This is a genomic window from Pandoraea iniqua, assembly GCF_902459685.1.
In the GTDB taxonomy this organism is placed as follows: domain Bacteria; phylum Pseudomonadota; class Gammaproteobacteria; order Burkholderiales; family Burkholderiaceae; genus Pandoraea; species Pandoraea iniqua.
In genome coordinates this window covers 56,919-114,589 of sequence record NZ_CABPSF010000011.1, presented here as the reverse complement: position 1 = coordinate 114,589, position 57,671 = coordinate 56,919, and the positions used below count along the sequence as shown (strand labels likewise).

At 55.6% G+C, this 57,671-nt stretch carries 41 protein-coding genes and 1 pseudogene (2 of these 42 cut by a window edge); 32 read left to right on the top strand and 10 right to left on the bottom strand.

Annotation, left to right across the window (positions count from 1 at the left end):
• Both PIN31009_RS26465 and PIN31009_RS26460 read left to right on the top strand, forming a co-directional pair.
• Positions 1-485: the end of a complex I subunit 4 family protein gene (locus PIN31009_RS26465; RefSeq protein ID WP_150740601.1), read on the top strand. It extends 1,081 nt beyond the left edge of the window; only the last 485 of its 1,566 coding nucleotides appear in the window; the start codon falls outside the window, past its left edge; the stop codon is at positions 483-485.
• 453 nt (positions 486-938) lie between these two features.
• Positions 939-2,141: a hypothetical protein gene (locus PIN31009_RS26460; RefSeq protein ID WP_150740602.1), complete on the top strand. Its 1,203-nt coding sequence runs from the start codon at positions 939-941 to the stop codon at positions 2,139-2,141.
• A 43-nt stretch (positions 2,142-2,184) separates the two neighbouring features.
• Here PIN31009_RS26460 and PIN31009_RS26455 read toward each other — a convergent pair.
• Positions 2,185-3,293 (bottom strand): IS3 family transposase gene (locus PIN31009_RS26455; protein ID WP_150740603.1). Its coding sequence is split into 2 segments (ribosomal slippage): positions 2,185-3,044 and positions 3,044-3,293, totalling 1,110 coding nucleotides; the frame shifts between segments, so codons are not numbered across the junction.
• Positions 3,294-4,428: 1,135 nt separating this feature from the next.
• Here PIN31009_RS26455 and PIN31009_RS26450 point away from each other — a divergent pair.
• The 4 genes from PIN31009_RS26450 to PIN31009_RS26435 all read left to right on the top strand — a co-directional run bounded on the left by PIN31009_RS26450 (position 4,429) and on the right by PIN31009_RS26435 (position 17,712).
• The gene (locus PIN31009_RS26450) at positions 4,429-5,829 is read left to right on the top strand and encodes a hypothetical protein (protein ID WP_150740604.1); all 1,401 of its coding nucleotides are present in this window, start codon (positions 4,429-4,431) and stop codon (positions 5,827-5,829) included.
• 103 nt (positions 5,830-5,932) lie between these two features.
• Complete coding sequence (locus PIN31009_RS26445) at positions 5,933-7,315, top strand: hypothetical protein (RefSeq protein WP_150740605.1); 1,383 nt, start codon at positions 5,933-5,935, stop codon at positions 7,313-7,315.
• Between the two features lie 2,291 nt (positions 7,316-9,606).
• Entirely contained in the window at positions 9,607-14,559 is a 4,953-nt protein-coding gene (locus tag PIN31009_RS26440) for an autotransporter outer membrane beta-barrel domain-containing protein (RefSeq protein ID WP_150740606.1), read from the top strand.
• A gap of 783 nt (positions 14,560-15,342) precedes the next feature.
• Positions 15,343-17,712 (top strand): CoA transferase, encoded by a 2,370-nt coding sequence (locus PIN31009_RS26435; protein WP_150740607.1) that lies wholly within the window; start codon positions 15,343-15,345, stop codon positions 17,710-17,712.
• Positions 17,713-17,769: 57 nt separating this feature from the next.
• Here PIN31009_RS26435 and PIN31009_RS26430 read toward each other — a convergent pair whose 3' ends face one another.
• From PIN31009_RS26430 to PIN31009_RS26410, 5 genes are all read right to left on the bottom strand, one after another.
• Positions 17,770-18,870: a porin gene (locus tag PIN31009_RS26430; RefSeq protein ID WP_150740608.1), complete on the bottom strand. Its 1,101-nt coding sequence runs from the start codon at positions 18,868-18,870 to the stop codon at positions 17,770-17,772.
• Between the two features lie 365 nt (positions 18,871-19,235).
• Positions 19,236-20,356, bottom strand: a protein-coding gene (locus tag PIN31009_RS26425; RefSeq protein WP_370855788.1) for an IS3 family transposase whose coding sequence is annotated in 2 segments (ribosomal slippage) — positions 19,236-20,128 and positions 20,128-20,356 — 1,122 coding nt in all. Because the reading frame shifts where the segments join, the coding sequence is not laid out codon by codon here.
• Positions 20,304-20,999 carry a DDE-type integrase/transposase/recombinase gene (locus PIN31009_RS26420; protein ID WP_150740609.1) on the bottom strand — a complete coding sequence of 232 codons (696 nt, stop codon included), beginning with the start codon at positions 20,997-20,999 and terminating at the stop codon, positions 20,304-20,306. The genes PIN31009_RS26425 and PIN31009_RS26420 overlap by 53 nt, the downstream gene beginning before the upstream one ends.
• Before the next feature lie 32 nt (positions 21,000-21,031).
• Entirely contained in the window at positions 21,032-21,298 is a 267-nt protein-coding gene (locus PIN31009_RS26415) for a transposase (protein ID WP_150740610.1), read from the bottom strand.
• A gap of 383 nt (positions 21,299-21,681) precedes the next feature.
• Complete coding sequence (locus PIN31009_RS26410) at positions 21,682-22,458, bottom strand: beta-propeller fold lactonase family protein (protein ID WP_174991113.1); 777 nt, start codon at positions 22,456-22,458, stop codon at positions 21,682-21,684.
• Positions 22,459-23,544: 1,086 nt separating this feature from the next.
• On the opposite strand from PIN31009_RS26410, the gene PIN31009_RS28030 reads away from it, so the two are divergent.
• Positions 23,545-23,718, top strand: coding sequence for a hypothetical protein (locus PIN31009_RS28030; RefSeq protein ID WP_174991114.1), 174 nt, complete (start codon positions 23,545-23,547; stop codon positions 23,716-23,718).
• Positions 23,719-23,964: 246 nt separating this feature from the next.
• On the opposite strand, the gene PIN31009_RS26400 is transcribed toward PIN31009_RS28030, so the two are convergent.
• Positions 23,965-24,204, bottom strand: a complete 240-nt coding sequence (locus tag PIN31009_RS26400; RefSeq protein WP_246185870.1) for a hypothetical protein — start codon at positions 24,202-24,204, stop codon at positions 23,965-23,967.
• A 407-nt stretch (positions 24,205-24,611) separates the two neighbouring features.
• Between PIN31009_RS26400 and PIN31009_RS26395 the strand changes: the two genes are divergently transcribed.
• The 4 genes from PIN31009_RS26395 to tnpC all read left to right on the top strand — a co-directional run bounded on the left by PIN31009_RS26395 (position 24,612) and on the right by tnpC (position 29,109).
• A protein-coding gene (locus tag PIN31009_RS26395; protein WP_150740612.1) for an IS3 family transposase occupies positions 24,612-25,702 on the top strand; the annotation gives its coding sequence in 2 pieces (ribosomal slippage) (positions 24,612-24,870 and positions 24,870-25,702; 1,092 coding nt in all).
• A gap of 940 nt (positions 25,703-26,642) precedes the next feature.
• Complete coding sequence (tnpA, locus tag PIN31009_RS26390; RefSeq protein ID WP_150740613.1) at positions 26,643-27,167, top strand: IS66-like element accessory protein TnpA; 525 nt, start codon at positions 26,643-26,645, stop codon at positions 27,165-27,167.
• Complete coding sequence (gene tnpB / locus PIN31009_RS26385; protein ID WP_150740614.1) at positions 27,143-27,496, top strand: IS66 family insertion sequence element accessory protein TnpB; 354 nt, start codon at positions 27,143-27,145, stop codon at positions 27,494-27,496. Before tnpA ends, tnpB begins: the two co-directional genes overlap by 25 nt.
• Before the next feature lie 32 nt (positions 27,497-27,528).
• Positions 27,529-29,109, top strand: coding sequence for an IS66 family transposase (gene tnpC, locus PIN31009_RS26380; protein WP_150740615.1), 1,581 nt, complete (start codon positions 27,529-27,531; stop codon positions 29,107-29,109).
• A gap of 570 nt (positions 29,110-29,679) precedes the next feature.
• Here tnpC and PIN31009_RS28025 read toward each other — a convergent pair.
• Positions 29,680-29,829 (bottom strand): hypothetical protein, encoded by a 150-nt coding sequence (locus PIN31009_RS28025; protein ID WP_174991115.1) that lies wholly within the window; start codon positions 29,827-29,829, stop codon positions 29,680-29,682.
• A 1,800-nt stretch (positions 29,830-31,629) separates the two neighbouring features.
• Here PIN31009_RS28025 and PIN31009_RS26375 point away from each other — a divergent pair.
• The 4 genes from PIN31009_RS26375 (at position 31,630) to PIN31009_RS26365 (ending at position 34,829) form a co-directional block, all read left to right on the top strand.
• Positions 31,630-31,857 (top strand): PAAR domain-containing protein, encoded by a 228-nt coding sequence (locus PIN31009_RS26375; RefSeq protein WP_150740650.1) that lies wholly within the window; start codon positions 31,630-31,632, stop codon positions 31,855-31,857.
• Positions 31,858-31,953: 96 nt separating this feature from the next.
• Complete coding sequence (locus PIN31009_RS28020; RefSeq protein WP_174991116.1) at positions 31,954-32,172, top strand: hypothetical protein; 219 nt, start codon at positions 31,954-31,956, stop codon at positions 32,170-32,172.
• Between the two features lie 139 nt (positions 32,173-32,311).
• Positions 32,312-33,817, top strand: coding sequence for a PglL family O-oligosaccharyltransferase (locus tag PIN31009_RS26370; protein WP_174991117.1), 1,506 nt, complete (start codon positions 32,312-32,314; stop codon positions 33,815-33,817).
• Between the two features lie 319 nt (positions 33,818-34,136).
• Positions 34,137-34,829 (top strand): DUF2968 domain-containing protein, encoded by a 693-nt coding sequence (locus PIN31009_RS26365; protein ID WP_150740617.1) that lies wholly within the window; start codon positions 34,137-34,139, stop codon positions 34,827-34,829.
• Positions 34,830-35,545: 716 nt separating this feature from the next.
• Here PIN31009_RS26365 and PIN31009_RS26360 read toward each other — a convergent pair.
• Positions 35,546-36,139, bottom strand: a pseudogene (locus PIN31009_RS26360) (transposase); the annotation flags it as partial.
• A 517-nt stretch (positions 36,140-36,656) separates the two neighbouring features.
• On the opposite strand from PIN31009_RS26360, the gene PIN31009_RS26355 reads away from it, so the two are divergent.
• From PIN31009_RS26355 to PIN31009_RS26285, 15 genes are all read left to right on the top strand, one after another.
• Complete coding sequence (locus PIN31009_RS26355; protein ID WP_150792043.1) at positions 36,657-37,196, top strand: type 4 pilus major pilin; 540 nt, start codon at positions 36,657-36,659, stop codon at positions 37,194-37,196.
• A gap of 85 nt (positions 37,197-37,281) precedes the next feature.
• Positions 37,282-38,067 (top strand): prepilin peptidase, encoded by a 786-nt coding sequence (locus tag PIN31009_RS26350; protein ID WP_150740619.1) that lies wholly within the window; start codon positions 37,282-37,284, stop codon positions 38,065-38,067.
• The gene (locus PIN31009_RS26345) at positions 38,064-39,905 is read left to right on the top strand and encodes a prepilin-type N-terminal cleavage/methylation domain-containing protein (protein WP_150792042.1); all 1,842 of its coding nucleotides are present in this window, start codon (positions 38,064-38,066) and stop codon (positions 39,903-39,905) included. The genes PIN31009_RS26350 and PIN31009_RS26345 overlap by 4 nt, the downstream gene beginning before the upstream one ends.
• Positions 39,906-40,106: 201 nt before the next feature.
• Positions 40,107-40,691 (top strand): hypothetical protein, encoded by a 585-nt coding sequence (locus PIN31009_RS26340; protein WP_150740621.1) that lies wholly within the window; start codon positions 40,107-40,109, stop codon positions 40,689-40,691.
• A 74-nt stretch (positions 40,692-40,765) separates the two neighbouring features.
• Positions 40,766-41,338, top strand: a complete 573-nt coding sequence (locus PIN31009_RS26335; RefSeq protein ID WP_174991118.1) for a toxin co-regulated pilus biosynthesis Q family protein — start codon at positions 40,766-40,768, stop codon at positions 41,336-41,338.
• On the top strand, positions 41,331-43,064 hold the full coding sequence (pilN, locus tag PIN31009_RS26330) for a PilN family type IVB pilus formation outer membrane protein (protein WP_150740623.1): 1,734 nt from the start codon (positions 41,331-41,333) through the stop codon (positions 43,062-43,064). The genes PIN31009_RS26335 and pilN overlap by 8 nt, the downstream gene beginning before the upstream one ends.
• Positions 43,065-44,354 (top strand): type 4b pilus protein PilO2, encoded by a 1,290-nt coding sequence (gene pilO2 / locus PIN31009_RS26325; protein WP_150740624.1) that lies wholly within the window; start codon positions 43,065-43,067, stop codon positions 44,352-44,354. It abuts the gene before it with no gap.
• Positions 44,338-44,955, top strand: a complete 618-nt coding sequence (pilP, locus tag PIN31009_RS28495) for a type IV pilus biogenesis protein PilP (RefSeq protein ID WP_150792041.1) — start codon at positions 44,338-44,340, stop codon at positions 44,953-44,955. The genes pilO2 and pilP overlap by 17 nt, the downstream gene beginning before the upstream one ends.
• Before the next feature lie 143 nt (positions 44,956-45,098).
• A complete protein-coding gene (locus tag PIN31009_RS26315) occupies positions 45,099-46,511 on the top strand; it encodes a GspE/PulE family protein (protein ID WP_217426851.1) in 1,413 nt (470 codons plus the stop codon).
• Between the two features lie 3 nt (positions 46,512-46,514).
• Positions 46,515-47,609 (top strand): type II secretion system F family protein, encoded by a 1,095-nt coding sequence (locus PIN31009_RS26310; RefSeq protein WP_150740627.1) that lies wholly within the window; start codon positions 46,515-46,517, stop codon positions 47,607-47,609.
• A 39-nt stretch (positions 47,610-47,648) separates the two neighbouring features.
• Entirely contained in the window at positions 47,649-48,743 is a 1,095-nt protein-coding gene (locus PIN31009_RS26305) for an ATPase, T2SS/T4P/T4SS family (protein WP_150740628.1), read from the top strand.
• A gap of 130 nt (positions 48,744-48,873) precedes the next feature.
• Positions 48,874-49,299, top strand: coding sequence for a lysozyme family protein (locus tag PIN31009_RS26300; RefSeq protein WP_150740629.1), 426 nt, complete (start codon positions 48,874-48,876; stop codon positions 49,297-49,299).
• A gap of 652 nt (positions 49,300-49,951) precedes the next feature.
• Positions 49,952-50,962, top strand: coding sequence for a helix-turn-helix domain-containing protein (locus PIN31009_RS26295; protein ID WP_150740630.1), 1,011 nt, complete (start codon positions 49,952-49,954; stop codon positions 50,960-50,962).
• A gap of 33 nt (positions 50,963-50,995) precedes the next feature.
• The gene (locus PIN31009_RS26290; protein WP_174991119.1) at positions 50,996-52,009 is read left to right on the top strand and encodes a helix-turn-helix domain-containing protein; all 1,014 of its coding nucleotides are present in this window, start codon (positions 50,996-50,998) and stop codon (positions 52,007-52,009) included.
• 255 nt (positions 52,010-52,264) lie between these two features.
• Positions 52,265-52,819, top strand: coding sequence for a cytochrome b (locus PIN31009_RS26285; protein ID WP_150740632.1), 555 nt, complete (start codon positions 52,265-52,267; stop codon positions 52,817-52,819).
• A 578-nt stretch (positions 52,820-53,397) separates the two neighbouring features.
• Here the strand turns inward: PIN31009_RS26285 and PIN31009_RS26280 are convergent.
• The gene (locus PIN31009_RS26280) at positions 53,398-54,663 is read right to left on the bottom strand and encodes a tyrosine-type recombinase/integrase (RefSeq protein WP_150740633.1); all 1,266 of its coding nucleotides are present in this window, start codon (positions 54,661-54,663) and stop codon (positions 53,398-53,400) included.
• Between the two features lie 818 nt (positions 54,664-55,481).
• Between PIN31009_RS26280 and PIN31009_RS26275 the strand changes: the two genes are divergently transcribed.
• Positions 55,482-55,823, top strand: coding sequence for a hypothetical protein (locus PIN31009_RS26275; protein ID WP_150792040.1), 342 nt, complete (start codon positions 55,482-55,484; stop codon positions 55,821-55,823).
• A 632-nt stretch (positions 55,824-56,455) separates the two neighbouring features.
• Positions 56,456-57,671, top strand: partial view of an antiviral reverse transcriptase Drt2 gene (gene drt2 / locus PIN31009_RS26270; protein ID WP_150792039.1) — the 5' portion only. 56 nt of this gene lie beyond the right edge of the window; only the first 1,216 of its 1,272 coding nucleotides appear in the window; it begins with the start codon at positions 56,456-56,458; its stop codon lies beyond the right edge, outside the window.

The following is a 57,671-nucleotide window of genomic DNA, read 5'->3' as shown; positions in this document are numbered from 1 at the left end:
TTGCGGCCACGATGCCGCGCTTTGCCGCGTTTGCGATGCTGTTTTCGATGGCGAACGTGGGCATGCCGGGCACGTCGGGATTCGTGGGCGAGTTTCTCGTGTTGATGGGCGCGATCAAGGCCAATTTCTGGATCGGCGCGCTGGCGTCGCTCACGCTGGTGTTGAGCGCGGCGTACACGTTGTGGATGTTCAAGCGCGTGATCTTCGGGCGCGTGGCGAATGCTCGGGTGGCGGGATTGCGCGATCTGAGCCGTCGCGAGTTCGCACTGCTGGGTGCAATGGCGCTGATGGTACTCGCGATCGGTGTCGACCCGAAGCCGCTCACCAACGGTATCGACGCGACGGCTATTCATGCCGTACAGGACATCGAACGTCACCGGCTTCCCGAGAACGAGCCTGGCGGCAGTGAAATGGCCGGACGCCGACATGGTGAGGCGGCGGGTCACGCAGCGGCGGTGGTGAAGAGAATGTCATCTGCGGGTTGAATGAGAGGCGTGCGCTGTCAAGTGAAAGCCCTCATGCAATAGCGGATGATGAAGAAGCGGCACATTACCGGGGCTGTTTCGTGCTGTCGCGATCTGGCATGGGATGCTTGGTATGGAGAGGGCCGTGACGTTTCAAAGTTGTAACGCCATGCGGACTTCGAACTAGTCGTACGGATGAGGGGCGAGTTAGCATCTGTGATAGTGGGGCCGCATTAGCTGCAAGCCGGCCGAATGTAGATCTGCAGCCCGTCCTGTTCGTCAAAATGCAGAAGCACCTACGCAAATGGTAGGGGCGCCATATGGAGGTGGCGCCGCCACTAGTTTTCAGTGGGTGTGCCCCCTTTGTGTATGGCAAGGATGGCGTCGGAATCAAACGGAATGACGTCCGTTCCAAAGGTTGGGCCTGGCCCGGCGTGATAAAAGACTTTGTTCCATTTGCGTATTAGGTGTTACATGACGAGTCTCTCGGATAATCAGGTGGAAATTGACGGAGAGCTATCAGTGCCCATCTGGCTCACGCGACTGCTGGAATGCTGGAGGATTTTTGTGCTTCTGGCAGTCGTGACGTCCTTGATGATTCTTGTCGCTTGCCTACTTATTTCCGCTCGTTTCGAGAGTCAGGCGTTTATTTCGGTCACGCGCGATGTTGCCTCGTATAACCTTGAGAAACCGGCGTTTGTGGATCCCCAACGCCTTCGGGAATATCTAGAATTCGTCGGAAAATCGAATACACCTGCTGGTCGATATCTCATTTCCCAGATCAGTGAACGGTTTATCGCCGAACACGTGAAGCTGGAAATGCAATATGACAAGAATGCCTCAAGATTCATCGCCGACAAGGATGCTCGAGGTCTGTTGACCTCTGGTATTTCTTTCAAAGTGCAAAGTACGCTGTCCGGTGAGGACGCGTCGGAGAAGCTGCGGCTTCTGGCGAGCTACATCACGGATGTCATGTTAGGGAGATATCTTCGAGCCGTAACCGACAAGTTGGAGGGGGAGTCTGCGACTGAAGCGCTAAAGATCGACAACGGAATCATTAATGCGGAACTGAGGATTCGAGAGCTCGATAGGCGTCTAGGTCAGGCTCGACGAATTGCAAGCGAGTATCCTCAGTCCGTTCCGGCTAAAGAGCAACAAATCGTCACGACAGAAATCAACGGTCGTTTCCTTCCGCCTGTAACCCAAATTGTTGGACTTGAGACCGAGTTGGTCGACGCAAAAGTGGAACTCGATAGACTGCTGCGGCGGCAGAAACAGAACAATTTTGAAACAGCGTTTTTCGTGGAGCTGAGACGACGCTCCCCACACTTGGCTTCTGGTGCTCGTCTGAAGGGGGCGTATTTGGCTACACTCGCGGTGACTCGCGAGAGCGCGCCCGACGACGATCTCCATCGTGAGGTAATTAACCGTGTGTCCGCGGTAATTACAGATGTCAGAAATCAGCGCCTTGATGCTCCTGACTTCATCTTGGGGCCGACGACGCCGAATCGGAGGTCCACTGTCGCCTTATTCAAAGCGTCACCGTTGGCTGTAGTCTTCGGCATCCTTTTGGCGGGTGCGATAACGCTTACGCTCCGGCACCTTAACCCATCGTGGCTCGCCCGATTTCGCCCACTGCCAAGGGCCTGTATTGAGGGGCAAGGCGCATCAACATGATGTGATGATGGTGACCTGACGGATTTTTTCGTACCACTGGTGTCTATAGATTCACGGCCCCGGTGGTTGAGTTACATTCGCTTGCCCGACGAAATTCGGCCGGGGTTTGGTGCTGCAAACTCGAGTGCGGCCGAACTTCGTTGTAATGAGTCCGGCAGTCTTCGATCACGATCTTCGCTTCGATCCTGTTCCGAAACCACTCCATCGCCAAACATTCATCACGGAATTTTCCGTTGAAGCTCTCGTTTGTACCATTCTGCCAAGGCGTGCCTGGATCAATCAGCGCCGTCTCGATCTGCTCCTGGACCGCCCATTTCAAAAGCGCTGTACTAACAAACTCCGGCCCGTTGTCTGACCGAAGATAGCGTGGTGCGCCATGCACGCTGATTAACCGGCTCAGCACTTCAATGACTCGGCTTGAGCGAATGGATCCCGCCACATCAATCGCCAGGCACTCCCGCGTATATTCGTCGACCACCGTCAGGCATTTGACTTGCTGGCCGTTTGCGCAGGCATCGAATACGAAGTCATAACACCACACCGAGTTTCGAGCTGCCGGCGCATGGGGGCTTGGCCGACTGCCGGCCACGCGGCGCCTGCATCGTTTCTTCGGTACTTGCAGGCCCGCCTGCGCCCAGAGCGCGGCACATCGATCTCGGCCCACGACAATGCCTTCGCGCCCCAGCAACACTCGAATGCGGCGTGAACCGAAGCGCGGGAATTGCCCCGACAACGTCCTCATCGTGTCGATCACCGGTGTGTTTTTACCCGGCATCTTGTGCGTGTAACTCAAGCTTGATCGGATAACCTGCATGAGCGCACACGCTCGCCGTTGGCTCAAGCCACGCTTCATCGCAAAGCGGGCTTGCCCGCAGCGAACCTGCGCGCTCACCACTTTTTTGCGCCGATCTCCCGCATGACCTCAATCTCAAGATCGCGCTCGGCCACCATCTTCTTGAGTCGCGCGTTCTCGGCCTCAAGCGCTTTGAGGCGCTTGACGTCGTCGCTGACCATCTCGCCGAAGCGCTTGCGCCAGGCGTAAATCGACGCTTCGCTTACGCCGTGGCGCTTGGCCACTTCAGGCACTGTGTCTCGATCCGCTTCGCGCAGTATCCGCACGATCTGTTCGTCGTTATACCGGCTTTTCTTCATGCCAACTCCTTATCTGAGCTGAGGAGCCATTATCCCTAGAATTGATTGGTACGAAATTTTCAAGACAGGTCACAACCACCGGGGCCGTGAATCTCTAGACACCAGTGGTACGAAAAAATCCGTCAGGTCAGGCTCAAGTTTTTGCTGCAGAGCGGCCCGGTGGTGCAGCAAATTTCCCTCTGCGCCCTGGGAGCTGATGAGCTCAGGGCATTTCCAGCACGCCAATCCGCGGAAAATGCATCTGGAAATCAAACGTTTTTGCTGGAATGCAAAAGTCCCGAAGGCCTATGTCTGGATAGACTGGTTTAGCCCTTTTTTAGCTTCAATCTCCTTGGGCCTGATTCGCCACGGCTTGTGCAGCAGATCTGATGGGTTAGGGCGGGGCACAATCATCTGCTGCTGAGTATCAGCCATAGCAATTTGGTCAATTGACCCAATGATGAAGCGGCGCTTGGCGTCGCCATTGCTGTTCTGGCGGTGAGTTCGTTAGCCAGAGCCGACGGCGCCGAGGACGGAGCCCCTGCAACGCGGTAGTTGACTCGTGCAATGAGGTTGGTCAATCGGAGACCGGCCGCGCTAAACCGTTGATGAGGCTTAAAACTCGGCTTCATCAAGATTGAGGATACATTGTGATCTGCGAATTGGAACTTCTTGGGCCTGGCCGCTGCCGCAGGCCCTCCTGCGGTTCGCCACACATTCTTGATCAAGAGTTGACCTCACTTGCGCGGGGAGTTCGGCCGTTTCGTCTCCTCGGCCAATGTCTCGGTTCAGGCAAAGGCACACAATGGACGTCCAAATGGCCACTAAGCAGAGTGCTTCCCAAGCGTTCGTCCAGTTCACATCTTGCGTGCCAGCATTCAACTGCGTCGCGATTTCGTGCTTTCGTCACTGGCACCAAACAGCGGGAGGCCAAGACGTCAGACGCGAAAGTCATCGAACGAAAGGCGTAGCGCTAGTTTCTGAAAGGTCCGATCAACTTGCGGCACGTTTCTTCGTCAATATGCCCATCAATTGGGAAGATTATTAATTGATCTACAATTTTTCAAACACCGAAGCGTGATGCTCGTAAATCTAATAATTAAAAGTGTGGTGGTGAGGTATTTTTAATTTTGTTGGGTTGATTTTGGAGATAAAGATGGGAAATATCGTTCCGAGTATGAAATTTAGAATGGCATCATATTCTACGACTCGTATTTTTCTTGATGGGTACGCTGGCAAGGATGAAGTCCGATGGGAGTCGAATGTTCCTGGGGTAACTTTTGATCCGCCCTCTGGATTTCCGGAGCCAGGTACGGGAAGACTTTACACCTGGGTTAATATTGAAAATACCAATACCCAAGATCTAGAAGGGACGAATTTCACCGTAACAGCAACGGATTCACATGGTGCGTACATTACTAGTTCGAGATGTGATGTCCGTAGCCCAAATAATTTTGTTGTTATGTTGAATCGACGATGGGCATACACGTCAAATACGCCGTCCGAGTATAAGGCTGAGGATCAATCGATAGAAGTGCATCTGACGCTTGAAAATCCGATGGTCAACAATCGTTACGATAATTATATCGTTGATTTCACGCCTCGTGGTGGTGGAAATTTTGCGGTGATGGATTCTGACTTCAACATGATGCGCCCCGATCCGGAGCTTGATTATTTTTCTTATTTTGTAATTACCGAGGAGCCCGGAGTTGCAAAGATTAATTTGGCGGCACATCACAGTACTGGAATTTTTTCCATCGAAGCAGGGTTTGGAAAAGGGCACACCTCTGACGCAAAGGATGTTGTGTTCATTAGCAAGCAGCCCGACGCCGGAACCTTGCCCCCACCTAAGCTGAATCTGGACTCCAATGATCAACTTAATCTCGACAAAGAGTCGCCTCAAGGTGTTCGCGTTTGGGTCGATAGGGCTGATATTTCTGGGGTGGATTTAAACATGCGGGCAGTATTGATCGTGAATAATAAGATGGTGGGTGATATTTTTACTTTGTGGACTTTGTCAAATGGATTGTATCTATCCCCTGCTGTTTTTTCTGAAAAGCAAGGTAATGCAATTTATTGGATGGGGACATCGGCAGAGGGGGAAACAGTTGCTTCGTCGGTGCGTTCCTTTACGGTGATAGGCAACGCCTATAACCATCCGCCGACCGACGGAACGCTGCAGAGGCCGATGGCCGATGATCCAACATTGCAGGTGATCGATGAGGAGGCTCTGGCTGATGGTGATGGTTTTATTCAGTTCGATATTCCAAATTATGCAGGTATGAAGTCAGGGGATCAAGTAACGCTTAATTGTTACATAAATGCTTTTTACGGAGGTACGGACACTCCACATAATGATAAAGTAACTGTGACGGTGAGTGCCGGCTCGAACAGCGTCCCGCCTTGTAAGGTCAGTTCGTTGCAGTTGAGTGGGTTTTCTCGATCAAAGTCCGGGGTGGGTGAAAGTACGTTCGAGTGCTATTACACGGTTTCAAGGGCGGGTGCTAATTTTGCATATTCATTGCCGATGAGTCCTAAGATGAAAATAGACACATAACTCGATGGCGGAATTTGTTTTTTGTTGGTTCTGGTTGATTTAATATTGTGTGGTTTTTTAGAAATTTATGCGGATTAATTGGTTGTAATTTTTGGGGGTATCTATGGCCGGGATTTTTTCGCCAAAATTTGGAACCGTGGCACTTGGTGGTGACTCAAGAATCTATTTTTTTTATGATTCGGAAGGGGCAAGTGGGTCGCGGAACGTGACATTCAAGGCAAGTATCGCGGGGGTGAGATTTGACCCGCCAGGTGGAAGTGTTGATGATAAGATTTCCTCATTGGGGACTTATATAATAAATAAAGATTTAAATGTTGGTGAGGAGTTTACGGTGCAGGCTTTGGATGATGTCGGAACAGTTCTTGCCACGAGCGGAAAATTTACCGTTGCAGACGTGGCTATGGGTACGATAGTTTTGGGAAAATCGTGGGCGTATGTGGCTGGTGATCCAAATAAATATAATGTTGACGAATACAACATTGTTGGATACGTGCAGCCAACGTCGGGAGGGGGCGTAACGAAGAATTTCTCAGTTGCTATCGAACCTTCCGGTAACATCGCAGTTCTCACGCTTTCCGGCCAGGAGATGTCGTATGATGATCAGCTTCCAGTAAAATCGTATTTCCTGAACACCGGTAGTAGCGGAGTCGCGGGTGCGAAGTTTGCTGCAGCGATCTCTGCGGGGATTGTCTCAGTGAAAGCTGGTTACGGCTCGAGAGACAGCGCTGCAACTCAAGAATTGGTGTTTTTGGATCGTGACCCCGAAGGTGGTAGGCAAAGCCCCTTGATCTTTGATGGAGTGCGAGACGACGTTTTATATCTCGATGATCTACCTGGTACGCAAGTGGGGGTATCGGTTGACCCGGCGCAGATTTCGATTCCACAAACAACAAAAGTGGTTGTAGTAGTAAATAATGAGATGGCATCCCCGGTCGTTGAGATGAGGGACTTGATCGCCGGAACAGTCGGTATTCCTAAGGCATATTTTCTGACGGGAGGGGAGTCCAATACATATTATTGGATGAGCGCCGATGGTGTGACGGGGTCGATCGAATCGTGTACAGCAGAAGGCAGCACGGATAATTATCCTCCGTCGGACGGGACATTAGGTGCTCCATATCCGACCACGTTGGCCATACAGACGGTCAACGATCAGGTGCTCTCGAAAGACGGTGGAGTTGAGTTCACGATCCCAAAATACGCTGATATAAAAAAGGGCGACAAGATCACGCTGATTTGTTACATGAACAATACATACTATCCAAATAGTTCCAGGTCTCATGTTGGGCAAGCAACGGGGGAGGTAGTAGTTGATGATGCGAGTGTTAGCCAGACCTGCCTGATCCCGGCCGAGTTGCTCTACGGCTATTCGTCTGCGCGAGCCTCCGGTGTGGGGACATTGGATGCCTATTACGTTGTCGAACGTTCTGGCAAAGAGGTGGAGCATTCGCGCAAGATGATGCCACGCTTGGAGATCAATACATAAGGAGCGAGCGCGAATTTATGCACGCCTAGAATTCGCAATTGAACGAGTCCACGCTTGCGTCCGCGGTAACGACTTGCGGACGCAAGTGATAAAGGGGGGAGGGGAGTTGACGTCATTGCGTTATGGCTGATTAGCGTGACAGCAGCGGGAAGCGGAAGCTTGGCGCTGACCATGAGCCCAAGCTGATTGATGCTTACCATCAACCGCGAGTATCGATTGTCGGATTCGCGACGAAGGCCAGCGGACCGTGAACCAGCCACATACGTGGATTCAATCGCGAGAGCGCACGCGGAGCGCTGCGGCGGCGAGTGCGGAGCCTTTGCTGGGTCACCGCGCGAGTGCAGACGATCGCTGCTATCACGACCGCTAGGATGTTGACGACGCGCTAGTGTACGGAATGGAGGAGGTCCTCCCGCGCTGGAGCATTGTGTCTGCTGAATTTTGTGCAGGCCTCGTCAAGCGCTTCCGCGGCATGGATTACTTCCATTGTGATCACCACCGGGTGGGCCAGTACCGTTCGGCTATCTCAGGCCAGTGTCGCGTCGGGTACACAAAACCTCGAGCTAGCGAGGTGTGGCCGGTGCCGGGCGCTCGCGCTTGATTGGTCGGTCGAGTGTCATCACCTCAGCGGCGCTTGCCCGATTCTGTGCTGCTCGTCGCTACGGTTCGTGTTCGGCTTGCGGTTCAGCGCCTCGATGCCCAAACGCTTCAGCAGCGTACCCAAGTGCCGGCGCTCCTCTGCCATGCCACGCGACCCGGCAGGCGCGCTGCTCCAGCGATCGAGGAGGGGGCTCGAGATGAGGTTTGCCGATGTGGTGCGTCAGTTTTAGGCCCGTTTCGTTGGCTGGCCGCGATTCTAATTGACGCTCGAATGGGTAATTCGCATCAGGCGGCGCCTGCTGCACGACGGGTAGTGCGTGGTTTCGGTCAAACATTGCCTTGTGCCTAATGCCCCGCCTTGCCGAGCGCGCGTTCCAAATAATCGTTCCCTGGCGTCTGCTGTCAGATCTTCGCGTGGAGCACCATGAGGTCCTCGGGCGAACGGCTGAAGTCCACTATGCCCGTCTCGAATACTTCCGCCTCGCGCTCGTGCAACCGAGCCTTCGTATGCGCAAGTGGTCCAGATTGGATTGTCTTCGTACTGCTGTGCTAGCTTAGCTAGCATCCTATCGCCCTTCAGGGCTCCCGACGCAACATTTGCCCTGGACTCCGGGCTATGCGACTGGCGGCTGCGGCTATCGTTGCTGGTCTCTATGGACGGCTCAAGCGCCGACTGTTACACCTACCGGCCTGCCCGGACAGGCACTACCCCTCTCGAAAGCGAGCGCTACAGCCCACAGCTTAATGCTCACGTGCGGAGCTTGTGGTGGCTATCCCTGCCTATCGCTGGACATGCTGACGGAGCCGCTGTGGCACGCGCCGGATGCTGATATTTGCAGTTTACTAGCGTTTGACGTCGCACGAGAATAATCCGTTGCCGCGTAACGGCGAGCAAAGCGTATCGGTGCACGACGGACCTCGGTTTCCACCTGACACGGCAGTCGCCCGGAGCGCAACGAAGTCAACTTCGTTGCATATCACCGGTTGCATCGGCGCGATGCAGTTGCGGACGCAGGCTTTGCGCTCGTTTAGCTGGGAATTTGTGGGGGGCTGAATTTACGCTTATCGACAAAGCTGCGGCCGGAAGATAGTGCGACGCGTGAAATGTACGAGAGCCATCGGGGTGTGCCGTCGAAAAGCTCGGCGCGGAATCGGACATCCTGCAGCAAAAGCCGCGCGACAAGGCCGCTGCCAAGCGTTTCGTCAAGCGCGTGCAGCGCGTGGCACTGGCGCCGTACGAGGTCGTGACGGATCAATTGTACAGCTGTCCGGCAGCGAAGGTTGACCTCGCCGACCTGGGCGGCGTGCAGCAGTGCTCGTCTAAACGGAGGCCAGAACCCACAACCGCGCGAAGGGCTCCCATCGACCCGCGCGGGGAGGGGGGATGCAGGGCCGCCGCGATCCAAAGCGTACGCGGGCCCTTTCGTCATGTTTCGGACCAATCGGGCCGCAGTTCGCACTCAAGCGTTGATTTCTATGGGCGATGCTCCATCGCATATAGCACGCCGTGCGCTTTGCTACATGGCGTGAATTGGCCGGCCTGCCCCAAAATCCGTCACCTGCTTTTCGAGCAGCCGTCGCCTCATGCACTGGCTTCGACATACTAGCTCAAGCTGAAAGAGGCGGAAATCGAGATCTCTGCGTTCTGATCAAACGTAAAAGGCGGTTTTGAAAACGTGGAGGAGCGCCGCTTGATTTATGGTGAAAAAAGTGCTCGTTCAACGGATTTTCTTATGAACAGAATATATCGTCTCACGAAAGACAAAAATACCGGTCGAACTGTGGTGGCCTCTGAGCTTGCTAAGAGTGGCGGGGGGTGGGGCCGGGTTGCAGCGGCCGGAGGTGTTGTTGCATTTGCCGCTATGAGCAGTGCAGCGTATGCGGTGGACTACGCTGACACCGTGACGAATACAGATTTGTCGTCGGCCGATACCATCGTGACAACCGACGATGGTCACCATGGTTTTGTTGTCACGGACGGCAACGTTTACGCCGCCCCCGACAACAATGTCATTACGACTAGAGGAAATGCTGCAGTCGGCGTTTTCTTGTCCGGCTCAGGATCGAAGGCGGAACTAAATAACGTGTCGGTTGTTACATCAGGTGATGATGACGGAAACGGAAATGCTGCGCACGGGATATATGTCGATGGTGGTAGCGAGCTGAATATGACGGTGAGCAATGGGCGGCGCAACTCTGTCATTGTGAGCGGTTATGGTGCTAGTGGGATAAAGATGGGGAATGGCGCAGCGGCCACTATCGATAGCGCAGATATTTCCGTTCACGGTACGAATGCCGGCGGGGATTACGATTCAGTCAATGCGGGTATTTTGGCAAGAGAAGGAAACGCCTCGCTGACTATTTCTAACAGTACCATCAGTACGGATCGCAGTTACGCTTACGGCGTGAATGTTGGACGCCTTATGGGGTATAACTTTTCATTCACCAATCTCAGAGTTGCGACTGCAGGAGACAATTCGATTGGCGTGGTTTTCTATGGCAATAAGAGCACGCTGACCGCGGATACGTCGTCCAGCATTGAGACAAAAGGGGAGAGCTCGCTGGGGCTGCTCGCCGGTACTGATGCCAATGTCGCATGGGCTGACGGGAACATTGCTACGCATGGCTCCAATTCCGACGGTGTCCATGTCATGGGCAGCGCTAGTCTTACACTCACCAATACACGTGTTTCTGCCGACCAAGGCGAGGGCGTGAACGTATCGGGGAGTGGCACTTTGACGACGGTCAATTCAACAATATCGACCGGCGACGGCGGCAAAGATGCCGTATATGTTGACGGGGCTGGCAACACGTTGAATTTCGATGCAGCGACCACGCTGAAGACGACGGCCGATGGAGCGTACGGCTTGACGCTTGCAAACGGTGCTCAGCAGACATTTTTGCCTGGCAGTGTCTTGCCTACATTCGATGTCAGCGGCAAAGACGCTGCAGCGATTCGGGTAACCGGCGTGAGCAGTACGGCAACATTCAGCGGTGCGCTGTTCGACGGCGCATCGATGACTCTGGGGGCTGAATCATGGGGAATTCTAGCGGAGAATGGAGGCGCCGTTATCTTCCAAGGCGCCGGAGGCGGAACTAGTGGTGTTGGGATATGGGCGCGAGGTACCCCGGCACAAGAAGGGAGCGTTCAGTACCTGAACGATGCGGCAGCGATAGATACAAAGTTCCGGATCGACGACTACGGAACGATTGATATTTCGCGGATCAATGCACCGAGTCTTACGATCGATTCGCTTGAGGGAAAGGGCGGAACCATGGAACTAGGTTCGCATGGTTTGATCGTCAACGGTTCGGCCAGCACCACCTACGCAGGGAAAATCGATGGATCGGGTGACGTCACTCGTTCCGGCACAGGTACGCTGACACTGACGGGGGGCGACGCATTTGCGTTCGGCGGCGGGGTGCATATCGCTGATACTGCCACGCTGGGGGTCAGCGACGCGGCAACTTCGGCGGCGGGAAAGCAATTCGATTTTGCCGCCCCGGGAGCGACGCTCAACGTCGATGCATCCGTTGGCACATTCGAACTCGGCGGCATTACCAGCAATACTGCGGGCGATGGCACGATCCATCTAGGCGGAAATCTGAACGTCAACAACAGCACCACCGATTCGGCCTTTAGCGGGACGATCGACGGAGACGGTCAACTGATAAAAAATGGAACCGCCACGCTGACGCTGGGCGGCGCCCACTCGTTCGACCACACCGGCATTACGGACATTCAGGGCGGACAATTGTCGGCAACCGGTGCTGCTAATGCCAGCGGTCATACGATCAACGTCGGTACGTCTGGCACGTTGGATGCTCAAACGGTCTCAGGCACCGGCTTCACTGTTGGCATGATAACGGGGGACGGCACTATCAATATCGGTGCTAAATCGCTGACAGTCGACGGCACCAACAGTGGCACATTCTCTGGTTCGATCAACGGCACTGGCGACCTTGTCAAGACGAACAGCGGCACGCTCACGCTGTCTGGCAGCAATGCGTTCAATTACACCGGCGCTACGGATATTCAGGGCGGTGTGCTGGCGTTGCAGAATGTCACACCCGGAACATTTACCAAAACGTTCACGTTGGACGGCGGTTGGCTGGATCTGTCGGAGGCTGGTACGCCGAATGAGACCAACGCCACCAATTGGCCTCGCATCACGATAGACCAGGGAACGAATGCCGCCAAGGGCGGTGTCATTGGCGCTGATGACAATGTCCACTACGACATTGGCACCGGTAATACCGAGACCATCGGTTATCAAATCGGAAGCGGTACCGCGTCGCCGAACGGTAAGGGCGTTTTTGTACTCAAGGATGGAGATGGAACGCTGGAGCTGACCGGCGACAACGAGTATGTCGGTAACACGCGCATCAACGGCGGTATTCTAAAGATCAGCGCGGATCAGAACCTGGGCGATACGAGCGTTGCGCGTGAGGTGGTCCTCAATGGCGGGAAGCTCGAAGTGGCGGGGAGTTTCACCTCACAACGCGACATCGAGCTGCGTAAGGATGGCGCCGTCATCGTCGACGCCGGTGCAGATACGACTTGGAGTAGCGTGCATGGTAGCAATGGCACTGACTTTGTATTCACAAAAGAGGGCGATGGCCGGCTGGCGTTCTCGGGCGCGAGCCGGATGTCGGGGGTAATCGCCAACGCTGGCACGCTCGATATGGGGCCTGCGACCGTCAACAGCACGTCGGCCGGCGTTGCCGCGGTGGCAGCCCACAATAACAGTAGCGTGAGCTTTACGAACGGCACCATCAATAGCGCTGGCGACGGGATTGTTTCCGACGGCAACACGAACGTTACGCTGAACAACACGGCGGTGAATACCGGTGCAGGCTCTGCGCTCTACCATGTGACCGCCGGAAACGGCACGCTGACAACAAACGGCTCAACGCTCAACGGCACCGTGATGGCAGATGCCGGAACCACGCTGAATCTGAACCTGAACAACGGCAGCGCGTACACCGGTAGTTTCACGCGTGGCTCAGGCAGCACGGTGAATCTGAGCTTGGATCCCGGTAGTACCTATACCGGAGCGGTTGCAGCGGACGCAGGCAGCACGTTCAACATGGCGATCACCGACGCAGCGAGCCAGTGGAATATGACTGGCGACTCGATGGTCAACAGCCTCACCAATCTTGGAACTGTCAACTTCGGAGGGGGGGCGCCCGGTGGAGGGTATCAAACGCTTTCGGTAGCCGGTGACTACACTGGTGGCGGCACACTGGCCATGCGTACTGAGCTCAATCTCGGCGGGAGCATGAGCAACCAGCATACCGACCGAATGATCGTCACAGGGGATGCGACTGGCACCACGAAATTGCATATGACGACGACGGGTTCGGGCGGGAATTCCAATACGCGCAACGACAACAAAGCGCATGGTGACGAAGGGATTTCGCTTGTGCAGGTCGGGGGTACTGCAGCCGCAAATTCTTTCCAACTCGACACGAACTATGTTGTGGGCGCCAACAGTGCCTATCAGTACCGGCTTTTTGCTTACGGCCCGGGTTCGAAGTGGGGGGCAGCCGATCCGACGCAGAGTGTTATGCCTAATAACGGCGACAACACCTGGGACTATCGTCTTCAGACGGCTTACGAAGATCCAGGGGGTAATGTGACGCCGGGACAACCCAAAGACGACCCCGTCGTACCGAGCCGGCCGCTGCTGGTGCCGCAAGCGAGTGCTTATTTGGTCGCGCCGCTCGTGTTGCAGCGTTACGCGGCGACGGTGATGGACGGGCTCCATTCTCGGTTAGGCGATATTCGACACGGTGCAAACGGTTCGTCGGTTGTGGGTGGCGAAGCCTTTGCACGTGTATTTGGCGACACAGGGAGCTATACGCCGAACCTCCCCTTCCAAAAATATGGCTACGGCTTTGATCAGCAAACGCAAGCGATGCAGTTTGGCGGGAATTTCCTGCGTTACACGACATCGGGAGGCGATGCATTCCGGGTCGGCGTTGCTGCTACGATTGGTTCGGCCCATGCGACCCCGCGAACCACCGCGGACAATAGCAGTGATCTGTCGGTACAGGCCCAGACGCTCGCATTGACGGCCACCTGGATGTCGCAGGAGGGCTGGTATGCCGATGCGGTGTTGGGGGGGACATTTTACCGGACCACGGTGAAAAGCCTTGCTCGCAACGTTGGTACGCTTTACGGAACCGGCCTTGACATGGCGCTGGAAGGCGGGCGGCAGATCGAGCTAACTTCCGGTCTCATGATCGAGCCGCGCGTCCAGTTTATTGGCCATACGGCAAATTTCAGGAATATGACCGATGCGGATGGCGTAGCCGTAGGGATCAACAATAGCCGCTCGATTACGGCGGCCACCGGCGTGCGTGTCAGCTACCCGATACAGGGTGTTGCATCGAGCGCCAGACCTTACGCCGATATCGGTTGGGGATACACCCAGATGTTCGGGGGGGATGTCAATTTGCCCGGCACGGATCCGCTTTCGACAGGAGGCGTGGGCGGTGCAATGCAACTAGCCCTCGGCCTTACTGGACAGTTCAGCCCGAGATTCCAGGGCTACGCTGAGGTGAACGGGCAGGTCCGCACCGGGCGACACGGTAATTCCGGCGTCGGTGGGAAGGTCGGGCTCCGCTATGAGTTCTGATGGTGTGTGTATTGATGTTTGTATTAATGAGCGGCTTCACAAATCTGCTACCGCTTCGCCCGAAAATGCCGGGAGCGTCCCCGGTAATTTTGGGGCGTTCTTCTGATTTTGAGTGGTGCGCGAGTTGAAGGACCTAAGGTTAACTTGCTGGTTCACGGGGCAGAGGGAGTCGATGTGCCCGGGAGGATGCAGCTAACACAAACTGGACGGAGATGATTAGGAATGGTTGCCTCTGATTGCCGTGTACGGAAACAAACTCGACTGCTCGGAATGATCAGCGTGGAGTTTAGTAGTTCCTCTAGAGACGGTTGTCCTTGCCATTGAGTTTCACGTTGCCGCCGACAGGCGTTGGCTCAATTTCAGGCAAGTTTTCTGGCCCATCAAATTCGCATGCGTTTTGAGTTGGGCTGTCTGTGCTCAGATGGCTCTTGGAGGGGCATTGTGCGAATCATTCCTGAGATATCGGCTTGCATGGTGAGCTTGAATATTGGGCTCGCCCTCGTCACCAGTTTGGTCGCGTTCGGCTACGAATTTGACCTTCTTGAGTGCATTCTCGCCGCAGCGATATTTGCAGCGCTGCTTTACGTGGCCGCGCACATCACGGGGTGTGCGTGGCGAGGCGTTCGACATTCCCGGCGCGAGGGCCGACGCTAATCTCAGTGTGGTGCTGGTTGGCAAATTCAACGGCGACGCTGCGGACGCTATCCAATTAGGTTGCCTGTCCTGAAGGAACGCTAGGCCATCGTCGTCAATCTCTCATTTGGTGGAAGGGACGAGGTGTAGATGAAAAATTCAAAAGTCGGGGCGGCACGTGCGGATGGTCAGAGCTGCGTGCAGGGGGCCGCGTTGCCATTGGCGCATTTGAGCGTGTTGCAACGGAGTTGCTCGCTTGCGGGACGCCTCGCAGGCCAACTCCTGGCGGATCAAGGGGCTCAAGTTTTTGCTGCAGAGCGGCCCGGTGGTTCGGTGAGCGAGCTTGATGGTTATCTCGATCGAGGCAAGACGCTTCTGCCTGTTGAGCGACTGGACGGACTGGCCGACGCGGACTTGGTCATCCTCGACGGGGCAGTGACCGCTCGGCTTTCGTCGCGACAGATCGTACTGGGATTTACGAGTGTTGTACCCGGAGATCAAACATTCGATGTTCCGGATGACGCGAGTGACGATCTACTAAACTCCCTCGCCGGTTTCTACACGGATCTCGGTGTGACTAGTCGATTGCTCGGGCGCGAGGTCATCTACACTCCGCTGCCGCTGTGCTCTGTATATGCGGGTGTACTCGCCGTTTCTGCCGTCTGTGCCGCGTTGGTCCAACGGGAGCGCACAGGAGTAGGCGCGTCGATTGTCATTCCTCGCCTGTCTGCCGGCCTCTCCGCCATTGGCGTTTTAGCCATGAGTGTTCGTGGGATCAAACCCCACCTGGTTCCGCCGGCTCTTCTAGGCTTGCCTGAAGAGTTGGCATCCCTGCTGCCTCGCGCGCGCGAAAGCGAAGAGGAAATGCTCCGTTTCGTCAACCGCCTGAACCCGACGGCAGGTTGCTATCGCACGTCCGATGGACGCCTGGTGATGCCGGTGACAACGGTCAATCGGCGGCTTGCCCAAGCGATGCTTGTGGTGCTTGGGCTCGAGGAGCGAGCCAAAGACCTTGGGGTGGTCAATGTTTCGCCGTATTTTCCGGAAAACGTGTCGTTTGCACAGACCAATCTCGCGGTTCCTCAAGCGATGCGTGCGGATATTTCCATCGCACTTGCCGACGACATGGCGAAGGTGTTCGCCACACAGACTGCCGAGCACTGGGAAGCCGTGTTTGCTCAAGCAGAGGTTCCGCTCGGAATTGTCGAAACGTTCGACGAGTGGATGACGGCTTCGTGGGCTCAAGAGGCTGGTTTGGTGGTGGCTCCAATTGGCGTGAATAGCCCTCAACTCGGACGTGCCGTGAATATTCACTCTGCGCGCCCCTATCCGCCATTGCGTGCTGCAAAGACATCATTGGACGCTGTTCTGACGCCGGCACCATCGAATGGCGGTGATGCCAGTAAGCGAAATACAACTAAGCCGCTGGACGGATACACGGTCCTTGATATGGCGAATGTCATTGCGGGGCCCGCCTGTGGACGGATATTGGGCGAACTTGGGGCGCACGTCGTCAAGGTTGACACAACGCGTCCGGATCATCAGCCGCTGGTGACCGTGGATTGGGGCGCGGAAGCAAGCCAAGGCAAGCAGAGCATCTTGCTCGATTTGAGGATGGACTCCGCCCGGGATGTGCTTCACCGTCTTATCAAACGGGCCGACATTCTCGTCATGAACGAAACCGATGCGGGGGTTCGACGGCTGGGGCTGACGCAAGACGCCGTCGCTGCGATCAATCCGGCCACGGTCGTCGTTCAGGTGAGCGCCTTCAAAGGCGAGTTCGCTGGCGCCTTCGATGATCGACCGGGATACGATCCACTGCTGCAGGCGATTGCCGGCATCATGTCGCGTTTTGGGACACCCGGATTGCCGCTCCTTCATGGGATTGCATCATGCGTCGATTATTTAACGGGCTACCTTGGCGCGTTTTCGGCACTGACGGCTTTGCAGGCTCGCGAGCGCAATGGTGGCAAGCGCGGGGATTGGGCGGAAACATCCTTGGCCTCAGCGGCTTCATTGGTTCAGTTTCCATTCCAATGGACGTCTAGCGGCCTTCCTGAGTGCGCGGTCGGACCCAAAGCCACTGGACCTAATCAAGCATCATCACTGCTTCAACAAGCAGACGGTTGGATATTCGTTGAGGCCAACGGTTCGCTTCCCGAATTGACTGGTCTTAGCGTCAATGATGCGATTGCGGAGGCGAAGCGCCAAGGTGCTCGAGCGGTCCCAGTGCAGACAATCGCCAAGCTGCGGGAGCGGTTCCTCGAGCATCCGAGTTCCACCGTGAGCTTCAGGCAGAGCGATTGCCAGGGATTGGAGGTAACGCTTCTTGAGCCGACTTGGTTTCAGTTTGATGGGGCGCCCTTGGGGCATGCTGGTGATTCGGGGCGTCCCGGCGCCGATGCCGACTCGATCCTTGCGTTCCTCGGTATCGACCCGGCAGAGATCACACGCATGAAGGACGAGGGGGCGGTAGGCGAGCCGGATTGGATGATAAGACGAGGGGCCAGTACGTCATAAGCAGAAGGTGGGTCCTCCGACAGGAGGGCCGTTGCTTTTGCGCCGAGTGGGCTCGCCTCAGAAGCGATGTCGTATGCCAGCCATAGCGCCTAGTTGGCGCGTGACGGGAGGCATCACCGTGGTGTCCCCTTGAAGTTGTGCGCCGATCAGTCCACCAGAATACCTCGCGTAGTCTACTTCGCCATACAATGCCGTGCCCTTAGATAATGACAGATTGGCAACGAGCTGAAGCTGCGTTGCGTTGCCATTCTTTGACGGCATATCTCCATCTTGGAGCGTTCGCCAAAAGTTGGCGCTGAGGTGAGCTCGACCAACGATTTGCGTGACGCCTGCGAAATACATGGTGCGAGCAGACAAATCTAGCATGCCAAGTGCGGCAAGTGACGCTTCCGAATAGCGGCCGAATGACCGGAATCCTTGGGAGAATCGGTTGACAGCGACTCCGAGGTGCAGGCGGGTCATGCCGAGCCAGTACGATCCTCCGTAAGTCCACGTCTTCGCTGGCGAACCATTGGTTGAGTCTCTTGTTAGCAGGTAGGCCGCTGCGAGTGCAAAGGACCGATCGATCGCATAGGTGAGAGACATTGAGCTTTGGCTTCCGTATGACATGTGTCCGGGTTGATTGCCGAAGGCTTGAGATGCTTGGAAGGTAAGGTTGGCAACGCCCGCGGTGTACTTCAGCATATTGTCCGTCCAAGCCCCGGCAGCCATTGTCGCTTCTGGTCGAAATAGATAGAACGTGGGTAGCCAAGGGTTGCTCGCGAATGCTCGGACGGCCGCGTCAGCTTGAGGATTCGTCTGGCGCCCAAGCGTCAGGCGGCCGAATCGATCAGATTCCATTCCGAGTAGCGCTGTGCTGAAGTACGGATGGCTCGGGTCTAGCGCGCCAGAATGGCCAAAGAAGCGATTTTCCAGGCGAAGATATGCCTTGGCGCCTTGGCCAAGATTCTCTTGGCCGTGTAGGCCAATCAAACTCTGCGCAGCCCCACCTGGAGTGACAGACCAAGTCGAGATTCTCGTCGTGGAGGACGTTCCCTCCACGTATCGCACCCCCGTGTCCACAACCCCATACATCACGAGTGCCGACTGCGCAATCGCAGATTTCGCGCTCGAGAAAAATGCGGCGGCAATAGCGGTTAGGGCGCATAGCGTCGCCATAGGTCTGGGGCGCCCGCCTTTCGTCCGAGTCTCCGCTCGGCTGCGAACCGTCGAATGCAATGGATTTGCTTGGATGGGGGACGTGCCTATCGATATCAATATTGCACCTGCTAAGTTCAAATTTCAGGGCGCACGTGTGTGGGGGGGGCTCAGTCTTTGGATGAGGAGTGTACTGAGGCCCGAACCGGCAAAAATTGACGTTTTTCCCACTTGTCTTGTTCTAGGTTGTCTGGACCGCTATTTAGTGCCGGCACCAAACCAAATTGCTTGGTGGCAGGTTGGCATATTTCAAATGTCGAGCTATGGCATTCAGCCACGCTGACCTGCCCCCTTCAATCGGGCCAATCGGCTTCTAGCAAAGTCCCTTAAACCAACTCCTGGAAAGCGGCAGGAGCATCCGCGGTTGCCCGATGTTTCGCCGCAAACTCTGACGGCGCAAGGTAGTTCAGTGCGCTGTGCGGCCTTTGCTCGTTGTAGTCCTGACGCCATGCCGCGATGACAGCCCGAGCGTGCGCGAGCGTTGTGAACCAGTGCTCGTTAAGGCATTCGTCGCGGAATTTGCCGTTGAACGATTCGATGTACGCATTCTGCGTTGGCTTGCCCGCCTGAATCAACTTCAAAGTGACGCCGTTCGCATACGCCCACTGGTCAAGCGCGCGGCTCGTAAATTCGGGGCCCTGATCTGTTCGCACCGCCTTGGGATAGCCACGGAAGCGAGCTGCACAGTCCAATGCCCGAGCGACATACAAACCTGAGATGCCATGGTCGACGACGATGTCGACGGCCTCTTTCGTGAAATCGTCGACGACGGTCAGGCACTTCACGCGTCGGCCGTTGGAAAGCGCATCCATCACGAAATCGATTGACCATACCTCGTTGGGTGCGCCCGGCAATGCCAGTTGCTCGCGTTCAATCATTACGCCGTGGCGCTTGCGACGGCGCCGCACAGCCAGCCCTGCCTCACGGTACAGGCGATAGATGCGCTTGTGATTGGCGTGCGTGCCTTCGCGTTCCACCAGAGCGTGCAATCGGCGGTAGCCGAATCGACGACGTTCGTGCGCCAGCTCCACTAGACGCGCCGCTAGCACCTCATTCTCGTGGTCCGGCTTCGCGTCGTAATGCAGCACGCTGCGAGAAAGCCCGACAAGCCGGCAAGCGCGGCGCTCGGAGATGTTGACCTTCTCCCGAATCGCCGACATTGCTTCGCGTTTGGCTTGCGGGCTCAGGGCTTTCCCTTGACGACGAGCTTCAAGGCTTACATATCGAGCATTGCTTCGGCCAGCAGCTTCTTCAGCCGGGCATTCTCAACCTCGAGGTCCTTGAGCCGACGGGCTTCGGAGACTTCCATGCCGCCGAACTTCGCGCGCCAGGTGTAGAACGACGCGTCACTAAACCCGTGCTTCCTGCACAGTTCCTTGACCGGCATCCCGGCTTCAGCTTCCTTCAGAAAGCCGATGATTTGCTGTTCCGTAAATCGCTTCTTCATGTTCGTCTTCTTCTCCGAAAACGAACTTTACTAGACCCCGGCTGGCCCTGTTTGCAGGGAGCAGGTCATCGAGTTTCACGCCGCGTCGGTATGCCCAATCGTCTAAAGCGCGAGAAGTGAACTCTGTGCCGTTGTCCACGGTGATGGATTCGGGCCATCGGCGAAGGACCGCAGAACGATCCAGCGCCTGACCCACCGCACGGCCGGTCTGTCGGAAGTTGGCCTCCAGACAAACACTCTCGCGACTCCATTGATCGATGACAGTCAGAATGCGAAAGCGGCGTCCATCAAGCATCTGGTCATGAACGAAATCCATGCTCCAGTGCTGATTCGGTCCGGTGGGCGCCGGTGGCTTGCCTCGCAGCAGCGCGATGCGCTTGCGGCGCTTGACCTTCATCCGCAATTGCAGGCCCTCTAGGCTGTAAAGCCCGTAGACGCGCTTTTTACCCACGTCCCAGCCCTCGCGACGCAACATCACCAGCACCCGCCGATAGCCAAACTGCGGACGACTTAAGGCGATGTTCCGGATACGTTGGCGCAGCGCACTTTGATCGCGTGCACGACTCTTCGCGTACCAAGTCGAGCGCTGCAGCAACGCCAACGCGCAGGAACGCTGCACGCTTATGTGGAAACGCTCTTGCATCTAAGCCGCCAGCTCGCGCCGTTTGGCGGCCTTCAGACTTTTTTTCGCACCACCTCTTGCAGGATCTGTTTATCCAGCGTCAGGTCGGCGACGATACGTCGCAAGCGCGCGTTTTCGTCTTCGAGTTGCTTGAGCTTGCGCATCTCGCTAACGCCGAAATCGGCGTACTTCTTCTTCCATGTGTAGAACGTTGCCTCCGACACACCGATCTGCCGACAGACGTCGACCACCGGTGTGCCGCTCTCGGCCAATCGCAGCGCATAGGCGATCTGCTCTTCACTAAATCTCGAGCGTTTCATGGCGACTCCTCGCCCCGTTCGGGGCGCTGAGAAGCAACTTTACCTCTAGTTTTGACCTGTTCGGATATTCCGGGGACACGTCAATGCAGGTTGGCAGACCGGTCGATAGGGGCTGGCAGGGCCGAAGCCCTCCCACATGCCCCGCACATAGGGGGAAGCTATGCGCGCAAAAAAGCCGTGAGTCATGAGGACGGCGCGGCTTATGCGCCTATCGAGCCCGGGCTGCCAAGCCCGCAAACCAGTTGTCTATTGATGATGGCCGAAGTATGGCGCAAGCGCGGGCGGATTGCAGGCGGACATGGCCATGTCCGCGATGTCCCGGAGAGAGGGCCGGCTCACTCTGCCGCTACGGAGCGGATCATTCGCGGCTAACTCATGGCCTATCAGGGCTCGCTTACCAGTACGAAGCCGTCGATTTCCATTCCGGCGTTGGCAACGAGTGTTCCAGTCGACAACGCTCCTTGGTCTATTCCGTATCGATAGATCGTATCTTCGCGCGCGGATGCGGCATACAAGTATTTCCCATCGGGTGTCACTGCTATCGCTAATACTTCACGACCATCAGCCTGCTCGTTAATTGGCGTCAGAACGCCGGTTAAAGGATTAACCGCATAAGAAACGACAGTATTTTTTCCTATGCCAGTGAAAGGACTCGCTGTGGTTGAAAGAAACAAGTATTTGCCGTCCAGACTCATCGTCATCACGCTAACCATGCTTTTCGTGTGGTCGGCGACGCCTTTGAGTGGAGAAAATACGCCCTGAGACACACTGTAGCCGCGAACTTCAGGATTAAAAAATTCCGCCGACCCGGTATAGACATATTTTTGGGTCGGGTCTACGGCAAGGCCAAACTGGAGGGGGTTCACCATTGGAACCTTATCCGTGAGCGTAGGCATGCCCTTTGCATCGATAGCGAAAGACGCCGGACTGTAGTCCCCGTTCGATACAGACGCGTATAGCATTTTTCCCGTGCCGTCGAATTGCAATGTTGTCGCCTCGCCTCCCCCTGGGAGGGGGAGTTGCCCGATCGGGAAAACTACATGGCGGGCCCGGGAATATATGAAAGCATAGAGAGTAGTGGAGGGGGTATCGTTGTCAGTGTAGGGTTCCCCGCAAGAGTAAAAATAGATGACTTCGTCGGTTGGTGCAGTGGCGGCCATACCGAGCTCTCCGCTATCGAAATTACCGAGCGGATGACGCAGTAGCCTCGGAATCAACTGACCGCTAGCACGATCTGCTTGGTAAATATCGACATATGTGGTTTCGTCTGGGCCTAAGCCAAGTGCAAATACCGTGTCGCCACTGGCGCACATGGAGTTATTTGTCGGGAACGAAAGAGGCGCGGGATCACCTAGAGGTACCAAGCTCCCGTCATCGAGGACGTCATAAGCCAAAATTTTCCCAGATCGCAGTGCGTATGCATATAAGCCCATAATGTAGCCTCATCAAAGATGTGAAGAAATGTTCAGAGCTGCCGCTGCCCTGTTGGCCGAGCGCGCATGCGCTAGAACGGATAGGAATACCGATATTCCTACTGCAGTCGTGAGTGAGGTTTTTCTTTTGCTGAGTTTTCATTTGAAAAGCTGTCACTTCCGTTGGCGGCGCAACTCGCCTTACAGCAAGACCGATTCTCTCTGTGTCAGGCGATCGAGGGTGATGTGCTCACGGGCGAGGATGTCACGCAGCCTGTTCAGGCTGTTGCCCCCCACTTGCAGGCGGGAAGTTTGAAATCCGCGCGAACTTCGTTTCTGCAAGGTCCCGTTATTCAGCGGACTTCGTCGCATCGGCTGTTGCGATCCACTTAGGCGCGCGCCTGCGAGCTGAGCAAATCTGCTCGCGGACAACCTAATTTCCTCAACCACCTTCGTCTTGGCGAGCTGGATCTCCAGCGTTTTTTGGTCGCTGCCATGTGTCTATCCGATGAAAAGGTGCGCGATTCGCGGCTCGCGGGGAGGGATGGAGCGTGCTACCGGAGTCGAACCGGTGTGCTCAGCTTGGAAGGCTTGTGCCTGACCACTCGACCAAGCCCGGATTAAAGTCATTGCCGCACTTTGCTACTATTGGCGTGTGGACCGACGTGTTCGCAGGTGTGTTTGGGGAGATGCCTGGCAGAATGTCTTGCTGCGAATCTGCCTGGGATATTTCCGGCTAGCATCCCTTTGGATCGTGGGGCGGCACGCCGTCCCACGCTTCCGGACACCGTAGAGTGATCCGCGCCGGGTGCGCGGCACTTCGGGGAGATTGCTATGAATCAGCGTTTGCACTGCCGGCATTGCGCGGGCGTGTTTGCCGTTGAGGTGATCGCGGCGCACGAGCAGAACTGTGCCGAGGCGCGTCAGGAAATGAAGGCTGCTCAAAGCGAGCGTCTAGCGTCCGGTGAGCGAGGAGAAATCGACCCCCCTGCGATCTGTCCGAACTAATGAGGCAGCACCCTCAAGAGAGCAGCCCGACAGTGCGATCCATCGTGGTTGATGGGGATACAGGATATTTTGTGTCGCCGAGCCGACATGCCGGGCTGCTCGGTTGAGGATACTACCGATGAAACCATGCATTCAGGTGAGCAGCCCCGTGCCGATGAGGGCTTTTGCCGTTATGGGCTATTTAACGTCGCCGCACCGACACTGGGGCGGCTCACTTGAAGGTGCCCGCCGAAGCGGGCAGGTAATTCAGCCGTTCCAGTAGCTCGCCTTGACATCGGCGGCGCCTTCCGGATCGCTTTCGTGATCCCAATTGACACGCTGTTCGAAGCAGGCTTTGGCCAAGTCGACCGCCACAGCCTCAGTGACACCGCCGCGTTGCTGAAACAGTTTGGCACAGCGTCGTTTCCACTCACCACCTGAAGCGATCGGCGCGGTTGCCAAATAGCTTTCACGGCCCGCTCTCGACTCAAGTTCTTTGACGCCCATACGTCCTCCGTCGAACTGAAAAGGGTGCCGTACTCTGGCGGCCGTCACGCCTGCATCATCGGGGGCGTTCCCTCACCGGGGAGGCGTTTGGTCAGATAGCCGGCTGGGCGACGGCGCGCACGAGGGACATGATTCCGGTTTGAATGTCGAGCTTGCCGATACCGGCTCACTTGTGAGGATCGGCATTTTTGAATCGGGTCAACTCAATGGCGTCTGGCGAAGTTCGGTAGTCGGGCACATCGACATTGTTGTATGCGTCGGCCTTGGCGTTGATCTCGCCGTCCAAGTGCGTTTCCAATTCGTCAGCTAGGGCAAGCAATTCGGCCCCTTTAGCCTTGATCCGACGTCACCCCCGATTTGAGTAGCGCGACGATTTAGAGTCCAATCACGTAGTCAGGAGATTGGACATGAAGAAGAGATTCACCGACGAGCAAATCATCGGCTTCCTGAGGGAAGCCGAGACGGGCATACCGGTCAAGGAACTATGCCGTCAGCACGGCTTCTCAGAGGCCAGCTATTACCTATGGCGCAGTAAGTTCGGCGGCATGAATGTCTCTGACGCGAAGCGGCTGAAGGATCTGGAGACCGAAAACGCTCGGTTGAAGAAACTGCTAGCGCAATCGCTGCTGGAGAATGAGGTGACGCGCGAGGCGTTGCGAAAAAAGTGGTGAGCGCCCCGTCCCGCCGAGAGCTGGTGCGCCATATGACCGATAGTGGCTTGAGCGAGCGCCGAGCCCTGCGGGTAATCGGCATGAGCGCCAGCGCCTACCGTTATCAACCGGCGCCGGATCGCAATCAGGCCCTGCGAGCGCAGATCGTCGCCTTGGCTCAGCGGCATCGTCGCTATGGCTCGGGCATGATCTATCTGAAGTTGCGGCAGTCAGGCGTGACAGTCAACCACAAGCGGGTTGAGCGGCTGTATGCCGAAGAAAAGTTGCAAGTGCGTCGTCGCAAGCGCAAGAAGGTACCGGTATCGGATCGTCAGCCGCTGGGGCGGCCGTCGGCGGCGAATCAGGTTTGGTCGATGGATTTTGTGTTCGACCGAACGGCGGAGGGCCGTGTCATCAAGAGCCTGACGGTGGTCGATGACGCCACGCATGAGGCCGTGGCCATTGTGCCGGAGCGAGCGATTGGCGGCCTAGCGCTAACGCGCATTCTGGATCGTGTGGCGTTGCATCGAGGTTTGCCACAAGCGATCCGTACCGATAACGGCAAGGAATTTTGCGGTCGTGCGATGCTGAGCTGGGCACACGGGCGAGGCGTCAAACTGTTCCTGATCGAGCCGGGCAAACCCAACCAGAATGCCTACATCGAATCGTTTAACGGACGCTTCCGGGATGAATGCCTGAACGAACACTGGTTCACCAGCCTGCCGCACGCCAAGGTGGTGATCGAGGCATGGCGACGGGAGTACAACGAGGAGCGACCGAAGAAGTCACTGGGCGGATTAACGCCGGCATCCTACGCCCGAAAATTGGCAGGAATGCAGTTACATTAACCCTCGGACTCTAAAGCTCAGTGCTACTGAAGACGGGGGGACGTCGGATCCGGTTCGTCAGGTCGATTTCTTCGGCGGACAGTTCGCGGCAAGCTTGCCTGTGGGCATATGTGTGCCGCGTACGGCGAGTCATCGACAGCGCCTCAGGAGTTGCCCGATGACGGCAGGAGTGTTCGTTTGGCCACTTCGACGCCTATTAAGAACGCATCGGGCTCTTCGGACTGTAGTACGGCCGAAATGAGGCGGTTTAGCTGATCCAGGACTGCAAGCGTGGACGTTTGAGGATCTGCGGAGCAAAGGATTAGCGCACGGATGGCTATCTGAGTCGCTCGCAATTGCCCCTCCAGTTCCATGAATTTTGAATCGTCTGTCATGAGTACCCCATTTGAAATGAAAGATCAGTTCGAGGAATCTGGATTTTCACGCGATTAGGGGTGTCTGTCCCTTTTTGAGCAAGCGGATGCGACTTTTCTTGGTTTCCCTAATTGCTTGTTTTCTTGTCCATGCCCAGAAGCGTAAGGGCTTTCCGATTCATGGTCATTCGTTGATTTTGCAGGACGTTGAATGATGGAGAACGTTGTTGAATTCCTGCCGAAGCAGCAGGGAGTTTTTTGAGCAAACGTGCCGTCGCACGTTTGTGGACCCTGAACTGAAGCGTCAGGTACTCGATGCGACCCAGCGGGATCCGTCGATGCTGAACAAGGTATCGAACGGGGTTGGTATCGCTTTCGACAAGCTCGATGCCGTGTGCCGCGCAGTCGGGCTGGCGATCGTTGAGGTGGAATACATGGATTGTCGACGCTCAAGAAGGAGTGCGCGGAGCCGGGGGCTGGATTCGACGTCCCCTCGTCTTCAGTGTAAGCGGTCGAGTAACGACGTCTACCCAAGGGCCTGGTGAAGGAGGAGCATAGGTGTCCACCTACTACGGAGGTGGACACCTATGGCTGACAAAGACTCTGAGTTGAGAGTCGTTCGACAAAGTAGTGACGGCCGGCGCCGTTACGATGAGAAGAGCAAGCGGGCACTGATCGAGGCGGCATTACAACCGGGCGTATCGGTGGCGAGGCTCGCGCAAGAACACGGTGTCAATGCCAACCTGCTGCGCAAATGGATCACGAAGTATCTGATGGAGCGCGAGCAAGGACTCTTGCCGATGCAACGCGCCGGAGATATCGATGGCCTTTCGTCGCGCGAGATCGAGAGCGTGACCATCGACTTGCCGGATACGCATAGTCTGGTTTCGGCCACCGCGGTGCCTCCGGCCTTCGTACCGGTCGTTTCGACGCCTCCGGTATCTGTGCAGGTGCCAGCACCGTCGGCTGCGTCGATGCAGCTCGAGCTGCATGTGCGTCTGGCCAACGGCGTCGAGCTCGAGATGGGGCGCGCCATCGCGTCGATCGAGGAGCTGACCACCCTGGTCCGGATTCTGGGGAGGATGCCGTGTTCCGGTTCGACGAAGGCCTGAAGGTCTACCTGCACCGCGATCCTGTCGACTTCCGTTACGGCATGAACAGCCTGTCGATTCTCGTCGAGCAGTCGATGCAGCTGAGCCCGATGGACGGCTCGCTCTATATCTTTGGCAACCGGCGTCGCGATCGGGTCAAGATTCTTGGCTGGGATGGAAGCGGCTTCTGGCTGTTGATGAAACGCTTGGAAGCGAGCCGCTTCATCTGGCCCGACAACAAGACCGAGGTCGTCACGATGACGTCCGACGTGCTGCACGCGTTGCTCGACGGTGACGACATCACAGCCATTCGGCGCCACGCGAAGCAAGAATATCTGCGCGTGAGCTGAAACAGGCGAGTGGCATGCCTGTCTAATCGCGCATGCCGATCACCGTCACGATCACCGCCGATGAACTGAAAGCGCTGCTTGCCGAGCGCGATGCCGCTCGCGGGCTACGAGAAGAAAAAGAGGCATTGTGCGGTGCTCTGCGGCTCGTGACAGCAGAACGAGATCTCGCCGAGGAGCGGCTTCGGGCCTATCGCCGCGAGCTGTTCGGTGCAAAGAGCGAGGCGAGGGGCGACAATCAACTCGGCTTGTTTAACGAAGCCGAAGTGCTTGGCAAGAGCAGCGCCCCCGCGCGGGAGGATATTCCGGAATCTACAGTTGCGGCGCACAAGCGCAAGAAACGAGGTAAGCGCAAGCCACGCGATCCGAATCTGCCGCGCGAAGTCGTGCGGCATGAACTGCCTGAAGCGGAACGTTTCTGTTCGAACGACGGCCACGCGCTCGTCGAGTTTGGCGTCGAAGTCAGCGAACAACTCGACGTCATCCCGGAGCAGCTTCGTGTGATCCAGCACCAGCGCGTCAAGTACGCATGCCCGTGCTGCGATCTGGGCATCAAGGTCACGCCGGCGCCGCCGCGAATCATTGCGCGCGGACTGCTTACCGAATCGGCGCTCGCGTGGATTGCCACCGGCAAGTATCAGTTCGGGATGCCTCTGTATCGCCAGGCCGGTCTGCTGCGCCGTTTCGGCGGCGACATCTCCTCGAACACGCTCGCCGCGAGCATGGTTCGCGTCGGCATCGCGACGCAGCCGGTGATCAACCTGATGCGGGATGCACTGCTAGAGGCCGAGATCATCTATTGCGACGAGACCACGTTCCAGGTGCTCAAAGAAGAAAACCGCCGAGCGCAATCGAAGAGCTATCTGTGGTCGCAGATGACGCAGGCGCAAACGCCGATCCGGTGCTTCAATTACACGCCCGGGCGCGGCGCCAAACTGGCAGACAAGCTGTTCACTGGCATCCGCCAGGGTGCGGTGCTGATGAGCGATGGCTACGAGCCCTATAACGATATCGCCCGGCGTTACCAGCTCGTGCATCTGGGGTGCTGGGTTCATGCCAGACGCTACTTCGTCAAAGCGGAAGAGAATGTGCCGAAAGCCGCGCGAACTCCTGATCTGCTCGCGATGCGCTTTATCGCGCTGATCGGCAAGCTGTTTGCCGCCGAGGCACGCACCGAAACGTGGGATGCCGAACGACGACAACGATTGCGACGACGATACAGCGCTCGGGTGCTTGATGCCATCCACTCACTGATGCTTGAGCAGTCGCCCGGCGTTGTACCGCAGGGCTTGCTTGGCAAGGCGCTGACCTACCTGCGCGCACAGTGGACGAAGCTGGCGCGATACGTTGAGAACGGCAGTTGGCCCATCTCGAACAATCCTTGCGAGAACTCGATTCGCCCGTTCTGCGTCGGCCGCCGATCGTGGCTGTTCTCGGACACCGTTGACGGCGCGAACGCCAGCGCCAACCTCTACTCGCTCGTCGAGACCTGCAAAGCGAACGATATCGATCCGTATCGCTATCTCACCTGGCTGTTTCAGCGTCTGCCGCTGGCGCAGAGCGTCGACGACTATGACGCTCTGCTGCCCTGGAAGATGCCCGCCGATCTGCGCTGACCCGCCTTGTTGCCACGCCTCACGTACCTCGTGATTTTTCTCTGAGGGACGTTATTCGTGGATCGCATACAGTCAAAAACACAGTCGTATGCCTACCCGCTATTGTAAGTGGGAGACTTTGTCCGGACCTTCAGGGGGCCGCTCCAGACCACTACATTCCGGCCTGGCGGCCAGATGCTACCCATGGCTTCCGCTAAACCTTGACCACCTCTTCGTGACACTGTGGCGCTCTTGATCAAACGGTGTGGTGCAATTGCCAAACGCACGGCTGCGTCGGTTACGGCAACATTGAATTGTCGCCTCCGCCTCCCCGGGTGTGGCGACGCTCAGCTTCCATTGCGCCACTCCCCGTGAGCAATGGCCTAATGCCGCTTCCCCAAGAAGCGGCATTTTTTTCGCCCGAGATCGCAAGTTCTCGAAATTTTGGAGTCGCGTTTCTGCGGTCCGCGCCTCGGGCCGTGGCGGGCGGCAAATGCTTGCGAACATGGCCATTCTTGCGGCTTCCTCGTTCGGAATGAGGGGCGGCCGCGGTTGGTGTGCCAAGCGTTCTCAGCTGCTGCCGCATTGTCATCACGTCGGGTGGGAATTGGTCGACGTGGTGGCCGCGACCGATGGACGATCGAGGCCGAGGGGTGCAGAGTCGCCGTGATGAAACTGAATGGCTTCTGCCCCCTCGGCCATCACGGAGCAATCGAGATTGGTCTGAGCGACACGATTCATGTCTAGGTCCTCGCGCTTTCAAACCAAATGCAGCGCTAGTCGCGTCTACGATGCAGGTCAAATCTTCCCAGAGAGGGAGTGGCGTTCGCGAGACTCTGAGAAAAGTCGCATTAGGACTATTTGCCTTCATTGCTAAGCTCGTCTTGGCTGTTGAATGGCTGCTCTATCGCGTCGATACTTGGCTTTTTGCCTTTTCATTTTCGAGCCTGACTCATACTCTGTAAGCGACCGAGATCCGGTTCCGCCTGGGGGGGGGCTCCGTCCGCAATCGGTCGTGTCATGTCTCCTCTGTTGTGGGTTAAGGATGCCGTCTTGGCGTGGACGGCATCCTTATTTTTTCACGGTTGTGCCCAACTTTGTGATTAGACAGCCGTCTCACTATTGGGGGATACAAGAAATCTCACAACCACCTTAGGCACACATCGAGGCCTGCCGCTCCGATGGATATTCAGGAGGTGCAACTTTGACTTGCCGTGTATTGGCTTGCATTTGCCTGCTGGGCGGTGGTTGCCACCCATATCAACTGGATTCGAGTTTGGAGGGCCGAAGGGCTTGCTGTAGCAGTCGGGCGCTTAGCTTGGCTAATGCTTGTTGCACCGATATTGACGCCTTCACTTCTTCTTGTCGCCGGAGTGAATGCAACTGCACGAAGAGTACGGCGCCGATCGCCACGGGCGAGATCCAAACGCCAATAGTCCGGCGGTCCCCCTTCCTGTAGCCAGCGATGTGGGCTGCTTCCGAATCACCGGGCGATTCTTGCGGTATCTCGCTCTCAATTGGGGTAATGGCACGCCCGCCAAGATCGCGCTTCCGGTTTCATTGGGGGGGGGGGGGCGTGGCAAGGCTTGTGTATCGGGATGATCGCGCGTCGTCCAGGCGACTCGTCATTGGTTTGCGCGGTTTGGTAGGAGGCTCAGATTCCTCGTAAGCGCTTGCTCGATCGCATCTCGACGGTCTTTCTGGGCAACGTATTTCGTGTGCACGTGCGTGGCCCCCATCTGAAAAGCGAGACGCCGCAACTTACGATCTGGCAGGGGATTCGAGGAATCGCCTGTTTGGCCAACGTAAATCGGCTCCCAGCCATCGTGAATCTTCTTTACGAAAACGTAAACGCCAGCTTCGGGTAGCAAAGCCGCCGACCGCTCCCGGATTTCAAACCAGTAACCGCACCAATCGAAAACCACCATAAGAGTTCTCCATTTGTTGAGCTTGACATTAGTGCGTGGTAAAGGGGGGGGGCACGAACGCCCTCCAAAAGGTAGGGAATTCTTCCTAAACGGTCCATGTTCGCTATCAAAGCCGGGAGGGGACTGATGGCGTGTCTGTTCAAAGTTTGAATTGTTTCTTGTGCGAGCGTCTCATTGCAGCCGCTTGTCGGACTGCATTGCGAATAGCCTCATTTCCTATGGTACTTGTAAGTGATATTAAGTTTGGTTGTGCTTGCGTCGCGGCTTTCGGGCGCTCCCACTATACGTCCCTGATGAGCCGAACATGATGAGCGCATAGGTTCACAAAGTGCCGGAAAATTTCGAGACGGTAGCGTCGTGTGCGATAGCGCCTCCGTTTGCCTTCCCGGATGGGGCGTTTGGGAACTCGTGTTATCCGGTTAATCAAGGTCGCACCGAACGAATTGCCCCTCTAGCTTCGGTTTGCCACGCATGCACACATGGTGCTGACCGGGCTCTCATGGGTATGGATATCTACAACCTCGGGACGCTGCCGATGCCCGATCTTGCAAGGTGGCAAAAATGGGGGGCGGTTTAAGGGATATCAGTGGTTGACGAAGAATGCGGTTGGGAAATGGTGTGCAAAGGTGACGTGACGAGTCATGGAGGACTTGTTCTCGAGGGGGCTTCCACGCTTCGCCACATGGGAATCCCGGTGGCTTTAGACGGGCATCTGGTGTTTTGCCCCAAGTGTGGTGGGGAATATCCAATCATTGCAAGTGGTACTCGCCGTCATGGAGGCTTGCGGATCGCAAAGTTTGGTGACGAGACGGCATGTGGCGCAAAGCTTATTCGCGCCTGAGTGGGGGGGGGCATGTTCTGTCTCGCCCAGTGATTGCCGCGAAATTGAACTTCCGTCAAGGAAGTGAGAGAGGGCTCCGGAACAAGGAGCGGTGAATTGAACGATCATTCCGCTCGCTTGGATCTGCGATTTCATGAAGGGGGGCGGGAATTCTGGCGACATCGCGATGTTGCTCTTTTGTTAATTATTTTGCACGACGATTATTTTGTTTCCTCCTCTGAATTTCTCTCTAATCGGCCTGACTCTGGTGTTGATTTCGGCTTTGCCGTACAACATCGTCCGACACGCTATTCCGATTTCATCGTTCTACTCTGAAATATTGACGTTTGTGCTCTTTGCGATGCTTGGCACGCTTTCAATGGTCGCCATCGCAAGACGAGACACTCGTCTGCTTCGCTTGCCTCGTGTGGCATGGGTGCCTCTCGCTTTCATATCCGTGATCTTGGCGCAATGCTTGACTGTTCCCACGGAACTGCCGCAGTTGATGGTGGCCGCGATGCTCTACGGCGCTGCGATGCTCGTCGCCGTAAATTCTGGATTCTGGATCGCACAACTTGGTTGGTGGGAACCGTTGTCGTATTGGATGGCCGCGGCATTGACACTGGGGGGCGGGTATGCCGTCGGTGCGCAAATTGCGCAAGTTTTTCATCTAGAAGGGAATGTTCCGTGGCTTGTCGTAAGGCTCCCTGAGTCGGTTTTGCGGCGTCCGTTTGGCAATATGTTTCAGCCGAATCTGCTTGCGACGTATCTCTCGTTCGCTAGCGCTGCTGTGTTCTATCTGTGGCGGCAGCGCAAGCTATCCGCTTGGATCGGACTGCCAATATGGGCACTCTTGGATGTCGGCATTTGCGTGACAGGATCGCGGACTGCATGGTTGCAATTGACACTGCTGTCGCTATTCGGGCTATGGCTCGCCTGGAAAGAAAAATCGGCAGATGCTCAAGGCCGGTATGGCACTCGATGGTTGATGCCCGCAGTGATACTCCCTCTCCTGCTCCTGGCGGCGATGTTCGTGACGTGGGCAAACACTTCGTGGGGATTGCAACTCGAGGTAAGTGTTGCTGCACGCATGCAGCAACCTGAACACGTGGCTGATCGCATAAGTCTTTGGAGGTACAGCTTCACAATTCTTCGTGAGCACTGGATGTTTGGAGTGGGGTGGACGAACTTCAGGGGAGCCGTGTTCGCGCTGGCTGACAAACTTGGCCCGACTGTGATGGCGAACAACGCGCACAATGTTTTGCTGGATCTTTTGGTCAAAACCGGTGCATTCGGTACCCTGCTCGTTATAGTGCCGCTAACGACATGGTGTGTCCGCGCGGTACGGGGAGTCGGTAACGCGTCTGCGGCTTTCGTGTTCGCACTCATTTTGCTAGGCATGCTTCTCATTCATGCGATGCTTGAATACCCTCAGTGCTATGCATACTTTCTTCTGCCGGCATCGTTTCTGATTGGCGTCTGCGAACGGAAGGCGATAAGGTATTTCCCCCCGATAGCTACAGGAGCCACTAGTCTCGCAATCGTGTTGCTCAGTTATATCGCGATTCCTTGGGTTTACCGTGATTACCAGCGTGTCGAAAACGCGTTCTTCGAAGTTGCGATTCTTCGGGACGACATGCAGATGTATCGCGCCGCGCCAGCAAGATTTTTTGCCCCGTATGGCGAGTACGCGCTCACGTGGGCTCTCGATCTCAATCGAGAGCAATTGGATACCAAATTGGCAATGCATCGTCGGGCGCTGGCGTTAAATGCTCCGCTTGACCTCATTGAGCGACAAATTGTTCTTCTAGCGCTTGCTGGGCGAGATGAGGAAGCCTTGAATGACATCAAGCGCTTGAAGAATTACAGCCCGAACTCGTTCGCGCAGCAATACCGGACGCTCATTACCATGTTGCGAGAACATGGTGCTGATCTGGAGCCGTTCGTGAATCGTGTCTTCGACGCTTGGGGTGCCCCTTAAGCGACGTTGCCAAGGAGGTTTTTCGAGCTGAGAGAGCAGATCCCTTCCTGTGGTTGGGGCGGTGGATTCTTGCTCTCTCGGCCTATTCCTATGCGTCTCGAAGCGCACTTTAGCGCATCACGGCGCAAAGCAGTCGTTTTTTATCTCCACACTGGCAATGGCTTTGTGGCCAAGTCGCTCTTATGTCTCGTCGGTTGGGCGCTGGGGTTCAAGTGGGAAGAGCGGTCATTGGTGGGGAGGCGGTTAGATTGGGCGTGGATCTGTCTGCCATGGGCAATAGGCCGGGACGCGCTTTGGCATATCAACAGGAATTCTGGAAATGAAGATTATTGAGAGTCGGTGGTGGTTTTGTTCGGGGGCCGCGGCATGCTTGGCGGCATGGGCCTTCTCGGCCCATGCCGCGGATTTCCGTGGCAATGTGCCGAGTGTGGCAGACGCGCAGATTGAGGCGGGTGCCGATGTGACACCGTCCGCGAATGCCCCCGTATTGGCTCCTGGATTGATTCAGGAGTTGCGCGATCGAATTCAAGGGAAGGAGGTCACGGAACTCCGTACTGCATACAACGCCCGTTACGGTGCGAGTCTGTTGTTCTATCCGCAGACGATGGGGTACTACGTCGCCATGTTTCACGATGGTAGTTTCTGGCGGGTAGTTAAGGTAGCTGACGAAAGTGGTGCGGAGGCTCTCTACTCCAACTTTGTGCAGCAAACCCAAGCTTTGGCCGAGGTTGAGATCCGTAGAACGGTACTTGAAGCGCAGCAAGCGATCATGCAAAAGGAGCTCGCTCGAAGTGAGGCCCGACTTGGTGCTGTGCGAAATGATCTGAATATTCAGCGCAAGCATGAACAAGCGCTAGTTCGAGATCAGAAGGCGGCACGCGAGCAAGCTTCAGCGTTGGAGTCAGAAAACGCTTCTGCACTTAAGCGCTTGGATGGCCTTCAGCAACGAGTTGGGGCGCTGCAGTCTGAGCAAAGTGGGGCTGATGTGGAGCTCATGCGTTCGATAAAGTGACGAACGTGGGTGTCTGTCTAATCTCTGATACGGGAACGATTTGGTTCGGTGGGGATTCGGGTTACTGGTAGCGTCGCGGACTATCCGACAAGGATCTCGCGATTAGTTGGCGGTGCCATTCGCCGATATATCGCGTTTGTGATATTGCCGGCATGCGGAATTTCAGTTGATCAAGGTTCCTTTGCAGGTTCTTCGCCATAAGATTCCCTGCCGCCAGCGCCGGTCTTCGGCATCATTTCCGCGCCTCTAGCCCTCACGATTTGCGATCAGATGGATCTGCGGATATAGCTGCGCTGAGTGCTCGCGTGCTCGCGTGATCGGGAATTTTCGTGCGCGTTGAATAGCCCTTCGCTGAAAGACTTGATCGCATTCGACGGCGAACTATCGGTTCTTGCTGAGCCCGGTCGGCACCTGCGTCCACCTGTTGGACAGGCGGCTGGGGCACGAAGATAGTGCCGCTCCTGCTCTACGAACTTCTGCTCTGAGCAAATGCTAGACATCGCTAGCGGTGCCGACCATAGTAACTCCTTCAGCCTGATGCCGGGACCCGTACGTTCGGACATGGTAATGACGTGCCGGTTCGTTTTCATTTGGGGCGGGCTGGAGGTTGCGTGGATCGGGTGCAACGGTTGGATTGAGTGAGAAGCGCCTTGCGGCCATAGATCGGGAGCACTGGCTCCGAATGCAGACGCGCACTGCCTGGAGGGGGGGGCGCTTTATGTAGTTTGGCAAGCGCAAGGGGCGGCTTTGGGTTGATAAACGGTGCCATCGCGCAGCATGGCAAAGAGCGCGTCGCAGCCCTGGCGTGCCAGAGCGACGAGCGCTTGGTTGTGGCGCTTGCCCTACTGGATCTTTCGACCGTAGTAGGCCCGCGAGATGTGGGCGCGCAAAGCGGCAAAGGCCGAGAGAAACTAGCCGCGTTTGAGCTCTTTGTTACCACGCCTCGAATCAAAGAGCCTGAGCGCCGGGGCATTGGCGCCAGGCCTGCGTCGGCCGCCAATTCTGCGGCGAAGGCAAACGCCTTGTGGGTCACTTCCGTCAGGAGTCGTGCAGCGGTCTTGAGCCGGAAGCTGGGTGTGCTACTCGAGACCGGCCAAAGAGGGGCGCTGTGCATCAGGCGCTCGACTTCGGCTGCATTTCATCGCTTTGCTGACGCTGGGCTGGGAGTTGCTGGGCCGGGCTCGGCATCATCAGCGTGGCGGGGAGGGGGAGCGCTCGGGCAAGTCGAGCACCGTAGGATGATCCACGCGAGGCCCGAGCACCCGCTTGAGCGCGGGATGAATCTGAGTGAGCGGGCCGCGAATGCAGTTACTGGTTTGACTGAGTTGGGCGGCTAGGTCGTCGTCGAAGCCGCACAGCATTCCACTCCGCGAGCGGTTCATCGTTTTGCATTGGAGTTCAGCCAGGAAGTGATATGGCCTGCAACAACCGCGGTGCCTAGTCTCGGCATCCGTGTGACGGATGGCTGAGGGAGGTCCCGTGCCAAACCGTATCGGCGATCACCAGCCGCCCACCAGACTTGGTGACTACTCCTCACGGATCATGACTACGACGGGGGGCATATGGCGATGCCAATTGGATGCGCCTGAAATCCAGTGAGGCGGTAAATCGGCCTGTTGTATCTCCTCGCGCCCCAAATGGGCGAGGGCGGTGGCATCGACGTTAGCCAAATATCCAAGGTCTTTCTCCTATTTTCCTCGATCTGAAGATCAGTTATGTCGCGACTACGTACACTCGAACTCTCCAATTTTTTGTTGGGGCAGCCGGTTTGTGGTTAAGAATTTCCGGCCGAAAAGTCTATTTATTAACGTGGAAATAGGATTGAATATGAAAGATGTCGAGCATTTGAATGATCTGAAGCGGCAGTCAGGTTTCACCTTGATCGAAGCGCTGGTTGTGATGATTGTCGGCGTCGTGATTCTTGCCGCTGCCGCCGCTGGTATCGGTAAGCTCTTCTCGACTTCAGATATTTCGACTGAGGCGAACAACATCACCCAGATGCAAGCCAACACGAAGTCCGTCAAGAATGGTGGGCAAGGCTATAAGGGGTTGAATAATACGATCGCTCAGCAGTACAACATTGTTCCGGTGAACATGGCTCAGGATACGACGGCCCACACTATTTCGAACGCATGGAATGGCGCGGTCGTATTTGGCACCGCTAGCGGCGACCAGGCGTACACCATTGTCTACAATCAGGTCCCCACTGAAGCATGCACCCAACTCGCTCAGAAGCTGAGCACGGCAGGCTGGGGAAGCATTGACGTTGGCGGCACGAAGATCACTTCGGCGAGCTCTCTTGCGAATATCGGTACGGCTTGCTCTGCGTCCAATTCAAACACGATGACGTTCACGTCTGCGAGCTAATCGCGCGTGTTTTGTGGGGGGGGCACAATATTACGCACTCCCCATGTAGGTTCGAATTGCTGTGTGGGGAGCGTCGAGGAATCGCATGGAGGAGTTGATTTCGCTACTGGCGAGTTCAAAAGTTCTGCTTGGCTTTGTTGCCGGGGCTATCGGGTTGTGCGTCGGAAGTTTCGTGAATGTGATTGTTGGTCGGGTGCCGATCATGATCGGTGCTGTTGCCGGTGACGAGAGTCTCGGTCTGTGCTTCCCTCGCTCTCGTTGCCCAGCCTGTCGGCATCCCTTGGCGCCGTGGGACAACATCCCTGTATTCAGCTTTCTGGCGCTGCGGGGAAAGTGTCGATACTGCAGCGTATCGATTTCGTTTCAGTACCCGGCGATCGAATGCGTTACTGCGGTGGCTTACGTTGTCATCGCCGCTGTGGCTGGATGGGATCCGAGATTGCCCGGATGGTGTTTTCTGGCAACAGTACTGATTGCGTTGTCGGGAATCGACCTATTGCACCTTCTGTTGCCTGACCGGCTCACGCTACCACTGCTGTGGGCCGGTCTTCTTGCAAATTCGGTTGGCATATACGTTTCTCCTCGGGACGCCATTGTCGGCGCCGTTTGCGGATACCTGTTATTCGCGTCTGTAGGGATTGTCTCGGGGAAGATTGCGGGGCGCGAGGCGCTCGGAATGGGAGATGCCAAATTGCTAGCCGCCCTCGGCGCATGGATAGGCTATCGGGATATTCCGATGATCGTTCTGTTGGCCGCTATGGCTACTCTCGTGGGGATGCTTGTGAACAAGTTGCGGGGTGGCGGGACATCGCAGTTGCCGTTCGGTCCTGGGCTTGCGATTGCTGGCATGGCGGTCGCGTTAATTCGTTGAGCTCTGCCGATTGGCAGTTAATGGTGTTGATTGAGCGTGAGTGGGAAATGAAGCGAAATAACGGATTTGTAGTGCGATCGACAACTACTCAAGCGGGTTTCACGCTGATCGAAGTCATTGTCGCGCTGATTGTGATGGTTTCGATGGTATCGGTCGCCGTGGTTTTCATCAATCGATCGAGCGATCAAACTGCTAACCAGAATGCGTCGGAACAAATGCGCGTTCTAGGGGACGCGGCGGTTGCGTACGTCCATGCGAATCCCATCGATGCGAACAATTGGCCCGTCGGACAGCCGCATGACATCGTTAAGAACGGTGACTGGACTGCCTTGAAAGATTATTTGCCTCCCGGCATCAGTGTTACGCCAGCCAGCCCAATTGGGGTTAAGTACAACGCGACCGCGGTTCCGCGAGTGGTGCCTGGTAAGGATAAGACATACGACGTTGCAATCTATACGGTGGCAATCCCCGGTGCGGGGCAATTGAGCGTTCCGGATCACGCAATGAAAATTGCGCAGTTGCTGGGTGCTGGCGGTTTTTACGGGGACAAATTAAATCGAGCGAGTTCAACTTCAACGCTGACGTTTTGGGGGGCCTATGGGCAACTTGACAAGCCGGATGCGTTGAGTGAGTTCAACCTAAAACCATCGCTTGGGCTCGTCGTCTATGTTCCGACAATTATCTCCGACCTAGCGACTGCGCCAGGATTGGATGCGGACGAATTTCTTCATCGCCATGAAACGAAGGGGCACCCTGAGTGGAATCAGATGACAACCGATATCGATATGAATGGCAATTCGCTAGATCTAACGACACAAAATGGTGTGGTATACGTCGGAGCCCAGGACGACCCTAACAACGTTGACGCAACGCATCCCAATCAAAACCCGAGCATGACGATAAAGGGTAATAACGGCGCCCCAGGCGGAATTTGGACGTCGAATGTGACGGCTGATGAGCAGGTCACGGGAAAAATCGTCGCCGCCCGGGAAGCGCAAATGGTGTTTGTGAACTCGAAACATGACGTCGGCGAAAATTGCGACGGCATTGGACGCATATCAACGAAAAAGGATACGGGGGAACTGCTCTACTGTTCCACTGCAACTGACGCCAAAACAGGTGTTTCAAGTTCGACGTGGTCGCTGGTGTCAGCTCGTAGCAAGAGTATGAAATACCTGCAAGTCGGCCTCAGCAAGACCAAGCAAGTGGAGGGGCTTCCCGAAGACTATACGTGGGGTAATTTCCGTGATCAGCTCTCTTGTTATGCATGGAGTTGGGACTCTGGTGATGTGGGCAGCTGCAAGACGAGATGGGGTAACAAAAAAGCGTACAACAATCACGTGGGCATGGCGACTCGATCGGTGACCAATAATGGGACCGTGCCAGTCTTTGTTTCGATAACCGCGGTGGGGTTGGTTCAGTCAGATGTGAACGGGGTGATGCGAGGGGAGGATAAAAACTCCTCTTTCTCAACTAAGTGCCAGATGGCTGCTTGGCTGAGTTCTCCTGGTGGTGAGCCAAGCGCGGGCGCTCCGCCATTGGTTTATACGCACATATCGTATACGCCAAGGAGTTCAAATGACAATGCTGATCAGCCTAGAAATTCATCCAAAGAAACGTTGACGACAGATTCCGTGGTTGATTCTTGTGAGCTTTCATTTTATGTTCCGCCAAATAAAAGTGTTATTACCCGATGGGCAACGTGGACTCCTAATGATACTTATGGTTATGGAAATGGTAATGGGCAATCCTTTGTTACCTTGTACGGTGATGAGGGGGAGTTGGATGGTAATAAGGTTGACGTCAGTGACACTAATACGGTGGATGTTTCCTACTGATGGGGTTGGCGTGAGTTGAGTTTTCTTGAGGTGTGTTCATAAAAAATGACGGTCAATGTTATGATTTTGCTCGGGATGATGGTCGTTGATTGTGAGCCTAAGTGTGACGTGGTTATTGTTAATCGTTGTTTTGAAATTTCCGGAATTTTCGAGGGAAATCAAAATAATGGTTGGTCGAATTGAGCTGCTTGGTAGGTGTGTATGTGGCCGATTTCTATCGTGCTTCTGATTTTTTCATTTGTCGTTGGGGTTCTTGGTCTTGTTGCTTACAAGGATAACGCGATTTACGACAGAAGGATTAGTGGCGGTATCGTTGAGATGTTTAATGCTTACGATATTGGAACTCGAGATTTTGCAAAAATTGGAAAAACACAAGTAATTCCGGATTGTTCGCAGGGGCCCTCTATGTCGGGAGTGACTCGAATAATGGCGTGCGAGATGGAGTTCGAGCGCGAACGATCAGGTATGCGATGGCTCAATGTCGACTCTTGGTGTGATGATAGCAGCGGGGGAGGGTGTAGTTGGGGGGCGCTTTATTCAAAGGACGGTGCGTACGTTTATAAAGTTGACGACGGCGACAAGAAACACATGCTGGCTGCATATGCTGAGCTATACGCTACCGATGCCGGGGGGGTGATCGTTACCGGTCAATCGCAGGTGGGTTTTCTCCATAAAGGGGAGTTGTTGGATCCGTCCGGAAAATTGGTGACGTCTGTTCCGCCTGTAACCGTGTTAGATGGGCTTGTTCCGGAAGGCGCCTTGGTTCGTGTTTTAAAAAATAATTGAATTAATATATTTGGGTTTTGTTTTGATGGTCGAATTTAAGGGGTGGTGAAATGCGGAAGTGCGAAATCGCCGTAATGGCTGTGTTTTTTCTGCTTTCCACGGGATTTTGCGATGTCGCATTTGCCCGGAGCGAACCGGACGCAGTGAACGATCACGTAAATAGTCAATCGAGGATAGGTGAGGGTGGTCCTCTCTCGCAAGTGGATTTCCCGGATAGTGGGCTTGTAGGGAGCAGCGGGGCAGCATCGGGCGGGGCGTCACCTGGTACGGATTTTCAGAGCCGTAGATTGATTGCTGCGCCGGTGGATGAGAATGCGGCGATGACTGAGACGAACGATGTGATTGAACAAGCGGTGCGTGTCCCCGCTGCACCCGGTGTGGCACAACGCATCTGGGTCGCGCCAGCGGGAACATCGCTTAAGGCGATCGTCGCGGAGTGGGCCGGCAAAGAGCGTTATGAGCTTGTCTGGGATGCCTCGTATGACTATCCGATTGTGGCGACGGTGAAGATTCAGGGAGATTTCGTTTCGGCCATTTCCCAGATATTCGATTCATATGCAACGGCTGACCGTCCACTAAGTGTCGACATCTATCAAGGTCAGAGGCTCGTTCATGTTAAGGCTCGGGGTGAGGGAATCGATGAGTAACATTCTCAAATGTGCCGTTGCACTGGCGGCAACTGTGATGCTGGCCGGATGCGGTGAGATCAATGCGCTCGACCATCGTGCGGATGAAGACATGGGGCACGCCACCGATACGCTGCAGGATTTGCGTGAGGGCAAACCGCAATCGGTCGTTAATGTTCATGAGACGGGGTATTGGGTATCCACGAAATCGCGGCTTTTGGTCGCGCCGGCCAAGACAGTGGATTGTGATCTCACACTGAATACCGCGGGCCCGTTGAAACTGACTTCCGTAGCTGACAAGATTTGGCAGATATGTAAAGTCCGTGTGCGGGTCAGTGCCGATATACGCAAGTCGGGTGACGCGACGACAGTGCAGTCGGGCGCAGGAAATCCCCAGACAAGTATGACCGTCTATGGCGGCAGGTCGGGATTGCCATTGCCGGACGCAAGCCAGCGTGACGCCGACCCTATGGTCGATGCCAACTGGTCTGGGCCGCTTTCGGGATTAATGGACTCCATTAGCGCCCAAGCAGGTCTGAATTGGGAAGTGACTGAGGAAGGAATCCGCCTCTATCGGATGGCTACCGAAGTTTTTCAAATCCACGCGCTACCCGGCACGGACGCCTTGACGACTTCAATGAATTCGGCCGGATCTGCGTCGATGGGTGATAACGGGGCGAGTGGCGGTAGCAGTGGCGGTAGCAGTGGTGGTAGCAGTGGTGGTAGCAGCGGTGGTAGCGGCAGTGGCGGAGCCAGCGGCACGGCGGCGAACGCACAATCTGTAACGTCGTCGTTGACCCAATCCGTGCTGGACGACATAGAGAAGACGGTTAAATCCATGTTGACCCCGGGGGCGGGAAAGGAAACGCTTTCCCGCTCGACCGCTTCACTGGTAGTGACCGATACGCCGGATGTCCTTGCTCGCGTGAAATCCTACCTGAACCGGCAGAACAAATTGCTTGAGACACAGGTGGTGCTCAACGTCAAAATTCTGGATTTGACGTTCGATCGTGAAGACCAATACGGCATCGACTGGGACCTCGTTTATAAGGGCGGAGGGGTCAGCCCCTCGTTGCGGAATGCTACGGATGCCGTTGACGGTGCCATAAGTGGAGGCGTAAAGATCGTCAGAGGGCCTTTCAGCAATAGTTCGCTGATGATGAAGGCACTTTCCTCACAAGGAAAAGTGTCGGTAATTACGCAACCTTCTGTCACGACTCTGAACCTCCAGGCCGTTCCGATGCAAGTGGCGACGGAAACGACGTACGTTGCGTCGCTGGACACCACAAATACGGCGAATGTCGGCTCTTCGACCGGTGTGAATCCGGGTACCGTCACCACGGGCTTCAACATGATGTTGCTGCCGTATGTGTTGGCGAACAAGGAAGTCTTGCTGAAATACGACATCAATCTCAGCTCGCTGACGGCTCTCAAGAACTTCAAAGCTTCATCGGGCCAAAGTACGGACTCCGACACGGACCCCGATACGGACAAGGATAAGAACAAGGACAACACCTCGGCGGGCACGATCCAGCTTCCGACCGTCGACATGCGAGGGTTCAGTCAAAAGGTGCGGTTGCATTCGGGAGAGACATTAGTGCTTACGGGGTTCGACGCGGATAGCGGTGCGAGCATCCGAAGTGGCGTCGGGAGTCCGAACAATCCCTGGCTGGGTGGCGCGCGCGACGGGCACCGACATCACACCGTCATCGTGATCATTATCACCCCTGTGGTGTTGGGGGGATAAATGGACGAGCAGCAAACGCAAGTTCCCACTTCGCGAACCGAGTTGTTCGGAAAAACGGTGGTGGCCGGGTTGGTCTGGCAGCCTCCTGACGGTGGTATTTCTCGCGCACGTGCTCGCAAGGAGGGACTTGCGTCGGGGTTTGGATTGATGGCCCGACACCGGGTGGGGCATGCGATTCAGATCGGATACGTATCCCACGAGTCATCGCTGATCGGCGCGTACTCGCTCGCGCTGCTCTTGGCGAACAAACTCAAGCATGAGAACTGGATCGGTGCGTTCCGCTTGCCCGACTCGCGCTATGCGCTAGTGGGGGTTCTCCAGGGGGCCATCATGGCGGGGCGCGATGTCATTGGTACCCGCGGCGAAGTGGAGTCGTTGTTGCGCTCGACGGTGCAATTGATTCAGGACGCTGGGCAGACCCTCGAAGCTATTTTTGCGCCGGAAGAATTCGAGACGCCATGGGAGGAGCGCCCTCTTCAGGATGTTCTGACCAAGTCGGACCTCAAGTCCGGTACACGCCTTAAGTCGTTGTCTGGGCAGATTTCCCGTAAGCAGCTGACGCTGTTATTCGGCGTCGGAGCAATGATTGTTGTGGCGGCGGCCGGGAACTGGCTTTGGAAGATGCACAAAGAGCGGATAGCCGAGGCATTGCAAGCGCGCTCGAATCAGGTGGTTCTGGTTCCGCCTCCGAACCCTTGGGAGAAATGGCCGACGGCTGACGCACAATTCGCAGTTTGGCAGCAGGCCGCGGCGCGCGTGCCGTATTCAATCGCCGGTTGGCCCGTTGCGATGATCGTGTTGCAGGAGGATCGCCTGACAGCGGGCTACGTGAGGAAGTCGGGGCCATCCGTACAGGCGTTCCGGGCGCAAGCCTTGGCTACGATCGGGGTTCGACCGCAGGTGGATGCCGAAGGGGGGCGAGGTGAGTATGTCCGCGATTTAAGTCCCCCTGCGGGGCGAGGGAAGGAAACGCTCGAGCCCAGCAGCGCTCTGTTGCTCGATTGGATCTCGTACTTTCAGTCGCTGGGTATTTCCGCGCCCACTCTGAAGCCCATGTCAGCGGAAATGCCGCCACCATTACCGCCGTCCCCCAAGGGGGAGCCGAAGCGGCAATGGGCGCCAGCGGACTGGGAAACCTACGGCTGGGAAATGGAAACAGACATCGATCCAGCGATGGTGATTGGATTGGCTCCATGGCCGGGCGTCAGGGTGATCAGTGTCGTCATCGACACGACGAACGGCGCGCCGCACTGGAAGACGAAGGGGGTAGTGTATGCAAGTAAGCATTAAATGGGCAGCGAAGACGGCGGCGGTTGCGGTATTGGTCGCGGTAATGGGGCCAGCCGCATTTGCACAGGCGCAAGGCTCGTCGGCGCCCGCGCCGGCGCCAGGTGTTGCTGCGGGCGTCAAGCCTAATGAGGCAGCTAGGCCGCAAGGCGGCGAAACCGCTGCAACCACGCCGGCAAATTCCGTCGTCGCTGATTTAGCGAAACTGCAAACAGAGGTCGCGTTGCTTCGCGCGCAGACCGAGCGAGCAACGGCCCAGGCGGAGTTGGATAAGGCAATGGGAGTCAATCGTGCCAACGCAGGCGGCAGAGGGAGCGCGCAATTGCCGATTGTTACTTCCATCTATGGACGGGACGGCATGTTGAGCGCGTCCATTCGTCTCGACCAGGGAGGGAAACTTACGGTACGTGAGGGAGACCACATTTCTGGTGGCTACAAGGTGGCGCGCATCGATTCGCGCGAGGTGACCTTCTCTCGCCAAGGACGGAACTATCCGGTCGCCCCGACTGCCGATTTCGCGGGGGGCATTGGCCCGGGAGAGGGGGGGCTCATGCTCGCGCCTCCGCTCCCGATGGGCGCTATGGGAGGGGCCACTCGACGATGAGTCAGGGCTTCGCGAGACTGATCGAAATGGTTCGATCCGGTGCGTCGGTTCTGTCGCTACAAGAAGGGCCATTGCAGGTTGACGCCGAGGATCGAGGGCTCATGTGTCTCGTTGCCGTGCCAGGGCGGGAGAAGAGAGCGGTGATGGCGATCTCCACGTCGCATCGTCTCGATCCACACGTGCTGCATTACCAGGAAAACGTTAGGCGCCTGGGGTGGGAGTGCGAGTATGTTCCGTGTGACATGCGCAGTGTGCTGGATCTGTACCGTTTCTCTCCCGCCAGATCCGGTGAGCTTGCGGCCTCTGACTCCGATCTGCAGCGCTACATCGTCGGCCTGATCGATGAGGCAACGGAATTGCGATCGTCAGATCTTCATATTGTGGTGCGTAGCGGCTACTGCGAAATTCTGTGCCGGTCCGATGGGGTTCTGCAGCCCATGCAGCAGTTACGTGGCGACGAAGGGGTGCGACTATGCGCGACGATCTACCAGAGCATGTGCGACGTCGCCGAGCCCACCTTCAAGCCGTTGCAGGCACAACGTGCGCGTATGAAGGACGAGTTTCTGGCCGAGTGTGGTTTGTCCGGGGCACGGATCAATACTCGCCCGCTCGCGCGGGGCATGTTGATGGTGCTGCGTTTGCTTTATGCAGAGAGCCCAGGGGCGGTGAAAACGTTGAGCGAGCTCGGTTACTTGCCCGAGCAATGCGAGATCCTCGAAGAATTGATGGAGCAACGTACTGGGATGGTACTGCTGTCGGGGCCGACAGGTAGCGGGAAAAGTACGACACTGAAGGTCATCATGCAAAAGCTGATGGCCGAACAGGCAGGGATTCACCTGCTTACGCTGGAGGACCCGCCCGAGTACGAAATCGAAGGTGCAAATCAGTCGCCGGTGACTGGAGATCGGGGAGATGCCGGCGGTGTTGCTCAGGAGTGGGCGAATGCGATCTCCGACGCAATGCGTTTGGATCCCGATGTCATCATGATTGGTGAGGTTCGTGATTCGGTGACGGCGAAGATGGCATTCCGTGCAGCGATGACAGGGCACTTGATCTGGACCACGATTCACGCAAACGATGGTCTAGCGATTCTCCCTCGGTTGCAGGACGAGTCCGTGATGGAAACGTTGTTGACAGATTCGAAGCTTGTGACCGGTCTTGTCAACCAGTCCCTGGTGCAGGTGTTGTGCCAACACTGCAAGATGCCGTTGATCGGGAACGAAAACGAGGTTTCCTCGCGCCTACTCGAACGGTTGCGCGCGCATTGCAGGCTTGAATCTGTATTTCTCCAGGGGCCGGGCTGCGAACACTGCCGATATCGCGGTGTTGCCGGCCGCACCGTTGTGGCGGAAGTGATCAAAACGTCGCCAGGACTGATGCAGGCATATGCCGACGGACATCATTTGGGCGCTCTGAAGTATTGGCTTCATGACATGTGCGGTCTGAGCAAGGTGGACGCACTGATTCGGAAGATAAATGAAGGATTCGTCGACCCGCGCGCCGGAGAGCGAGTCATCGGACCGGTTGTTCCGGCTCTGTTGACCTTGGGAACTTGAAATATGGATCTTAATGAATACGTAGAACGTGCCAATCGTTGGTTTGCAAAGGCGCAGTTCGGTGTTGCCGCACGCATCAAGTTCTACGAGAACCTCGTGATGATGATCGAAAACCGCGTGATGCTTGTCGATGCGTTACGTGAAATGTACAACATCGCGAGCAAGGATGGAAAGAACCCAATGAATGGCTTTGCAGTCATTCTGGATAGCTGCCACCAGGCGGTTAACCATGGCAGTACGCTCGCTGAAGGATTGAAGCCATGGGTGAGTCCCAATGAAGTTGCGGTGATCGCTGCAGGCGAACAGTCTGGCGACTTGGGGAGTGCCTTCGGGGACGCGATTGCCATGATTGACTCTGGCAGAAAAATCAGAGGTGCATTGCTCGGTGCGTCGCTTTATCCGATGGTCCTTGTCATTATGCTCTGTGTCCTGCTCAACATCGTTGCGGGAAGCCTGGTTCCCAAACTCGCTTCGGTCTCGAACCCAGAAAATTGGCAGGGCGCCGCGTACATCCTGTATTTGATGGCGGAATTTGTTACGCATTATGGACTGTGGACAGTGCTTGTCTTGAGCACGTTGCTTTGCCTGATTGTCATTTCGCTGCCGCTACTTGGGGGGCGAGCCCGGATTCTTCTGGATCGATTCCCACCTTGGGCGTTGTATCGCACGATCCACGGAAGCATTTTCATGCTTAACGTGGCGTTGTTGATCAGGTCTGGAATGATGCTTCAGTCCTCGCTCGAATTGCTGTACCAGCGTGCGGGGTCTCGATGGCTGAAAGATCGCGTCGGTGCAACGCTGACGAAGATTGCTGCGGGCGCCGATTTCGGAAGCGCGCTACAGGAAACTGGCTACAACTTTCCAGATCCTGAGGCGATCGCCTATCTGCGATTGCTATCTCGTCTGCAAGGCTTCGATCAGGCAATGGCAAGATTTGCTCGCCACTGGCTAGACGAAACCATACTGAAAGTCCAAGGGGCGGCGCGTGGATTTCTGCTCGCCTCGATCATCTTGATGGGCGGAATGCTGACACTGACCGTTACTGCGGTTTCAGGAATCGAAAGCGCCATCGAGCAGTCAGCGGCCGCGAACAAATGATCTGCCTTCCAAGGCCAACTCACATCAAGTTATATAAGCATGACCAACACTTCTACATTTGGAACTGTCGCTGATTACGATGCGGCACTGGAAAAACTCAAGGCCGCATGTGGCCCTATCATTCTCGAGGCGCTGAATGACAGCGCCGTCGTTGAAATTCTGGTCAATCCAGATGGAAAGCTCTGGATTGAGGCGCACGGAAAGGGGATGTATATCGCAGACCCTGCATTTTCGGCAGAACGAGCGAACGAGATTTTGACACTCACCGCATCAATGCAGCGTGCGACACAGGCGACGAATTCGGCGATTATCGAGGGCGAGTTTCCAATCGATGGCTCACGCGTCGCCGGCTTGTTGCCCCCACTCGTGAAAGGCCCGACATTTTCACTTCGGAAGCGCTCGCCAAGCGTTTTTTCGCTCGAGGACTACCAGCAGAGCGGAATCATCAAGCCAATCGGGGCCGCGCCGGTGCGACTCGGTACCGACATCGCAATGGGCAAGGCCAGGAGCTTTGTGCACCCGACAGATGCTATTCGTGAGGCCGTGTCGTTGCGCAAAAATATCCTGATCGTCGGCGGTACGGGGAGCGGGAAAACCACGTTAACCAATGCTGTATTGCAGGAAATCGGTGTTCAATGTCCGCGTGATCGGATCGTCGCTATCGAAGACACGATGGAGTTGCAGGTTAGCGTTGCGAATAACGCACTTTTGAGGACCAGTAAAGAGGTCGATATGCGCGCTCTGCTGCGTGTCACCATGCGTTTGCGGCCCGACCGAATTATCGTCGGTGAAGTCCGCGGTGGGGAGGCATATACGCTCTTGAAGAGTTGGAACTCTGGCCATCCCGGAGGCGTCGCGACCATGCACGCCAACTCTGCTGAAGAAGGCCTGCAAAAGCTCGCACATTACATCTTTGAGGATCCTGCAGCGCAAAGTTTCCCCCCAGAGACGATTGGTTGGATGATTGCGTCAGCAGTCAATTTGGTTGTGGTCATTGAAAAGACGCCGGCTGCACCGGGGCGCACGGTAAGCGAAATCTGTGAGGTCACCGGATACATGAACGATCGTTACAACATGAACGTTCTTCGGATGCAAACTAGTAGTGGTCGAAGTGAATTCAAGCCGCGGATTTAACCGTTCGTTGCAAGCCTCGGTTGGTCGTTCGAGGGCTCGACAGCTAACCCGAACGTGCAGTCTATTAGCTTTTTTCGCTATTTTAGGACTGGGCTGTACGTTCGCGTTCGCGGGTGACCACAGTGCCCGAGTGGACATCACGAGCGAACGTTTTCAATGTTCCGTTAGCGCTTCGATTGAGTTTGCAATTCCGGTCAATGCAATGCTCGCCGTCGCCGAGCAGGAGGGGGGGCGTCCTGGCATCTGGATGAAGAATTCAAACGGGACATTTGACGTAGGTGCTATGCAGCTGAATACATCATACCTGCGTCAATTGGCTGGTTACGGCATTCGGGCAGCGGATGTCGCCGCCCCGGGATGTTACGCGTATCGATTAGCAGCTTGGCGAATCCGTCAGCATATTGTTCACGACTCCGGTGATTTTTGGACGCGTGTGGCGAATTATCACTCGAGAACACCGATCTACAACGCAGACTATCGGCAAAAAATCATGGTGCGGGGAATGAAATGGGCAAATTGGCTTGCTCGGAATTTCCCTGTCTACTACGCGCAATAGTTTCTGACGAGAGATCTTGGTGGCCGCGTGATCCTAAATTGCATGCATTCGACGGTACCACGCTCTGGGTAGAGTCAGGTTAGAAAAATTGACCCGGCTGATTCGTATTTTTATCGGCATCGGATCGACCTTCGGTCATCGCGGTTTTCCGGCGAGCAATCAGCAATGCTGTTCAGGTAGCCCTTGGCCCCAGCTCGCGGAACTGGGGGGGGGCTCGGCCTGACCAAGTGCACTCACCATCGCGAAATGCCCAACGGATCGGGATGTTCGAGTAGTTCTCATGATGTGGGAATGGTGGGTGCCGTAGAATTGCATGTTCGATTGCATTCGAAATCGCCCTACACGGAGCATGTGCCTCGGTTCGATCCCTCCGGTCACGACCGCATCACATCTATCGCAGTGCAATAAACCCCTCTGCACTGCGATATCTCTTGATATTCGAGTGAAAATTCACACCGAAGCCCTCCAGGTCTTTCACGTGCGATATATCTGGCGGCACTGCTAAGAATTGTGAAGTCCTCGATAAGATGTCGCAAAGTTGCATCTCCTCGCTTTTCCTAGTGGTCAATGGCGCGCAGATATTGTTTCATCCTAGAAATAAAAATGCATTTTAAATGCATGAAAGCGGGGCGATGTTCTGCGGGAGAATTGGATGGAAGCGATTGAAGTGGTGTTTTCCCACGACAGCGTGGATGCACATGATCGGGGTGATTATTGGCGCGAGATGACGCGACCTGTCTTTGACATCGTCGCTTTAGACGGACTACGCGCCAATACGGCCGTCGGAGATCTGCGAAGTCGAGCGAACGGCGAGCTGTTTCTCGGCCGCACGACATTCTCATCACAGAAATTCACTCGATCACAGAGGAAGGTCCAAGTTTCTGGTTTGGACGGCTATATTCTCCAGTTTCTGACGAGTGGAGAGATGCGTGGGAACGTCGGCAAGGAGTATCTTCAACTCGGGCCTGGGGATATTTGGATTTTGGATCTTAGCCGCACCTGCGAGAATCAGGCGAGCTCAGGGGCACGGCTAACCATGATGATTGAGCGAGACCGTTTGGAAAAGCTCATGGGTCGGCCGGATCTTCATGGTCAGGTATTCAGGCGCCGCCAGCCGGTAACAAGAATCTTATTCGACTACATGGTTGAGCTATGGAGTGTCTCGCTTGACATCACTCCGGGGGCAGCATCGTTGTCGATCGATGTGGTTGGCAACCTGCTCAGAGGGGGGCAGTCAGACAGGTTGAGGTTGTCTCCGGAAGAGGAGCTCAATTTCCTTGAGACAATCCGAGGTCGAATTCTGCGGTTTGTTGACCAGCAACTGGAAGATCCAAACCTCAGTGTGGAAATGATTGCTGATCGTTTTTGTATCTCTAAGAGCAGTTTGTACCGCGCTATGGAAATGGATGGGGGAGTGGCAACGGTTGTTCGCGAGCGGAGGCTCGCGAAGGCATTTTCCCTGTTGGTGAGGGGCGACATGAAAATTGCACAAGTCGCATATGCGTGTGGGTTCTCAAATTCGCAGCAGTTTTTCAAGGCATTTCACCGCAAGTTTGGCTTTCCGCCGAGCGAAGCAAGATACGCCAACGCACGAAATATTATCGCTCCAAATCTCGGAGACCTTCTCTCACACTTCGAAAGGTCTGCCCCGCGGTCGTTATGAAGCCCCATGTCAATATCGAGAAAGATGATGTGCGTGCCAGATATCGTATTTTCGACCTCCCGCTTCCCTGAACATCTTCGCAATCACGTTTGGCGAGATGCAATTTCACCGCTTTTTGAATTCACACCGGTTGATGGGACTCAAGTTGAAGGGCGGCTCTGGCTCAGTCGTGTTGGCGAATTGCTAATTGGAAAGTCTACGCTTAGTGCTCAGAGGTATGAGCGCAGTCGCAGGCTCGTCTTGTCGAGTGGACTGGACCTGTACATCGTTAGCTTGTTTGTTTCCGGAGGACTCGTCGGGGATTGCGACGGTGTGTCCGTCAGCGTGCGTGCTGGCGATATCCTTGTCCTGGATCTCAGCCGTGTTGCGCGCATGCAAGTCGATCCAGGTTCGACTGCCACGATTTTTCTTCCGCGACAAAAGATTGACAAGGCGATCCCGGGACGCGACCTCCATGGCGCGGTGCTCGACGCGGCGATTCCGATTGTCCGTCTACTGGTCAGTTTGATAAATGGCATGGTGGACGAGGCCCCGGCGCTTGCAGGGGAGGCCGCGGCGGCAACCGAAGCCAGCTTGTTGGCACTCTTCGCTGATGCCGTGGCGAATCGTCCAAGTGTGAATCTTGAGTCGGATGACTCTGTAGTGAGTCGTGTGTTGCGGCGTGGAGTGCTTGACTACATCGATGCCAACCTAACCTCACCTGAGCTCAGGCCCGAATTAATAATCGAAAAGTTCCGTGTTTCCCGGGCTCATCTGTATCGCATTTTCGCATCTGACGGCGGGGTTGCCAGTGTCATCCGCGATAGGCGGCTGGACGTAGCGTACCGAGCCCTAGTACTAGGGGGCGGTTCGCTCGACCAATCCATTACGCGTGTGGCATATGAGCTCGCGTTCTCCGGAAGCAATCATTTCCTACGAGCTTTCCGGGCTCGCTTCGGGATAACGCCGAGTGAGGCGAGAGAATATGCTCCAAAATTCGACCTCGCTGGTGGCGGGATTGAAGGATTGCAATCTCATTTTATGAATTACTTGCAGCGAAAAGGTTGATGAAGGTTCGGAGGGGGATCGTGCCGATCTTGTGGGATGCATGATATTCGCGAGTTTTGAATATTCGCGGCCCGATTTTGAAATCCCGTTTCATTGGCGCGAATCTAGTTGCGCCAATCGAGTCCTCCGCGTGGCCAAAGCTAGAATCGGTGCGAAGGATCCCGTTCACGCAAAGAATGAATAACTAGAATGCGCGAAAGGAACGATTCACTCTGACAGACAACGATCCGTTGTTGAGAAGGAAGGCCACGCTTCATGGATGACAATCTGCAGTTTTCGCGAGCAACGCGCTATTCGTCACTCGCCGTGTTCTTTCATTGGGTGGTAGCAATGCTTGTCCTGCTTGCGTACGCGGCAATTCTGATTAATGGGGAGTTCCCTAAGGGATCCGTGCTGCGTGCTACTGCGATGGCACTCCATGAGTGGCTTGGCACTTTGGTGCTAATTTTCGCGGTGCCTCGCTTGATTTGGCGTCTCGTTAAGGGCGGGCTCCAACCGTTGCCGGGGCATAGTCGTTGTGTGCATGTTATGTCAGCGATGACGCACTTCTTGCTCTACGCATTCATTTTTGCGCAGCCGTTCCTAGGGTATCTTGCAATGAATGCCAGCGGGCATACGCTCAGCCTTTCCCTGTTGGGTATCAATCTGCCTGTCGTTGCAGGGTTTGACAGCGAGTGGGCCAAATCAATCAAGACTGTGCACGAGACGATAGGCAGCGCGTTTTACTGGGTCATTAGCTTGCATGCCATGGCTGCATTATGGCACCACTATTTCCTGCGAGATTCGACGTTACGACGCATGCTTCCGTGAGGGGGCAAGCGTTGTCATTCGACTATGCCCCTGCACGGTTGCAGATAGTTTCTGCGACAGTCTCAAATTTCTTCTGCGGGGATGCCTCCCGACCAGCATCCTTGCAGCCTTACTACTATTGCAGTCAGTTTTAGTCATGAGGGCCTGTGCAGGTTGATGCACATGAATCAATCGTCATCGCGCCCCGGACGTGTCGAGATGGTCGCCTACTTTTGAAAACGCGATATGGCGATCGAATGAGTGTTCTCGCGGGCGAGGGGGCTGAGGGGATTGTCATTGACGGGCGTCGTGGCTAGTCTGAAATCGGTCGGGCTTCGATCGCGTTCGGGGGGAGGAATCGAGGGCTGCCCTTCCTAGCCTAGTCAGGTGAGGGGAGATGCCGCTTCCGCGTGAGGCAGCATTTTTTTCGGAAACGACGTTGCCAGACTGGAGGTGGTATCGGGGTGAGTGCTAATGCCAGCGGGAAAGTTGCGGTGGCACAGAGTTCTTCAGCCTTTGCAAGAGATGGAGCCTCAAGGAATCTTCCACTTGGCAATACCGGTGAGTATTCGGTCGTGAGGCGCCTAATTGCTCGATGGTCACGCCGTGGGGAGTAGGTTGGCCTGCTCAAGCATCCATTGCTCAATCCGGTTGTGCCACATGCGAAGCATGTCAAGGGGGCGTCGTCGGTAGTGCTTTTCCGCTAATGCGCTTGGCTTGTGCCCCATGATTTGGGCGGACACGCCTGCAGGCATTTCGATCCATTCACACAGAGTCCCGAAGGATCGGCGCAACCCGTGCACGCTGATGTGTGGCAGGTTTGCTCGGTCTAGCGCTTTCATATGCGCTTTTCTCGGCTCGACAATTCTCCCTTCTTCAGCCGTGATGCTGCTGAAGACCCACTCATTAACGCGTGGTAGTTGCTTCAGCAACTCAGCCAGATAGGGCGTCAACGGGATAATTCGTCCCGTCTCTTCCACCTTGTCCGAAAGTGACAGGCTTCCCCATTGAAAGTCCACATCGCCCCAGCTTAACTGGGCCAACTCTTCGCGTCGCGCACCTGTAATAAGTAGTGCCTGAAGATACGCAGAAATGACGGGGTTCGGAATATTTCGGACTTCCGAAAACCATGGTTCCAATTGCTCCCGCTGCAAGCAGTCCTTCTTCATCTTTGGACGAGGAACCGACTCTTTCACCGCCCGAGCGGAGCATGCTCTTGCATGGGCGATGTTCGCGAACGCCGGTTGTTCATCACACCAGATCAGGAATGCTCTCAATTTTCTATAGGACTGTTCGGCCCCAGTCGGGCGATCCGCCGATTCGGCTGCGAGCCACTTGGACACTGTATCGGGGGTTAGCTCGGCAAGCCGAAGCTGCATCATCGGTGCAAGTGGGCCTGGTCTGGTAAGGCCCTTTCCGCGAATTTTGGTTTCTCCACCGGGCTGCGCGAGATTGATATGGTCTTGCAGATGACGTGTCCCCCAATTCGCCTTGCTGACGTTCAAGTATTCCGTCCAAGCCTGAGATACCGTGGCTCGCTCGCGCTTCACATGCAGCTCTGCCTCACGTGCCGCTACCAGAACTTCGCGTTTCTCTTCCCGAGGATCGCGCCCCTGATCTGTCAGAAGCCTAAGTCGCGTTGCCTCCGTTTGAGCCTTCGCGATCGTCCACGACCGGGTATCGCCGATCGTGATACGAATTGTCTTGCCGTTGAGTCTCCCTTCAAAGATGTAGGACTTGGCTCCGTGCAACGTCACACGTACGCCAAGTCCCGGCGTTTTCGCATCCCAATGGAGTGTCTGTTGTCTTCCTGGTACTGCGGCGAATTTTGCGACCCGCTCGCTGGTGAAGTTGACCTTGTTCATCGCTGCCTCGTGTAGGTGCCGTGTAGGCGCTGTGTAGGCAAATTCTAACCTTTTGGGTCACTCTCGATCAACATGGAGAAATTTTCAGGAAATAATTTTATTAATATAATCAATGTGTTGTTGATTATTTTGGGTGTGTGTCAACTTCGGTCAATTTAATGTTGTTCGGCCTTCTAAGCCGACGGTCGGGGGTTCGAATCCCTCTGGGCAGGCCAGCTTTTCAAAGGGCAGCCGTCGCCCGCTTCCACCGAGTCGCATGTTCATCACACTTTCATCACCGTGAGGACACATGGCGACTATCCGAAAGCTCGGCGCGAAATGGCAATGCCAAGTGCGCAAGAAGGGGCACCCGCCCCGTACCCAATCCTTTCATTCGCGGGCAGACGCCGTTCAATGGGGGCGTGACCTTGAGGCACAGATTGATCGCGGGCAGTTCCTCCCGCCGGTACACGTTGAGCTATTGAGCGCTCTGCTCGACCGGTATTGCGACGAGGTGTCACTGAGCAAACGGAGCGGCAAGAGCGACCTTTGGCGGGCTAAGACCATCAAGCCAGTGTTGGGGGCCAGTCACTGGGGCCGGTAAGGGTTTCGGGAAGAGGTGACCCGCACCCTACACAGGCGATCAACGATCAGCAGATGGGCACCGGCAAGCATCGCAGAAAATCATGGAAAAATTTGACCCGCGAGGCGGCGAAGAAACCTAGGACAACGTCTTGAAAATCAGCAAACAGCCGTCAGGTATAACCAAGGCACATTCCGCGTTCCTAGTGGATTTGCAAATTGTCAGGCCGATTGGTCGCGACCTCTGAGGAGAACATATGGCATCCAAGAAGAAGCAAAAGAAGCAGCCCCAACACTTCGCCCTCATCACATTCGACTTGCACAAGGCGGACCGGGCTCAACGTGATCGGGTGCACAAAGCCATGAGCAAACTTGGCATCGACAAGAAGCTGAAGAAGCGAAATGGTCATTCGCTTAAACCACCACACAACACGTTCACGGGACTTTTCCCGGCGAAGGACTGGCCCAGTACATCAAAGTTGGCCGACCATCTCCGGGCCAAGATTAAAAAGGCGATCAAGCGGGAAGGCCTTGCCGCCATACTAGTCGTAGCCGTTTCGGCAAACTACGCGTGGGCCGTAACCGAATTTAAGGCTTAGGCCCGGGCCGACCAGTATGCAGTCCTGTGCCCCGACTGTGACGCGGACGAGAACCGGTCGAGATGGACGGACTAATGGCGGCGAGTGTGACGCGGGGATGAGTCGAGATGGATGCAGCGAGAGTGCACGAGATTGTTCGGGGAAGATGACCGGGGCCGTCATGTCGACAGGTTCCGTGCATCGTTTAAACGGTATCGCGCCAAAATTAATGACGACCAACACGCTCATTCCGAGTTTACAAACACTTGGCAGAATATGAGGCGGGGTAATTCGGCGAGATTCCGAAAGTTACAAAAACCGCGAAATGGGTTGTGCTACCACTTGTCAACGACGGTGCCCTGCTTTATATTTTCATTGCTCGCCGGAAATTGCCAGCGAGGAAAGTGACAGGTTGTCAAGCCATGCCGGGCATCTCGTAGAGAGTCCAAGCATTGCGAACAGCACGTTGACGAAGAATTCCATTACGCGAATCTCCAAGTTAACACTGACATGATACTGCATTCCTAACATTAGCGGCCAAAGCTCGGGCTTGTCCTGAGTGAGATAATGTAAAGAACATTGATGTATATCCGGGGGGGCGTTTATTTGGATTGCCGCCAACCGTCGTCTCCTCGGTTTGCTAGGTACTATCAATGAATAAGCGCGCAGAATGGTTTAGGAGACGGAGGTATCTGCATTTTGATTTGCCTATTAGCGAACGAGCCGCAACGGCAATCGTTGAAAATCCGGATATCGTTGGGCGCCATTCTTTTTATCCCTTCGTAAATTTCGTCATCACCAGCGCAAAAGTAAAATGGGATGCTGGAATGAAGCGGTTGGTGACGACGCCGAAGGAGCGCTCGGTTAGCTATGCATCACACGTCGACAGCCATATCTACGCTTTTTATGCATCGATGCTCGATAGGCTATACGAGGAAAGACTTAGAAAACTTGGGTGCCAATCGGCTGTGCTTGCTTTCCGAAAGCTTGGGAAGAGTAATATCCACTTTGCTAAAGATGCGTTTGACTCCATAAAGTCAATTGGTGATGCGGATGTTATTACTGCTGACTTCAGTGATTTTTTCGGAAACCTCGATCACAAAATTATTAAATCTGCGTGGTGCGATCTGATTGGCGTTAAAGCGCTTCCAAAAGATCACTATAACGTATTCAAATCTATTACAAAATTCTGCCACACCGACAAGAGAAATCTTTACGCAGCTCTTGGTATTTCAATGAATAACCCGGGGGCTTTCGGGGCTAGGCTGTGTACGCCGGAGTTATTTCGCGCCGTAGTTCGCGGGTGCGGTCTGATCGAAAGGAATCCTCACCCCAAAGGGATTCCACAGGGTGCACCGATCAGCGCTCTCCTTTCCAACATCTACATGTTGCAGTTTGACATGATGGTGTGGGACGCCGTTACCGCAGCTGGGGGAAGATACTTTCGCTATTGCGATGACATGATCGTCATCGTTCCGAAGGGGAGCGGCAAGGATATGTTATCGCTCGTGAGACACCTGTCGGATATTTACAAGCTCCCGTTGCACCCCAAGAAAACTGAAGAGCGCTCGTTCGTGATGACTTCGTCAGGACTGGATGCTGACAAACCCCTCCAGTACTTGGGATTCCTTTTCGACGGGAAACAGGTAATTCTTCGCTCGGCCTCGTTAGCTCGCTACTCCGACAGGATGAGAAGAGGCGTGCGGTTGGCCCGGTTAACCATGCGCAGCAAGAACGAGCTACGAACGGCTCGCGGCGAAACACCTGTTCCGCTGAAAAAGCGCAAACTCTACAAGCGATATTCCTATCTTGGGCGGCGCAATTTCGTGTCGTATGCTCTTCGAGCAGCAAAAATTCTGGACACGCGAG

Coding starts and splice junctions, on each gene's coding strand:
- PIN31009_RS26460 (WP_150740602.1), top strand. CDS start 939: ATGACGAGTCTCTCGGATAATCAGGTGGAAATTGACGGAGAGCTATCA.
- PIN31009_RS26450 (WP_150740604.1), top strand. CDS start 4,429: ATGGGAAATATCGTTCCGAGTATGAAATTTAGAATGGCATCATATTCT.
- PIN31009_RS26445 (WP_150740605.1), top strand. CDS start 5,933: ATGGCCGGGATTTTTTCGCCAAAATTTGGAACCGTGGCACTTGGTGGT.
- PIN31009_RS26435 (WP_150740607.1), top strand. CDS start 15,343: ATGAAAAATTCAAAAGTCGGGGCGGCACGTGCGGATGGTCAGAGCTGC.
- PIN31009_RS26430 (WP_150740608.1), bottom strand. CDS start 18,870: ATGGCGACGCTATGCGCCCTAACCGCTATTGCCGCCGCATTTTTCTCG.
- PIN31009_RS26420 (WP_150740609.1), bottom strand. CDS start 20,999: ATGCAAGAGCGTTTCCACATAAGCGTGCAGCGTTCCTGCGCGTTGGCG.
- PIN31009_RS26415 (WP_150740610.1), bottom strand. CDS start 21,298: ATGAAACGCTCGAGATTTAGTGAAGAGCAGATCGCCTATGCGCTGCGA.
- PIN31009_RS26410 (WP_174991113.1), bottom strand. CDS start 22,458: ATGGCCGCCACTGCACCAACCGACGAAGTCATCTATTTTTACTCTTGC.
- PIN31009_RS28030 (WP_174991114.1), top strand. CDS start 23,545: ATGAATCAGCGTTTGCACTGCCGGCATTGCGCGGGCGTGTTTGCCGTT.
- PIN31009_RS26400 (WP_246185870.1), bottom strand. CDS start 24,204: ATGGGCGTCAAAGAACTTGAGTCGAGAGCGGGCCGTGAAAGCTATTTG.
- tnpA (WP_150740613.1), top strand. CDS start 26,643: ATGGCTGACAAAGACTCTGAGTTGAGAGTCGTTCGACAAAGTAGTGAC.
- tnpC (WP_150740615.1), top strand. CDS start 27,529: ATGCCGATCACCGTCACGATCACCGCCGATGAACTGAAAGCGCTGCTT.
- PIN31009_RS28025 (WP_174991115.1), bottom strand. CDS start 29,829: ATGAATCGTGTCGCTCAGACCAATCTCGATTGCTCCGTGATGGCCGAG.
- PIN31009_RS26375 (WP_150740650.1), top strand. CDS start 31,630: ATGGTGTGCAAAGGTGACGTGACGAGTCATGGAGGACTTGTTCTCGAG.
- PIN31009_RS26365 (WP_150740617.1), top strand. CDS start 34,137: ATGAAGATTATTGAGAGTCGGTGGTGGTTTTGTTCGGGGGCCGCGGCA.
- PIN31009_RS26355 (WP_150792043.1), top strand. CDS start 36,657: ATGAAAGATGTCGAGCATTTGAATGATCTGAAGCGGCAGTCAGGTTTC.
- PIN31009_RS26350 (WP_150740619.1), top strand. CDS start 37,282: ATGGAGGAGTTGATTTCGCTACTGGCGAGTTCAAAAGTTCTGCTTGGC.
- PIN31009_RS26340 (WP_150740621.1), top strand. CDS start 40,107: ATGTGGCCGATTTCTATCGTGCTTCTGATTTTTTCATTTGTCGTTGGG.
- PIN31009_RS26335 (WP_174991118.1), top strand. CDS start 40,766: ATGGCTGTGTTTTTTCTGCTTTCCACGGGATTTTGCGATGTCGCATTT.
- pilN (WP_150740623.1), top strand. CDS start 41,331: ATGAGTAACATTCTCAAATGTGCCGTTGCACTGGCGGCAACTGTGATG.
- pilO2 (WP_150740624.1), top strand. CDS start 43,065: ATGGACGAGCAGCAAACGCAAGTTCCCACTTCGCGAACCGAGTTGTTC.
- pilP (WP_150792041.1), top strand. CDS start 44,338: ATGCAAGTAAGCATTAAATGGGCAGCGAAGACGGCGGCGGTTGCGGTA.
- PIN31009_RS26315 (WP_217426851.1), top strand. CDS start 45,099: ATGGCGATCTCCACGTCGCATCGTCTCGATCCACACGTGCTGCATTAC.
- PIN31009_RS26310 (WP_150740627.1), top strand. CDS start 46,515: ATGGATCTTAATGAATACGTAGAACGTGCCAATCGTTGGTTTGCAAAG.
- PIN31009_RS26305 (WP_150740628.1), top strand. CDS start 47,649: ATGACCAACACTTCTACATTTGGAACTGTCGCTGATTACGATGCGGCA.
- PIN31009_RS26295 (WP_150740630.1), top strand. CDS start 49,952: ATGGAAGCGATTGAAGTGGTGTTTTCCCACGACAGCGTGGATGCACAT.
- PIN31009_RS26285 (WP_150740632.1), top strand. CDS start 52,265: ATGGATGACAATCTGCAGTTTTCGCGAGCAACGCGCTATTCGTCACTC.
- PIN31009_RS26280 (WP_150740633.1), bottom strand. CDS start 54,663: ATGAACAAGGTCAACTTCACCAGCGAGCGGGTCGCAAAATTCGCCGCA.
- PIN31009_RS26275 (WP_150792040.1), top strand. CDS start 55,482: ATGGCATCCAAGAAGAAGCAAAAGAAGCAGCCCCAACACTTCGCCCTC.